General features: G+C 67.0%; 47 protein-coding genes, 2 tRNA genes and 2 pseudogenes (2 of these 51 cut by a window edge). 26 read left to right on the forward strand and 25 right to left on the reverse strand.

What is annotated here, in order from left to right; all coding sequences use genetic code 11:
- Window positions 1-510, forward strand: partial view of an alpha/beta hydrolase gene (locus CSW59_RS16830; protein WP_099445112.1) — the 3' portion only. The gene continues 390 nt to the left of window position 1, outside the view; the window shows 510 of its 900 coding nt (coding positions 391-900); its start codon lies beyond the left edge, outside the window; the stop codon is at window positions 508-510.
- Window positions 511-568: 58 nt separating this feature from the next.
- Here the strand turns inward: CSW59_RS16830 and CSW59_RS16835 are convergent, their stop codons facing one another.
- Window positions 569-1,552, reverse strand: a complete 984-nt coding sequence (locus tag CSW59_RS16835; protein ID WP_099445113.1) for an AraC family transcriptional regulator — start codon at window positions 1,550-1,552, stop codon at window positions 569-571.
- A gap of 136 nt (window positions 1,553-1,688) precedes the next feature.
- Between CSW59_RS16835 and CSW59_RS16840 the strand changes: the two genes are divergently transcribed.
- Window positions 1,689-2,528: a DUF2306 domain-containing protein gene (locus CSW59_RS16840; protein ID WP_099445114.1), complete on the forward strand. Its 840-nt coding sequence runs from the start codon at window positions 1,689-1,691 to the stop codon at window positions 2,526-2,528.
- A 5-nt stretch (window positions 2,529-2,533) separates the two neighbouring features.
- Here the strand turns inward: CSW59_RS16840 and CSW59_RS16845 are convergent, their stop codons facing one another.
- Together CSW59_RS16845 and CSW59_RS16850 are read right to left on the reverse strand one after the other, a co-directional pair.
- The gene (locus tag CSW59_RS16845) at window positions 2,534-2,803 is read right to left on the reverse strand and encodes a GNAT family N-acetyltransferase (protein ID WP_099445115.1); all 270 of its coding nucleotides are present in this window, start codon (window positions 2,801-2,803) and stop codon (window positions 2,534-2,536) included.
- Between the two features lie 145 nt (window positions 2,804-2,948).
- Window positions 2,949-4,136, reverse strand: coding sequence for an acetyl-CoA C-acyltransferase (locus CSW59_RS16850; protein WP_099445116.1), 1,188 nt, complete (start codon window positions 4,134-4,136; stop codon window positions 2,949-2,951).
- A gap of 231 nt (window positions 4,137-4,367) precedes the next feature.
- Between CSW59_RS16850 and CSW59_RS16855 the strand changes: the two genes are divergently transcribed.
- Window positions 4,368-4,868, forward strand: coding sequence for a helix-turn-helix domain-containing protein (locus tag CSW59_RS16855; protein ID WP_099445117.1), 501 nt, complete (start codon window positions 4,368-4,370; stop codon window positions 4,866-4,868).
- Between the two features lie 20 nt (window positions 4,869-4,888).
- On the opposite strand, the gene CSW59_RS16860 is transcribed toward CSW59_RS16855, so the two are convergent.
- Window positions 4,889-7,312: a hypothetical protein gene (locus tag CSW59_RS16860; RefSeq protein WP_099445118.1), complete on the reverse strand. Its 2,424-nt coding sequence runs from the start codon at window positions 7,310-7,312 to the stop codon at window positions 4,889-4,891.
- Window positions 7,313-7,486: 174 nt separating this feature from the next.
- Complete coding sequence (locus CSW59_RS16865) at window positions 7,487-7,996, reverse strand: arsenate reductase ArsC (protein WP_099445119.1); 510 nt, start codon at window positions 7,994-7,996, stop codon at window positions 7,487-7,489.
- Window positions 7,997-8,121: 125 nt separating this feature from the next.
- Here CSW59_RS16865 and arsH point away from each other — a divergent pair, with 125 nt between their 5' ends.
- On the forward strand, window positions 8,122-8,853 hold the full coding sequence (gene arsH, locus CSW59_RS16870) for an arsenical resistance protein ArsH (RefSeq protein ID WP_099445120.1): 732 nt from the start codon (window positions 8,122-8,124) through the stop codon (window positions 8,851-8,853).
- 16 nt (window positions 8,854-8,869) lie between these two features.
- Here arsH and mnmA read toward each other — a convergent pair whose 3' ends face one another.
- From mnmA to flgK, 3 genes are read right to left on the reverse strand one after another with little or no spacing between them, the layout of a single operon-like run.
- Complete coding sequence (gene mnmA, locus CSW59_RS16875) at window positions 8,870-10,090, reverse strand: tRNA 2-thiouridine(34) synthase MnmA (RefSeq protein WP_099445287.1); 1,221 nt, start codon at window positions 10,088-10,090, stop codon at window positions 8,870-8,872.
- Window positions 10,091-10,134: 44 nt separating this feature from the next.
- Window positions 10,135-11,058 (reverse strand): flagellin, encoded by a 924-nt coding sequence (locus CSW59_RS16880; RefSeq protein ID WP_099445121.1) that lies wholly within the window; start codon window positions 11,056-11,058, stop codon window positions 10,135-10,137.
- Between the two features lie 3 nt (window positions 11,059-11,061).
- On the reverse strand, window positions 11,062-13,173 hold the full coding sequence (flgK, locus tag CSW59_RS16885; RefSeq protein ID WP_099445122.1) for a flagellar hook-associated protein FlgK: 2,112 nt from the start codon (window positions 13,171-13,173) through the stop codon (window positions 11,062-11,064).
- Between the two features lie 1,682 nt (window positions 13,174-14,855).
- Here flgK and CSW59_RS21935 point away from each other — a divergent pair.
- The 12 genes and pseudogenes from CSW59_RS21935 to CSW59_RS16950 all read left to right on the forward strand — a co-directional run.
- Window positions 14,856-15,401, forward strand: a pseudogene (locus tag CSW59_RS21935) (flagellar hook-length control protein FliK); the annotation flags it as partial.
- Between the two features lie 9 nt (window positions 15,402-15,410).
- On the forward strand, window positions 15,411-16,124 hold the full coding sequence (locus CSW59_RS16895; protein ID WP_099445123.1) for a flagellar hook assembly protein FlgD: 714 nt from the start codon (window positions 15,411-15,413) through the stop codon (window positions 16,122-16,124).
- 119 nt (window positions 16,125-16,243) lie between these two features.
- Window positions 16,244-17,938: a flagellar hook protein FlgE gene (gene flgE / locus CSW59_RS16900; RefSeq protein ID WP_099445124.1), complete on the forward strand. Its 1,695-nt coding sequence runs from the start codon at window positions 16,244-16,246 to the stop codon at window positions 17,936-17,938.
- A gap of 167 nt (window positions 17,939-18,105) precedes the next feature.
- Window positions 18,106-18,387 carry a DUF1153 domain-containing protein gene (locus CSW59_RS16905; RefSeq protein ID WP_004621438.1) on the forward strand — a complete coding sequence of 94 codons (282 nt, stop codon included), beginning with the start codon at window positions 18,106-18,108 and terminating at the stop codon, window positions 18,385-18,387.
- A 265-nt stretch (window positions 18,388-18,652) separates the two neighbouring features.
- Window positions 18,653-20,302 carry a flagellar basal-body MS-ring/collar protein FliF gene (gene fliF / locus CSW59_RS16915; protein ID WP_099445289.1) on the forward strand — a complete coding sequence of 550 codons (1,650 nt, stop codon included), beginning with the start codon at window positions 18,653-18,655 and terminating at the stop codon, window positions 20,300-20,302.
- Window positions 20,303-20,307: 5 nt separating this feature from the next.
- Window positions 20,308-21,324, forward strand: a complete 1,017-nt coding sequence (fliG, locus tag CSW59_RS16920) for a flagellar motor switch protein FliG (RefSeq protein WP_099445126.1) — start codon at window positions 20,308-20,310, stop codon at window positions 21,322-21,324.
- Between the two features lie 10 nt (window positions 21,325-21,334).
- A complete protein-coding gene (locus CSW59_RS16925; protein WP_099445127.1) occupies window positions 21,335-21,973 on the forward strand; it encodes a flagellar assembly protein FliH in 639 nt (212 codons plus the stop codon).
- Between the two features lie 15 nt (window positions 21,974-21,988).
- Entirely contained in the window at window positions 21,989-22,321 is a 333-nt protein-coding gene (gene fliN / locus CSW59_RS16930; RefSeq protein WP_099445128.1) for a flagellar motor switch protein FliN, read from the forward strand.
- 68 nt (window positions 22,322-22,389) lie between these two features.
- Window positions 22,390-23,757 carry a sigma-54-dependent transcriptional regulator FlbD gene (gene flbD / locus CSW59_RS16935; protein WP_099445129.1) on the forward strand — a complete coding sequence of 456 codons (1,368 nt, stop codon included), beginning with the start codon at window positions 22,390-22,392 and terminating at the stop codon, window positions 23,755-23,757.
- A 249-nt stretch (window positions 23,758-24,006) separates the two neighbouring features.
- Entirely contained in the window at window positions 24,007-26,112 is a 2,106-nt protein-coding gene (flhA, locus tag CSW59_RS16940; RefSeq protein WP_099445130.1) for a flagellar biosynthesis protein FlhA, read from the forward strand.
- A 72-nt stretch (window positions 26,113-26,184) separates the two neighbouring features.
- On the forward strand, window positions 26,185-27,573 hold the full coding sequence (locus CSW59_RS16945) for an OprO/OprP family phosphate-selective porin (RefSeq protein ID WP_099445131.1): 1,389 nt from the start codon (window positions 26,185-26,187) through the stop codon (window positions 27,571-27,573).
- Between the two features lie 159 nt (window positions 27,574-27,732).
- Window positions 27,733-28,776, forward strand: coding sequence for an NAD(P)-dependent alcohol dehydrogenase (locus CSW59_RS16950; protein WP_099445132.1), 1,044 nt, complete (start codon window positions 27,733-27,735; stop codon window positions 28,774-28,776).
- Window positions 28,777-28,837: 61 nt separating this feature from the next.
- Here CSW59_RS16950 and CSW59_RS16955 read toward each other — a convergent pair whose 3' ends face one another.
- Entirely contained in the window at window positions 28,838-30,568 is a 1,731-nt protein-coding gene (locus CSW59_RS16955) for a subtype B tannase (protein ID WP_099445133.1), read from the reverse strand.
- 98 nt (window positions 30,569-30,666) lie between these two features.
- On the reverse strand, window positions 30,667-31,992 hold the full coding sequence (locus CSW59_RS16960; protein ID WP_099445134.1) for an oxygenase MpaB family protein: 1,326 nt from the start codon (window positions 31,990-31,992) through the stop codon (window positions 30,667-30,669).
- 187 nt (window positions 31,993-32,179) lie between these two features.
- Here CSW59_RS16960 and CSW59_RS16965 point away from each other — a divergent pair, with 187 nt between their 5' ends.
- A complete protein-coding gene (locus CSW59_RS16965; protein ID WP_099445135.1) occupies window positions 32,180-32,596 on the forward strand; it encodes a hypothetical protein in 417 nt (138 codons plus the stop codon).
- Window positions 32,597-32,667: 71 nt separating this feature from the next.
- On the forward strand, window positions 32,668-33,099 hold the full coding sequence (locus CSW59_RS16970; protein ID WP_201722830.1) for a DUF4282 domain-containing protein: 432 nt from the start codon (window positions 32,668-32,670) through the stop codon (window positions 33,097-33,099).
- A 95-nt stretch (window positions 33,100-33,194) separates the two neighbouring features.
- On the opposite strand, the gene CSW59_RS16975 is transcribed toward CSW59_RS16970, so the two are convergent.
- The 3 genes from CSW59_RS16975 to CSW59_RS16985 form a co-directional block, all read right to left on the reverse strand.
- Window positions 33,195-33,641: a MarR family winged helix-turn-helix transcriptional regulator gene (locus CSW59_RS16975; protein ID WP_099445137.1), complete on the reverse strand. Its 447-nt coding sequence runs from the start codon at window positions 33,639-33,641 to the stop codon at window positions 33,195-33,197.
- 10 nt (window positions 33,642-33,651) lie between these two features.
- Window positions 33,652-34,068, reverse strand: coding sequence for an organic hydroperoxide resistance protein (locus tag CSW59_RS16980; protein ID WP_099445138.1), 417 nt, complete (start codon window positions 34,066-34,068; stop codon window positions 33,652-33,654).
- Between the two features lie 228 nt (window positions 34,069-34,296).
- Complete coding sequence (locus tag CSW59_RS16985; protein ID WP_099445139.1) at window positions 34,297-34,995, reverse strand: DnaJ domain-containing protein; 699 nt, start codon at window positions 34,993-34,995, stop codon at window positions 34,297-34,299.
- Window positions 34,996-35,101: 106 nt separating this feature from the next.
- On the opposite strand from CSW59_RS16985, the gene pdxH reads away from it, so the two are divergent.
- Window positions 35,102-35,770, forward strand: coding sequence for a pyridoxamine 5'-phosphate oxidase (gene pdxH / locus CSW59_RS16990; protein ID WP_099445290.1), 669 nt, complete (start codon window positions 35,102-35,104; stop codon window positions 35,768-35,770).
- Here the strand turns inward: pdxH and CSW59_RS16995 are convergent.
- On the reverse strand, window positions 35,767-36,654 hold the full coding sequence (locus CSW59_RS16995; RefSeq protein ID WP_099445140.1) for an MBL fold metallo-hydrolase: 888 nt from the start codon (window positions 36,652-36,654) through the stop codon (window positions 35,767-35,769). The two genes, pdxH and CSW59_RS16995, sit on opposite strands and share 4 nt — an antisense overlap.
- A 79-nt stretch (window positions 36,655-36,733) precedes the next feature.
- Here CSW59_RS16995 and CSW59_RS20645 point away from each other — a divergent pair, with 79 nt between their 5' ends.
- Window positions 36,734-36,880 carry a hypothetical protein gene (locus tag CSW59_RS20645; RefSeq protein WP_143755010.1) on the forward strand — a complete coding sequence of 49 codons (147 nt, stop codon included), beginning with the start codon at window positions 36,734-36,736 and terminating at the stop codon, window positions 36,878-36,880.
- Between the two features lie 3 nt (window positions 36,881-36,883).
- Here the strand turns inward: CSW59_RS20645 and CSW59_RS17000 are convergent, their stop codons facing one another.
- The gene (locus CSW59_RS17000) at window positions 36,884-37,291 is read right to left on the reverse strand and encodes a TIGR01244 family sulfur transferase (RefSeq protein WP_099445141.1); all 408 of its coding nucleotides are present in this window, start codon (window positions 37,289-37,291) and stop codon (window positions 36,884-36,886) included.
- 638 nt (window positions 37,292-37,929) lie between these two features.
- On the opposite strand from CSW59_RS17000, the gene CSW59_RS17005 reads away from it, so the two are divergent.
- The gene (locus CSW59_RS17005) at window positions 37,930-40,953 is read left to right on the forward strand and encodes a TonB-dependent receptor (protein ID WP_161495065.1); all 3,024 of its coding nucleotides are present in this window, start codon (window positions 37,930-37,932) and stop codon (window positions 40,951-40,953) included.
- Window positions 40,954-41,335: 382 nt separating this feature from the next.
- Here the strand turns inward: CSW59_RS17005 and sppA are convergent, their stop codons facing one another.
- Complete coding sequence (gene sppA / locus CSW59_RS17010) at window positions 41,336-43,120, reverse strand: signal peptide peptidase SppA (RefSeq protein WP_099445143.1); 1,785 nt, start codon at window positions 43,118-43,120, stop codon at window positions 41,336-41,338.
- A 173-nt stretch (window positions 43,121-43,293) separates the two neighbouring features.
- Window positions 43,294-43,370 (reverse strand) — tRNA-Pro (locus CSW59_RS17015).
- A gap of 165 nt (window positions 43,371-43,535) precedes the next feature.
- Between CSW59_RS17015 and CSW59_RS17020 the strand changes: the two genes are divergently transcribed.
- Window positions 43,536-43,609 (forward strand) — tRNA-Gln (locus CSW59_RS17020).
- Window positions 43,610-44,183: 574 nt separating this feature from the next.
- Window positions 44,184-44,612, forward strand: coding sequence for a MucR family transcriptional regulator (locus tag CSW59_RS17025; RefSeq protein ID WP_099445291.1), 429 nt, complete (start codon window positions 44,184-44,186; stop codon window positions 44,610-44,612).
- Window positions 44,613-44,977: 365 nt separating this feature from the next.
- On the opposite strand, the gene CSW59_RS17030 is transcribed toward CSW59_RS17025, so the two are convergent.
- The 3 genes from CSW59_RS17030 to CSW59_RS17040 form a co-directional block, all read right to left on the reverse strand.
- Entirely contained in the window at window positions 44,978-46,792 is a 1,815-nt protein-coding gene (locus tag CSW59_RS17030) for an ATP-binding protein (protein ID WP_099445144.1), read from the reverse strand.
- Window positions 46,793-46,863: 71 nt separating this feature from the next.
- The gene (locus CSW59_RS17035; RefSeq protein WP_099445145.1) at window positions 46,864-47,412 is read right to left on the reverse strand and encodes a GNAT family N-acetyltransferase; all 549 of its coding nucleotides are present in this window, start codon (window positions 47,410-47,412) and stop codon (window positions 46,864-46,866) included.
- A 145-nt stretch (window positions 47,413-47,557) separates the two neighbouring features.
- Window positions 47,558-49,756, reverse strand: coding sequence for a S9 family peptidase (locus CSW59_RS17040; RefSeq protein ID WP_099445146.1), 2,199 nt, complete (start codon window positions 49,754-49,756; stop codon window positions 47,558-47,560).
- A gap of 133 nt (window positions 49,757-49,889) precedes the next feature.
- Between CSW59_RS17040 and CSW59_RS17045 the strand changes: the two genes are divergently transcribed.
- Together CSW59_RS17045 and CSW59_RS17050 are read left to right on the forward strand one after the other, a co-directional pair.
- A complete protein-coding gene (locus CSW59_RS17045; RefSeq protein WP_099445147.1) occupies window positions 49,890-50,738 on the forward strand; it encodes a serine protease in 849 nt (282 codons plus the stop codon).
- 113 nt (window positions 50,739-50,851) lie between these two features.
- Window positions 50,852-51,048 (forward strand): annotated as a pseudogene (locus CSW59_RS17050) (CsbD family protein).
- Window positions 51,049-51,117: 69 nt separating this feature from the next.
- Here CSW59_RS17050 and CSW59_RS17055 read toward each other — a convergent pair.
- Window positions 51,118-53,211, reverse strand: coding sequence for a TonB-dependent siderophore receptor (locus CSW59_RS17055; protein ID WP_099445149.1), 2,094 nt, complete (start codon window positions 53,209-53,211; stop codon window positions 51,118-51,120).
- Between the two features lie 167 nt (window positions 53,212-53,378).
- On the opposite strand from CSW59_RS17055, the gene CSW59_RS17060 reads away from it, so the two are divergent.
- The gene (locus tag CSW59_RS17060; RefSeq protein WP_099445150.1) at window positions 53,379-54,599 is read left to right on the forward strand and encodes a PepSY domain-containing protein; all 1,221 of its coding nucleotides are present in this window, start codon (window positions 53,379-53,381) and stop codon (window positions 54,597-54,599) included.
- Here CSW59_RS17060 and CSW59_RS17065 read toward each other — a convergent pair.
- The 4 genes from CSW59_RS17065 to CSW59_RS17080 all read right to left on the reverse strand — a co-directional run.
- On the reverse strand, window positions 54,584-55,054 hold the full coding sequence (locus CSW59_RS17065; RefSeq protein WP_099445151.1) for an OsmC family protein: 471 nt from the start codon (window positions 55,052-55,054) through the stop codon (window positions 54,584-54,586). The two genes, CSW59_RS17060 and CSW59_RS17065, sit on opposite strands and share 16 nt — an antisense overlap.
- Before the next feature lie 205 nt (window positions 55,055-55,259).
- The gene (locus CSW59_RS17070) at window positions 55,260-55,706 is read right to left on the reverse strand and encodes a MaoC family dehydratase (RefSeq protein WP_099445152.1); all 447 of its coding nucleotides are present in this window, start codon (window positions 55,704-55,706) and stop codon (window positions 55,260-55,262) included.
- A gap of 72 nt (window positions 55,707-55,778) precedes the next feature.
- Window positions 55,779-56,792, reverse strand: coding sequence for a GSU2403 family nucleotidyltransferase fold protein (locus tag CSW59_RS17075; protein ID WP_099445153.1), 1,014 nt, complete (start codon window positions 56,790-56,792; stop codon window positions 55,779-55,781).
- A 68-nt stretch (window positions 56,793-56,860) separates the two neighbouring features.
- Window positions 56,861-57,280, reverse strand: partial view of an acyl-CoA synthetase gene (locus CSW59_RS17080; RefSeq protein ID WP_099445154.1) — the 3' portion only. It continues 1,119 nt past the right edge of the window; only the last 420 of its 1,539 coding nucleotides appear in the window; the start codon falls outside the window, past its right edge; its stop codon occupies window positions 56,861-56,863.

Genomic DNA, 57,280 nt, shown 5'->3' on the forward strand with positions numbered 1-57,280 from the left:
CCCACCTCCAGCGGCAAGACGGGCTATGGCGGCGGGCCGGCCTATCAGACCTATCTGAAGACCCAGGCGCTGCCGTTCATCGACGCGCGCTTCCGGACCGATCCCAAGCGGCAGGCGATCCTGGGCCATTCCTACGGCGGCCTGCTGGGCGCCCAGATTCTCTTCACCGAGCCTGGCCTGTTCCACACCTACATCCTGGGCAGTCCGTCCTTCTGGTTCGACGATGGACGCATGATGCGGATGGAAGCCGACTACGCGCGCACGCACCGCGACCTGCCGGCCGACGTGTTCATGTATGTCGGCGGCTACGAGACCCCGGGGACCCACCCGCGCAACAATCGGGAAACCGACCTGGTGGGGGATATGCGGGCCATGGAGCGAAACCTTCGGTCGCGGGGGTATCCGGGGCTGCGCGTTCAGTCGATCGCGCTCGAGGACGAGGATCACCTGACCGTCGCCCCCGTGGGCTTCACGCGCGCGCTGCGGGCTGTCCTGCCGGCGAAGCCCTGAGATCGGGCTCTAGCCAATCAGGTCCGGGTCGTTTCGCTTCAGCCAAGCCGCCGCCGGACTAGGCCGTCCGACGATGGCCCTTGCGTAAGGCCTGGGGCGTCATGCCCGTCTGGGCCTTGAAGGCGCGGTTGAACGGGCCGATCGAGCCGAAGCCGCAGTCGTAGGACAGGGTCAGGATCGGCAGGTGGTCGCACGCGGGGTCGCTCAGCCGTCGCTTGGCCTCCTCGATCCGGAAGTAGTTGGTCATCTGGCTGAAGTTGGGAAAGCCCAGCGGTCCGGTCACGCACTGGGTGATCTTGTACTCGGGCTCGCCCAGCCGGCGCGCGAGGTCGGCCACGCGCAGGTTGGGCTGGGCGTAGAGCGCCTCGTCGGCCATCAGTCGCCGGATCGCCTGGGCCAGGTCCTCGGCGTTGGCGGGAAGAGGGGCTTGGCGCGCGGCGCGGGCCGGCTCCAGCGGGTGGCGGCGGCGATAGGCGATGGCCGCGCCCATGCCGACCAGCGCCGCTAGCGCGCAGACCGGCTTTATCGCGGGAGTCCAGGGAGCCGGCGGCGCGCCGTTCGCCCAGAGCACGGCCACGACCAGCAACGCACCGTAGCCTGTGGTGAAGGCGAGGCGAAAACGCCGCTCGGAGCGCGGGGTGCGGGGTGACAGACCCTTCAAGGGCTCCAGAGTGGCCATCACCAGCATGGCCGAACTGATCAGTCCGCCCAGGTTGAGGGCCATCCGCGACAACGGCGTCGCCAGATCGACCGACGCCCTCAGGGCCGCGCCGATCGCAACGAGGGTCAGGACCAGGATCAGCGGCCAAACGGCGCGCTGTGATCGGGGCGGCTGGAACAGTGCGCGGACCAGGAGCCATGACCAGCCGCAGGTGGCGTCACCCGCGATCGCCATGAGGTCGGAGGCGGGACCTAGTCGCTGCCCCAGCAGGCGCGCGAGGCAGAACGCGGTGATCGCCGCCGCGAACAGTCCGCCATAGAGGTAGGTCTCGGGCCAGCGGCGGCCGGGGCGCCCCATCGCTGTCTGGACCTCAACGCGCATACGCGGCTGCTCCTCGGGTGCTGGCCCTGACGCTTCTTGGAACAATCCATAGCCGATTTCCAAATCGGCGAGACCATTTGTCGGATTTCGCTCACGCGCCAAGCCAACGGCAAGTCCGCAGAGGAGCGATGTGCGCATGACGACGATGGATAGTCCAAACCCTGCGACCCCGAGCCGGGTCCCGCCCGGGCTGGCCGCCGACCAGATGCTGCGGCGCGCGGCCAAGGCCTGGTTCTGTGTTGCCGCGATCGGTCAGGCGGCCTTCATCTGGATGATCATCGCCCACTACGGCCGCAAGACCCTGGCCGGCGATCTGGCGGGCTGGAACGACAAGCCGATCATCAAGGGCTATGTCGCGGGCGACGGCCTGGGCAACGCTCTGTTCGCCGTTCACGTCCTGTTGGCGGTCGTTGTGACTCTCGGCGGGCTGATGCAGCTGGTTCCCGCGATCCGAGCCAAGGCGCCGGCGCTGCATCGCTGGACCGGACGGGTGTTTTTTGTCACGGCGTTCGCCATGGCGCTGGGCGGACTTTGGCTGACCTGGGGGCGGCCGACCTATCTGTCTCTAGCCTCGGCGATCCTGGTGTCGCTGAACGGTGTCCTGATCCTGCTGTTCGCCGCCCAGGCCTGGCGAATGGCGGCGGCGCGGCGGCTGGACGCGCACCGGCGCTGGGCGCTGCGGGCCTATCTGGCGGTCAACGGCGTCTGGTTCCTGCGGGTGGCGCTGATGGTCTGGGCGCCGCTGACTCGAGGCTGGGGCATGGACCGCAAACTCTCGGGGCCGGCGGACATCGCGCTGCAGCTCTGCGCCTATGTTTTGCCTCTGGTCGTGCTGGAGGCCTATCTCCGCGCACAAGCCGGGGCGAGCCCGCGCCTGAAGCGCGCCGTCGCCGTCCTGCTGACGGTGTCGACGGTCCTCACGGCGATGGGCGTGGCCGGGGCGGTCGCCTTCTTGTGGGGGCCCTACATGCTGTGACGGCTCTAGCCGATCAGGTCCGGATCGTTCCGTTTCAGCCAAGCCGCCGCGTAGGAGCAGATCGGGGTGATCCGCATGCCATCGGCGCGGGCGACCTCGGCGACCTTTGTCATCAGGCGGCCGGCGGCGCCCTGGCCGCGCAGGGCCGGGTCGGCCTCGACGTGCGGGATCACCAGCCGCTGCCCCGCGCGCTGGTAGTCGGCGAAGGCCACCAGGCCGTCGACTTCCAGCTCGTAGCGGGACAGTTCGGGGTTGTGGCGGAAGGTGTCGGTCATGGGCTTTCCAACGTTTGATCCTCCCCCGCGTTGCGGGGGAGGTGGCCCAGCGGGCCGGAGGGGGCCAGCGCCGCTCATGCAGCATTAGCCCCCTCAGTCGCTCCGCGACAGCTCCCCCGCATCGCGGGGGAGCATCTCGTTTGCCTTAAACCAGCTCCACCGCCATCGCCGTGGCCTCGCCGCCGCCGATGCACAGGCTCGCCAGCCCCTTCTTGCCGCCGCGCGCCTGCAGAGCCGCGATCAGGGTGCAGAGGACGCGCGCGCCCGAGGCGCCGATCGGGTGGCCCAGGGCGCAGGCGCCGCCGTTGACGTTGAGCTTGTCGTCGGGGATGCCCAGCTCCTGCTGGGCGATCATGGCCACGACCGCGAAGGCCTCGTTGACCTCGAACAGGTCGACGTCCTCGATGCTCCAGCCGGCCTTCTTCAGCGCCTTCTTCATGGCCGGGACCGGGGCGGTGGTGAAGAGGCCAGGCTCGTGGGCGTGGGCGGCGTGGGCGGCGACGCGGGCGATGATCGGTAGGCCCAGCGCCTTGGCGACGCTCTGCCGGGTCATGACCAGGGCCGCTGCGCCGTCGCTGATCGAGGAGCTGTTGGCCGCCGTGATCCCGCCGTCGCGGGCGAAGGCCGGCTTGAGGGTCGGGATCTTGGCCGGATCGGCCTTCAGCGGCTGCTCGTCCGTGTCGACCACCTCGGTCCCCTTGCGGGTGACGACGCTGACGGGCGTGATCTCGGCCTTGAAGGCGCCGGTCTGGATGGCTGTCTTGGCCTTGGAGAGGCCCTTGGTCGCGTAGGCGTCCATCGCCTCGCGGGTGAACTGGTACTGGGCGGCGGTCTCCTCGGCGAAGGCGCCCATCAGCTTGCCGGGGGTGTAGGCGTCTTCTAGGCCGTCCAGGTACATGGAGTCCCAGATCTGGTCGTGGCCGATCCGGGCGCCGGCGCGATGCTTGGCCATCAGGTAGGGCGCGCCCGTCATGCTCTCCATGCCGCCGGCCACCACCAGGTCGACCGAGCCAGCGGCCAGGGCGTCGTGGGCCATGATCGCCGCCTGCATGCCGCTGCCGCACATCTTGTTGACCGTGGTCGCCTCGACCGAAAGGGGAAGCCCCGCGCCCAGCGCCGCCTGGCGGGCCGGCGCCTGGCCAAGCCCGGCCGGCAGCACGCAGCCCATGATGATCTGCTCGACCTTGTCGCCAGAGACGCCTGCGCGTTCGATCGCGGCCTTCACAGCGGTCGCGCCCAACTCGGTCGCCTTCACCCCGCCCAGCGCGCCCTGGAAGCCGCCCATCGGCGTGCGGGCGTATGAGACGATGACGACGGGATCGGCGGCGGACATGAATTTCTCCCTACAAGGCTTTTGAGGCGAGATAGGTCCTCATCGCCGTATCTCGCGCAAGGGGTTTGCGAGATCGTGATGGGAAAGGGGCGAGCGGCGGTGGTGGACGCCAAGGCCGCTCGCCAGTCAGCAAATGAACCGAGAGAGTCAATTGCGAATAAAAACCTATGACAGTTCATCTTCAAACGCAACGCTCTTGCTTTCCCTCGCGGAACGCCGCACCCTCGCGTCATGGGCCGTACCGCTGACTACACCAACGAGCGCTGCTCGGTCGCCGCCACCCTCGAGGTCGTGGGCGATCCATGGACCTTGCTGATCCTGCGCGACGCCTTCGCGGGGGTGAAGCGCTTCGAGCAGTGGCAGGAGCGGCTGGGCGTCGCCCGCAACGTTCTGGCCGCGCGGCTCAAAAGCCTGGTCGGTCACGGCGTCATGGAGACCCGCCGCTATTCCGAACGCCCGCCGCGCCACGAATACTGGCTGACCGAGAAGGGCCTGGCCCTGTCGCCCGTTCTGCTGACCATGGCCGAGTGGGGCGACCGCCACGTCTATGGCCGCGATAACTCGCCGGTGCTATTCCGCCACAAGACCTGCGGCTGCGCCTTCCACCCCGTGCTGGCCTGCGAGGCCTGCGGCGAGGTCGTCGACCGCCGCGACCTGGAGCGCGCGCCCCGCCAGGCCCAGAGCCTGACCGTCGGCGAGGCGCTGGAAGCGGCGAACATGGCGGCGGAGTAGGGCTCCGAGAGGCTCCGCGCCTAGAACGCCTTGCGCAGGCCCAGCCGCAGCGCTCGGCCGCCGCCCTTCATAAGGTCCGCCTGATAGGCCTCGGGCGTGCGGCCCTGGCTGTCGCGAACCTTCATGCCCGTGTCGAAGAGGTTCTCAAGGTTCATCGTCAGCCTGGTTCCCTTCAGCCAGGGACGTTCCTTGGCCAGGCGCTTGTTGGCGCCCAGGTCGACGACGCCGAACAGGTTCACGGACGGCGGGCTCGAGAACCTCAGGTCCTGGCCGGTCGCCCCGCCATCCACCCGCGACGGCGAGCGCCAGAAGGCGCCCAAGCCCACGCTGTAGCCTGGTACGTTCAGATTGGCCGAGGCGTTGATCTCGTGGCGGGGCGAGCCGCTGAACTGCCCCAGGGCCGCGCCGCTCAGCTTGTCCAGCGCCGCCATGCCGGGCCGGATGGTCACCTCGTCGCGCAGCCGCCAGCGATCGGTCAACGTCAGGAACACCAGGTTCGGCCCGCTGCCGCGCTTGGGCCCGCCCCAGCTGCGGCGATAGGTGATTTTCGTGCGCAGGTCGGCGGTGTCGGCGTGGTCGAAATTGATCGGCCGCGTGTCGATCGCCGTCAGCCGACCCTGGGCGTCGCGCGTGTAGCGGCTAGGAAACGCTGCCTCCAGTTCGGGCGAAGCGGCGGGGAAGTTGGCGATCGGATCGTCGATGCGCGTGACCGTGTAGTTGGTCTGCAGCCGCAGCTCGTGGGTCTCGAAGGGCTTGTAGTTCACGCTCAGCTTCAGCAGGCGCCGGCTGTCGGGCCGCAGGTTCGGATTGCCGCCCGAGGTCAGGGTGACGAATGTCGTCTGGCCCGTGGCGTAGTCATAGGCCAGGGTGTTCGGCGTTACCTGGGTGGGATCGTTGACCTGCTGCAGGGTCGGCTCGCCTTCCTCCCAGCTGTAGTCGGCCGAGAGGTTCAGGCCCTTGACCGGCGTCCAGTTCAGACCGCCGCCCAGCATGCCCAGGCCGCCGATATCCGAGAAGTCCTCGTACTGGCCGTTCAGGTTCAGCGACGCCTTGCCCAGAAAGCTCAGCGGGCCGTCCTTGTCGATCAGCGGCGCGTCCAGGCTGGTTCGGACGGTGGCGCGGTCGCGGACCAGGGTCCGCTCCAGGCTGACGCCGGACCGGACGCTTTCGGCCTCGAACCGCCGATGATCTGCGCCGGCCCGCACCGTCAGCCGCAGCGGCCCGGCGGGCAGACGACCGATCGCCCCGCTGGCGGTCAGGTTCAGCTTGGCGCTGGTCGTCACGGAGTCGGCGGTGTCGCGCGGCGCATAGCGGATCAGGTCCGCCGGGATTAGTCCGGTCGGATCGACCTGGCCGGCCGCGACCGCGGCGCGTAGCGCCGAGGTGTCGAGGCCCCGGCCGGTGCGGGACTGGGTTTCGCTGCGATCGGCGTCGCCGTCCAACGTCCAGGTCCAACCCTGCTTGCGCGCGGTCACGCCGGCGACGGCCCCGATCCTGCGGGTGTCGTTGAGGGCGCGAAAGGCGCCTGGCGTGTCGACATAGCGATAGACGTCCAGGCCGTCGGGACCCGACAGCGCGACGCCCGGCAGGCCTCGGTAGCTGACCGTGCTGTTGATCTGCAGGTCGCCGCCCACGGTCGCCGAGACGCCCTCGCGCAGGGGGCGATTGTGCGCGACCTCGATCTTGGCCTGTTCGCCGCGCGGCATGATGGTGCGAGACGCGGTCAGGTCCCCGCCGATCACCGTGTCGGCCACAGCCTCGGGGCCGCCGGCCTGCGGCGTGCGAACCACGTCGCGCTCGTCCTCGAACAGCGGCGAGTCGCGATGATAGCGGGCGCTGGCCAGGGTGAAGCCTTCGCCCTGCACGTGGAACAGGCTCGCCAACTGGTCGGTCGAGGCGCGCCCGCCCTCGGTCAGCCAGCGCCCCTCGTTGGTCAGGGCGATGGACTGGAAGCGCTTCTTGAGGATCACATTGATGACCAGCTGGTCGGGGCGTTCGCCGTGGCGCAGGGCCTCCTCCTCGCGCAGGGGCGCGAACCGCTGGATCGCCTCGGTCGGCATCTCGGCGATATTGGCCTTGGTCCGCATGCCGTTGACCAGGAATATCGGTGGGCCGTCGGTTCGCGCCCGGGCGGCGTTCAGAAGCGGGGCCATCTTCGTCATCAGCTCGCCCAGGGTGCTGACGCCCAGGGCGCTGATGTCGGCCTCGTTCAGCTCCAGCTCGGGCTCGATCGGGCCGTCGGTGTCGCCGCGCCGGGCGCCCTCGACGAGCAGGCTGTCGACCGTGTTGGGATCGCGGACGCAGTTGCGCTTACCGCGCTCGTCCTTGGACCGGCTGGCCTCTTCGCAAGCAGCGGGATCATCCGGCGACGGATCAGCATCGGGCGTGCTCTGCAGCGCCATGACAGCCGCCAGGCCGCCCAGAATCGTCAGGCCCCAATCCATCTGAAGTCCCCCCGCGCCTAAAAGGCGCCACAACCCAAGGGGGCGATCTCAACTTGACATTGATTGGACTGAATAGTGACGCTTTCGCGTCGAGACTGACAAAGCTTGGCCATAAACCGAAAGAGGAGCGGATCCTCAGCGCGCCGTCAGGTCCGGTTCGGTGAGTGACAGACCCTAGGCCTTGCCGATCTCGTCCAGTCGGCGCTGGAGCGACAGTCGGTCCAGCGCGTTCATCGGCAGCGCGCAGAAGAGCGTGATCCGGTTGTTCAGTTGCCGATAGGCGTCGGCGAAGGCCAGGGCGATCTCGGCCTCGGACCCTGCGGCCTCGCCGGGATTGGGCACGCCCCAGTGCGCGGTCATCGGCTGGCCCGGCCAGATCGGGCAGACCTCGCCGGCGGCGTTGTCACAGACGGTGAAGACGAAATCGAGCTTGGGCGCATCGGGATTGTCCCGCGCCGAGAATTCGTCCCAGGTCTTCGAGCGCAGGTCGTCGGTCTTGTAGTTCAAATGCTTGAGCAGGTTGATGGCGTGCGGGTTGACCTGGCCGCTGGCCATGGAGCCGGCGGAATAGGCCTTGAAGCGGCCGGCTCCCACCCGGTTCATGATGCATTCGGCCATGATCGAGCGCACGGAGTTGTGCGTGCAGAGGAAGAGGACGTTCATGGGGTTGCTGTCGGCGGCCATGCGGTTTCCCTTTCGGTCTGGCCATTGCGGCCAGCGGCGGGCGTGTCTTGACAATCGCCCTCTATTCCATATTTCCACAATAATCGAAATATTAGACAGTTCGATGACGTAGTTTGGAGACGTGCGTGACCGAGTTCCCCGCCCTGGACCCGAAGTTCCTGGCCTCGATCGACCCCGAGCGGCTCCAGCCATCGGCGCCCGCGACCCATCCGCCGCGCATTTTGCTGCTCTATGGATCGCTGCGGGAGCGCTCGTTCAGCCGGCTCTTGGTCGAGGAGGCCGCGCGCATCCTTCAGGCGCTGGGGTGCGAGACCCGGGTCTTCGATCCGCGAGACCTGCCGCTGCCCGACGCCACGGGGCCGGATCACCCCAAGGTCCAGGAGCTTCGGGCGTTGTCTCAGTGGTCCGAGGGGCAGGTCTGGTGCAGCCCTGAGCGCCACGGCGCGATCACCGGGGTCATGAAGGCGCAGATCGACTGGATCCCGCTGGAGATCGGCAGCATCCGTCCCACCCAGGGCAAGACCCTGGCGGTCATGCAGGTCAGCGGCGGCTCGCAGTCGTTCAACGCCGTCAACACCTTGCGTCTTCTGGGCCGGTGGATGCGGATGATCACCATCCCCAACCAGTCGTCCGTGGCGATGGCCTTCAAGGAGTTTGACGAGAACGACCGCATGAAGCCCTCCGGCTACTACGACCGGGTGGTCGATGTGATGGAGGAGCTTGTGAAGTTCACCCTGCTGACCCGCGACCGGGCCGACTATCTGGTCGACCGCTACAGCGAACGGAAAGCCGAGGGGCGAATTCCCGAACACATGGCGCTGGCCGCGCGGGCCATGGACCACGAAACGGCGCTATAGCGCGTCTGCGCGCCGCTCAACCCGCCGTCAGGTCCATCGCCCGCACCGCGCGGGCGATGAAGCCGCCGCCCAGGACGCGTTCGGGATCGGCGGGGTCGTAGAGCACGCAGGCTTGGCCGGGGGCGACGCCTTCCTCGGACCCGTCGAAGGCCACCGCCACCTCGCCGTCCAGCAGCGTCAGGCGGCCAGCGACCGGCTCGCGGGTCGAGCGGACGCGGGCCAGGACCGGTTGGCCCTGGTCGGCGGCGGCCGCCAGATCGTCCTGGCCGCCCAGCCAATTGGTTTCCTTGAGAGTCAGGGCGGCGGTCAGCAGGGCCTCGCGCGGGCCGACGATCACCTGGCGCTTGTCGGCGTCGATGCGGACCACGAACAGCGGATCGCCGACGGCGACATTGAGGCCCCGGCGCTGACCGATCGTATAGCGGGTCACGCCCTCGTGGCGGCCCAGCACCCGGCCGTCCAGGTGGACGATGTCGCCGGCTTCCGCGCCTTGCGGGCGGATGCGGTCGATCACCGTCGTGTACTTGCCCTCGGGCACGAAGCAGATGTCCTGGCTGTCTGGCTTGTCGGCGATCGAGAGCCCCAGGCCCGCCGCGACGGCGCGCACCGTCGGCTTGTCCATGCCGCCCAGCGGGAAGCGTAGGAAGTCCAGCTGCTCGCGCGTGGTGGCGAACAGGAAATAGCTCTGGTCCTTGGCCGGGTCGGCGGCGCGGCGCAGCTGCGGGCGGTTCGTTCCCGCCGGCATGCCGCGCTGGACATAGTGGCCGGTGGCCATGGCCTCCGCGCCCAGGTCGCGGGCCACGTCCAGGAGGTCGCGGAACTTGACCGTCTGATTGCAGCGCACGCACGGGATCGGCGTCTCGCCGCGCAGATAGGCGTCGGCGAAGTCTTCGATGACTTGCTCGCGGAAGCGGCTTTCGTAGTCGAGCACATAGTGCGGGATGCCGATGCGCTCGGCGGCCATGCGGGCGTCCAGGATGTCCTGGCCGGCGCAGCAGGCGCCCTTGCGCGAGATCGCCGCGCCGTGGTCGTAGAGCTGCAGGGTGACGCCCACGACGTCATAGCCGGCGCGAGCGAGCAGGGCGGCGGTGACGGTGGAGTCCACACCGCCGGACATGGCCGCGACGATCCGGGTTCCCTCCGGCAGGCCGACGGCGGCGCGCGCCTGTTCGACGGCGCGCGCGATCAGGCTGTCGGCGTCGGCGGTGTCGGTCTTGGTCAGCGCATCGGCGGTCATGGCCGCCATATAGCGGCGAACGGCCCGTTTTGCGAGGTTTCGACCTATTTCAGGATGTTCAGTAGCGACGACTGCTGCAGGCTGCTGAACACCTGGGCCGAGGCCTGGACCGCCAGCTTGGCCGATTCCAAGCGGGTCACGGCGTCGGCCATGTCGACGTCGACGATCTCGCCGACCATGCTGGTCAGCAGGTCGGCCTGGTTCTGAAGGTCGGTCTGCGCGCCCTCGAAGCGCTTCTGGGTCACGCCGTTCTTGCCCTGGATGTCGATGACACCCTTGTAGGCCTTGTCGAAGTCGCCCATCGCGTCATTCAGGAAGATCACCTGGGCGTCGGTCAACTTGCCGGTGAACGGCCCGTTGGCGTCGACATAGGCCTGGATCTTCTTGAAGGCTTCGAACACCTGCACGCCCACGGCGTCGCCCAGCACGCCGGTCTTGGCGCTGGTCTGCTCGTCGACCCGGTTGGTGGCGATGTACTGGTCGTTGTGGAACAGCGAGGCGGTGGTCGGCGCCAGGGTCAGGTCGCTCATGCCGGTCGCGCTGGTCGTGGCGGTATCCGTCTTCGCGCCCGAGAACACATAGAGTCCGTTGGACTTGGTGTTCAGGCCCTGGACGACGTCCCCGAAATTGGCCTCGAGCTGCTGCATCAAGGTCGTCGCGCTGCCGGAGGCCAGGGCGTTGGCGACGGCCTGCCGCGCCGACTGGGTGGAGTCGGCGACCTGGCCAAGGCCGGTGTTCTGCATCTCCAGCCGATTGTTGATCAGCTTGGACTGCTCGATCAGGCCTTCGAGCCGCGTCTGGGTGCTGCGCATGGCTGTCAGCACCTCGGCGTTCCTCGAATAGCCCTTCAGGTCGGTGGCGATCTTCTGGCTCGAGACCTGATTGCCAACCTCGCTCTGGCGGATCTGGGCCCGCATCAGGTTGGACGTCATGACATTGTAGTTCTGGACGGTGGAGACCCGGGTCATGGCTTACCTCACAAGTCCGGTGAGCACGTCGTACATGTCCCTGGCCGCCTGGATCAGGCGGGCCGAGGCGTTGTACGCCTGCTGGTAGGTGGTCAGGTTGATCAGTTCTTCGTCGAGGTTCACGCCCTCTTCGGACTGGCGCTGGCTGTCGACCTCTTCGGCGACGGCTTCGGCGGAGTCCTTGCGGCTCTCGGCCGTGGCGGCCTTGCGGGCGATGGCGCCGCTGAAGTCCGCCGCGTAGCGCGAGACGCTCATGGTCACGGCCGAGCCGTCGCCCGCCGCCGAGAAGCCCGTGGTGGTGTCGCCGGACTTCGCCAGGGCCAGGGCCCCCCGACCATCGCCGATCGCCAGGGCGGGTTGGCCGCCGACGGTCTGGGTCAGGTCCAGCTTGGCGAAGGGGACCAGCGACGGGTTCTGGTCCATCGCCGTGTCGACGAAGAACTTCTCGCCGCGGGTGCTCCGCTCGGCCGGACCGACGCCGAACAGCTGGCTGATCGACGGCCCGCCGGCGCCCCGTTCGGTGGTGTCGGCGACCACCGACATCGTCACCGGGTTGGTGGTGTTTGACGAGAAGGACATCTGGCCCTTGGCGTTCAACGAGAACGTACCGTAGAGCCCGACGCCCGAGCCGCGCGAGTTCAGCTCGTCGATCAGGTTCTGCATGGTGCCGCCCACTGGCGGGGTGATCACCACGTCCCGGATCCGGCCGCCTTCGACGTCGGTCAGGCGGATGGTCATGGTCCCCGTGCCAAAGCCATGCGGCGAGGTCGCCGTCAGGCCGGTCTCGTAGGGCGAGTAGCCCGTGCTGCGGACGATGTCGTTGAGACCGAAATAGTGGCTGAAGCCCTGGCCGATCTTGCTGGACGGGGTCGTGGCGTCGTCAGCGACCGCGACGCCCAGGCCGCTGAAGCCCGATAGCGACAGGGCGCCGTTCGAGAACCCGGCCGTGCCCATGCCGCCCATGGCCGTGTTCAGCTGGGTCATGAAGTTGGCCGAGGTGAAGGCCGGGCCGGCCGCGCCGTTGACGGTCATGGTCCCGGCGTCGAAGTCGATGTCGATCCGACGCTGGATCACGCCCGATGCGTCGGTCAGGGCGACCGTCGTCTTCCCAGTGAAGCCGGTGATTGCCGCCTGGGCGTCCAGGCCCGTGTTCCGGCCCGTCAGGCTGGTGGGGGCCGGCACGGACGAGGAGGCGTTGGAAGCGCGGTTGATCTCTTCGGCCGCGCGGGTTGTGAACTCGCCCAGCTGGTCGGACATGCCGATCAGTTGGGTGTTGCGCATCTCCAGCAGGCCCTTGATCTCGCCGCTGGAGATATTGAGAGGAATCGGCACGGGAGAGCCGTTGGCCAACTGCACCGTCAGATATCCAGTGGCCGTGGGCGAGGTCTGATAGGTGACCTTCGCCGCGCCGTCGCCGGCCAAGGGCAGGCCCTCTGTCGAGCGAACCACGACGCCGCCCATGCCGCGCGGCGTGACCTGGATGTTCATCAGCTGGGACAGCTCGTCGACCAGGCCGCTCTGCACGTTCTCCGCGCCCGTGGCGTCCGCTCCGCCGATCTTGGCGCGGGTGATGTCGGTGTTGAGGCTGTCGATCTGGCTCAGCAGATCGTTCACGCGGTCGACATCGCCCGAGATCCGGCCGTCGGCGTCCTTGCCCAGCTTCGAGATCTCGGCCGTGATGCGGGCGGACTCGCTGAAGAACTGATCCACGCGCGTGAGGGCCTGGCTGCGCAGCAGCGTGGAGGTGGGGTCGTCCTGCGCCGCCGAGAAGGCGGTGAAGATGTCGTCGAGGCGCGAGAAGAAGCTCGACGAGGTGGTCGGGTCGCCGAACAGCTGCTGCACGTTGTTCAGGGACTCGGCGATCGCCGTCGCGCGGCCGCTGTCCGCTGCGGCGTTCAGGCTGGCGGTCTGCAAGAAGCGGTCGCTCGCGCGCTTGATGGCGTCGATGCTGACGCCCACGCCCATGCCGTTGGACAGCAGGTTCGACTGCGAGACGGTCTTGCGGACATAGCCCTTGGTGTTGACATTGGCGATGTTGTCCGAGGTGACGCGCAGGCCCGTCTGGGCCGCCATCATGCCGGACGTCGCCGTGCCCATGATCGAGTTCAGGGACATGAGGGCGATCCTTTCAGCTCGGCAAACCGCGCAACGCACGACGCGTCCTTGCCCGGCGAAACTTGCCGGGGCGGGGTGGGGATCACGATCCCGATATATGCCAAGCCATTGAATTTCATGGCGAATGGTTCCGTTGGTCGGATGTTCGACGAGATGTCATGCGCAAGTAGGGCGCCAACTGGCCCCGCGACCCGCCGACGCGGCAAGTCCCGTCCTCGCCCGGCCTCCTGACTGGGCAAAAAGCGCCGCTTCAAGCCGGTCCAGAGATCGTAAACGGTCCATTAATCTGAAATAAAAACAACGACTTGGTGGTGTTCTGGCGAGTTGGCCCGACCGTTGCTTGGGGAAGGCGGCAAAGGCGCGTTCGTCATGGACCGCCGCCAACCGAGCTTCGACTGCGAATGACCGCGATCGCCGCATCCACCGCCGCTCTTCCCGCCGCGCCGACCCCGGCCGTCGGCGCGAAGTCGGCCAATGACGGGTTCGACGCCCTGATGGCCATCGCTGGCCGCAAGGACGACACGCCCGCGCCCCGCGCCTCGGCGCGCGCCGAGTCCAAGAGCGACTCCCGCGACGACGACACGCGGCCTTCCAAACTCGCCGACAAGCCCGCCAGGGCCGAGGCCCGGGCCGGCTCCGGCGCGGCTGATCGGGCCGACGCGGCTCAGGACGCCCGTGCCGACCGTGCTGACCGGGCCGAAGACGGCGCCAACAAGGATCAGGTCGCCGATACGGCCGCCGACAAGCTGGACGCAGCCGCCGACCAGGCCGAGCCCAAGACCGAGCAGGTCGCCGACGCCGTCGTCGGCCAGGACGCCGTCCAGACCGACGCCGCGGCCCAGGCCGCCGCCGCCGCCGCCCTGATCGCGGCGATGGCCGCGCCCCTGCAAGCGCCGGTCCAGGCCCAGGGGGAAGAGGCCGTTGTCGAGACGGCCGTCGAGACGTCCGCCGTCGCGACCAGCGCCGCGCCCGCTCTTGCCACCTTGATCCCAGCCGTCGCCGAGACGTCCACGATCGCCAAGGCCGCCGATCTGGCCGCGCCGACGCCCGCCCCGGTCGCGCCGCCCGCGCCCCTGGCCGGTCAGGATGCTGTCGCGATGGCCGCCGCCGCTGCAGCGCCCGCAGACGGCGCCGCCATCGACGCCGCTGCGCTTGAGGCGCTGTCCAAGCTGACGGCCGAAGAGGGCGCGCCGACGCTCGTCGATGACCAGACGGTCGCCCAGGGTTCGTCCCCGGCCTTGGCCCAGCCCAAGGCGGCCGAGGCGCCCAAGTCGCCGGTCGAGACGCCGAAGGTCGTCGCCAGCCAGATCGCCGCGCCGTCGGCCGCTCCGGTCGCCGCTCAGCTCGCGGTCGCCGCCGAGGACGCCGCCGTCCCGGTCGCGGCGGAAGTCGCCGCCGCCGAGGTCACGGCGGACGTCGCCGAAACGCCCGAAACGCTCGAGGCCGCGCCGACCGCCGCCAAGCCAGTCGAAACCACCAAGGCCCCCGCGCCGCATCTGATCCAGGCCAAGGCTGCGGACGCGGTTCCGACCGAAACCGCCCAAGCCGTGACCGCCGTGGAGGGCGCGGAAGCCTCCGCCAATCTCGCCGCCAATCCCAACGAGGTCGCTGGCGAGGCCAAGAGCGCGAATGCGGCCAATGTGGCCGTGGCCGAGGCGCCGGTCCAAGCCAGCGCCCCGGCTCCGACCGCCCCGCCGCCGCCCGTAGCCCCGGCCCTCGGCGCCAATGCTTCGGCTCCCGCCGCGACGGCGGCGCCGGTGCGCGGTTCGCCGGAGACCGTCGCGGCCCTGTCGGCCGAGATCGCCAAGAAGGCCGACGGCAAGACCACCCGCTTCGACGTCGCCCTAACGCCGGACGGCTTGGGCAAGGTCGACGTGCGTATCGAGATCGCGCGTGACGGCGCCCTGACCGCCTCCATGCGGTTCGACACCGTTCACGCGGCGCAGGAGCTGCGCAGCAAGGCCGGCGAGCTTCGTCAGGCGCTTGCCGACGCCGGTTTCAACGTCGCCGACAACGCCCTGTCCTTCGACGTCTCCAGCCAGAACAACGGCCAGAACCCCAACGCCTTCTTCGCCTTCGAGGGCTGGGGCGACCAGGGCCAGCGCGCCTTCTCGGGCCGCGCGTTCCAGGCCGCCATGACCGCTGAAGAAGAGATCGTCGTCACCCCCTCCGACCTGCTGCCCGGCCTGAAGACGGCCGCCGACAGCGGCCTGGACATCCGGATCTAGGAAACGCCCATGGCCACCGCCGTCTCTTCACAGAACACCACCTCCGTCCTTGACCGGATCAACAACGGCAAGAACTCGGTGGCGACTAACACCGAGACCTTCCTGAAGCTGCTGACGACGCAGCTGAAGAACCAGGACCCGCTGTCGCCGACCGACACGACCCAGATGACGCAACAGATCACTCAGATGACTGGCGTCGAGCAGCAGCTGGTCACCAATGACCTGTTGGCGGCGCTGGTCGGGATGAACACCGGCACGGGCCTGTCCGAAGGCGTCTCGATGATCGGCAAGCAGGTCACCGCGCTCACCGACAGCTCGACCCTGAAGGACGGCAAGGCGACCTTCTCCTGGACCCAGGCCAGCGCCTCGATCTCTCTGGAGGTCGAGATCAAGAACGCCGCCGGCAAGGTGGTCCGCACGTTGAAGCCCGACGATCAGAAGAGCGGCGCCCACACCCTCACCTGGGACGGCAAGGACGACGCGGGGGCCAAGCTGGCCGACGGCGGCGTCTACTCGATCAACGTTAAGGCCGCCGGCGGCGACGGCAAGGAGATCAAGGTCTCCAACATCAAGGGCCGCACCGAGGGCGTCGTCACCGCCGTCGACAGCTCGACCGGCCAGACCAATGTCATCATCGACGGCAAGACCATCGCCATCGACAACGTCATCGGCATCACCGCCGCCGCAGCCACCACCACAACACCGACCACCACTACCGCTTAATCACCCCATCGACCGGGCGTCAGAACGACGCCGACGCGATCCCCGGAAGACGGTCTTCCCCCGGATCCAAACGCAAACCGCGCTGAACCCTCGAACCCCTTCAACGCAGGATTACCGTTATGAGCATCAACAGCGCCATGCTCGCCGGCGTCTCCGGTCTGGTCGCCAACTCGTCCGCCCTGGCGGCGATCTCGGACAATATCGCCAACGTCAACACGGTCGGGTTCAAGCGCTCCAGCTCGAACTTCTCGACCCTGGTCACCTCGGGCGGCAAGAACCAGACCTACAGCGCCGGCGGCGTGAAGGCCCAGACCCACCAGTTCATCAGCCAGCAAGGCCTGACCCAGTCGACGACCTCGAACCTGGACCTGTCGATCTCGGGCTCGGGCTTCTTCGTCGCGACCGAGAAGCCGGAAAACGTCACGGCCGCCGACACTCGGTCGTTCACCCGCGCCGGTTCGTTCCAGCTGGACAGCCTGGGCTATCTGCGCAACGACGCGGGCCTCTACCTGCAAGGCTGGCTGGCCGATCCGGTCACGGGCGCGATCACGCCCGATCCGTCCGACCTGATGCAGCTGCACTCGATCAATGTCGGCACCGTCGGCGGCACGGCCGAGAAGACCACCCGCGTCGGCGTCAACGCCAACCTGCGCTCCGAGCAGCCGGTCTCCTCGTCGCTGAGCGTCACCAAGACCGACGTGGCCGACAATGCCGCGCCTACCCCGGGTTTGCACAACTTCACGGTCAACTACACCCCGACAGGCACGAACTATGAGTACGATGCCGAGGTCTATGAAAACGGCGTTCTGGTCGGCAGCGGCACAGTGACCTATGCGTCGACCGCGCCCTACGCCATCACCGCCAGCACCCTGCCGGGCGCGAACACCACGACCATGACGCTAGGCGCGACTACGGTCGACCTCGCCGATCTGGGTCTGGACAGTGCGGCCGGCTTCTACGACCCGGCCACCAACTCGATGGCCGACTACGCGCTGGACCAGTTGAAGACCACGCCGGCCAATGTCGGCGTCAAGCCGGACTTCGAGATCCAGATTCCGCTGTCGGACTCCAAGGGCGGTCAGCGCACCGTCACCCTGTCGATGCTTAAGGCCCCCGGTCCGAACCAGTGGTACGCCGAACTGCGCGCCAAGCCCGGCGACCTGCAGTTCCAGTCCAACGGCCTGATCAGCAGCGGCATCATCGAGTTCACCACCGACGGCAAGCTGAAGGACACTGGCAACCTGTTCGGCACGACCAACCCGACCTCGATCACGATCGGCGCGTCGGGCACCACGCCGACCACCCCAGCGCCGTCTCCCGCCCCGGTTGAATGGGCCGCAAGTCTCGGCATCGACACCCAGGCCGTCCAGATCGACCTGGCCAGCGCCGCCGGCGGCCTGACCCAGTACAACAGCCAGTCGGTCGTTCAGTCGGTGAACACCAACGGCACGGCGTTCGGTAACCTGACCAGCATCGAGGTCGATGACGACGGCTATGTCTCGGCCATCTTCGACAACGGCGTCACCCGCCGGATCGCCCAGGTCGCGGTCGCCACCTTCTCGAACCCGAATGGTCTAAAGGGCGTTAACGGAAACGCCTATCGCGTCACCAACGAAAGCGGCACTTACAGCCTTAAGACGCCGGGGCAGGGCGGGGCCGGTTCGCTGGCGCCTTCTACTTTGGAAGCGTCGACCGTGGACCTTTCGACCGAGTTTACCGGCCTGATCACCACGCAACGTGCTTATTCCGCCTCGTCGAAAATCATCACGACAGCGGATCAGATGCTTGAGGAGCTGCTGAATATTAAACGCTAATTGGCGGATTTAACCTTCTTTAATACTCGTGTCTCACCTTGAGACACGAGGGAGTGCTGAGAGCCGTCTTGTTTAGGCCTTTCTTTACTATTGGAATTAAGCCGCTGTTATTGGGCGGCGCCTATAGTGGCCTCCAACAGTGATGGTTGTGGGAAAGGCGTAAAGCCATGTTGCAGCAGCAGCGCACGAACAGCCGGGGTGAGAAGTATGTGATCGGGCCCACCGGCGCGCCGCTCACCCTGTCCGATTTGCCGCCGCCGGAGACCCAGCGTTGGGTCATCCGTCGCAAGGCCGAGGTCGTGGCCGCCGTTCGCGGTGGCCTGCTCTCGTTGGACGAGGCTTGTGACCGCTACAAGCTGACCAACGAGGAGTTCCTCGCTTGGCAGCAGTCGATTGAACGCCACGGAATGGCGGGCCTGCGGACCACTCGGATCCAGCAGTATCGTTAATCTGGAGCTGGGGGTGCGTCGCCTTGACCGTCCCGGCTTACATCGAAAGCCCCGAAGGCCTTGCGCTAAAAGGGTTTGACGACGTTCAGCGGCCGCGCCCCCTGGGGCGCGGCCGCGACGTTTTGGCGCCCCAAGGCGTCGCTTCCTCCGCCAAATATAAACGCCTCGTTTACCTTGTACTGGGTAAATCCTGCCTACCGACGCGCGCTTCGTTCGCGTTCGCCGGGCGTCCCCGCTGGGGTCGATGATCAGGGGATGGGGCTTCGTGGAAAGCTTTCTGGGTTCGATTCAGAGGTTCGGTGTCGGTCGGTTGGCCGCGATGCTGGGCGTCGGTGCGGGCGTTGTGGCCGTGCTGGTGGCCCTCATCATGTTCATGGGTAAGGAGCCCAATGAGCTGCTCTATTCGAACCTCGACCTGAAAGAGGCCTCCGAGGTTACCCAGGCTCTGAGCCAGGCCGGCATCAAGTTCGAGGCCAAGGGCGATGGCTCGACCATCCTGGTGCCGCGCGACAAGGTCGCCAGCGCCCGTCTGATGGTCGCCGGCAAGGGGCTCGTGAGCTCCGGCTCGATCGGCTACGAGATTTTTGATGGCGGCAACGCCCTGGGGCAGACCGACTTCGTCCAGCAGCTGAACCGTCAGCGCGCCCTGCAGGGCGAGCTGGAGCGCACGATCAAGGCCATGCAGGGCGTCAATAGCGTCCGCGTCCACCTGGTTCTGCCCAAGCGCCAGCTGTTTGAGGAAGACGCCGAGCAGCCTTCGGCCGCCGTCACCATCGGCGTGGGCTCGCGCGAGCCGTCGTCCGACATGGTCCACGCCATCCAGAACCTGGTCTCGTCCTCGGTTCCGAACATGAAGGCCGAGAAGGTCGCGGTCATCGACCAGCACGGCAAGACCCTGTCGGCCCCCAGCGACGAGAGCCTGGCCGGCAAGGAAGCTCAGGACCGCAAGACCGAGGCCGAGGCCCGCATCGCCAAGACCGTCAAGGACATGATCGACGGCGTGCTGGGTCCGGGCAAGGCGCGGGTCAACGTCACCGCCGAGCTGGACCTGAACCGCGTCACGACCCAGGAAGAGCGCTTCGATCCGGATGGTCAGGTTATCCGCTCGGAAAGCACCAACGAGTCGAACAGCGAAGAGAACAAGAACGAGGACAATGCCGGCGCCACTGCGGCCGCTAATGTTCCGGGCCAGGGCGCCAACGGCTTCCAGCAGCTGGGGTCGCGCGCCGGCGCCAACGAAAGCGTCACCAACTACGAGATCTCCAAGTCGGTGAAGACCACCGTCCAGGAGCCGGGCGCCCTCACCAAGGTCGCCGTGGCCGTGGCCATCGACGGCGTCACCGCCCCGATGGGCCAGGACGGCAAGCCCGGCGCCTACACCCCGCGCACCCAGCAGGAGATCCAGCAGATCGAAGAGCTGGTGAAGACCGCCATCGGCTTCGACGCCGAGCGGGGCGACCAGGTCAGGGTCACCAACATCAAGTTCCCGCAGCCCGAGGACCAGGGTCTGGAGAAGCAGGGTCTGCTGGCCGGCTTCGACAAGAACGACATCATGCGCTTCGCCGAGCTGGGCGTGCTGGGCATCGTGGCGATCCTGATCCTGCTGTTCGCGGTCCGTCCGTTCATCAAGAACCTGTCGGAGCCGAACGTCGTGGCCGCCCTGCCCAGCTCCGGCGCGCCGGTGACCCGCATGATCACCCTGTCGGACGGCACCCAGCAGCAGGTCGTGGTCGACGAGGACGGCGAGCCTCTGGCCATCGCCGGCCCCGTCAGCGACATCGACTCGCGGATCGACATCGCCAAGATCGAAGGCCAGGTGAAGGCTTCGTCCATCAAGCGCGTGTCGGAGTTCGTCGAAAAGCACCCCGAAGAGTCGGTCGCGATCCTGCGCAACTGGCTGCATGAGTCGAGCTGACGGCCATGAAAGTCGCAGTCAACGACGTCAAGAAGCTTTCGGGGCCTGAAAAGGCGGCCATCGTGCTGCTGGCTCTGGGCGAAGAGCACACCCGCATCTGGGAAGCGCTCGACGACGAGGAAATCAAGGAAGTCTCCCAGGCCATGGCGGGCCTGGGCACCGTCTCGGCCTCGGTCGTGGAAGACCTGCTGGTCGAGTTCGTGTCGGGCATGAGCTCGACCGGCGCGATCATGGGCTCGTATGAGCAGACCCAGCGCCTGCTGGCGTCGTTCATGCCGGCCGACAAGGTCGACCAGCTGATGGAAGAGATCCGCGGTCCGGCGGGTCGAACCATGTGGGACAAGCTCGGCAACGTGAACGAGGCCGTGCTCGCCAACTATCTGAAGAACGAGTACCCCCAGACCGTCGCCGTGGTGCTCTCGAAGGTGAAGAGCGACCACGCCGCCCGCGTGCTGGCCTGCCTGCCCGAAGACTTCGCCCTGGAATGCGTGACGCGGATGCTGCGCATGGAGCCGGTGCAGCGCGAAATCCTCGACAAGATCGAGATGACGCTGCGCACCGAGTTCATGTCGAACCTGGCGCGCACCTCCAAGCGCGACAGCCACGAGATGATGGCCGAGATCTTCAACAACTTCGACCGCCAGACCGAGGCCCGCTTCATCGCCGCCCTGGAAGAGCGCAACCGCGAGGCCGCCGAGCGCATCCGGGCCCTGATGTTCGTGTTCGAGGACCTGTCGAAGCTGGATCCCGGCGGCATCCAGACCCTGCTGCGCTCCACGCCGAAGGAGCAACTGGCCCTGGCCCTGAAGGGCGCCTCGGACAAGCTGCGGGACATGTTCTTCTCGAACATGTCCGAGCGCGCCGCCAAGATCATGCGCGAGGACATGGACAGCATGGGCCCCGTGCGCCTGAAGGACGTCGACGCCGCCCAGGTGGGCATGGTCCAGGTCGCCAAGGACCTGGCCGCCAAGGGCGAGATCATGCTGGCCGGTTCGGGCAGCGAAGACGAGCTGATCTACTGAGGCGGATGGCATGATCGACACTCCCCCTCGCAAATTCGCCTTCGACACGGTCTTCGACGATCGTGGCGGCGTCGCCTACGAGGCGCCGAAGGTGAAGAAGAACTTCACCCTCGAAGAGGTCGAGGCCGCCAAGGCCCAGGCCTATGCCGAGGGCGAACGCTCGGCCGTGGCGCGCGCCGAGCAGGAGGCCGCCCATGCTCTGGGCGACATCGCCGGCGCGGTGCGCCAAGCGTTCGGCGCCCTGGCCCATGTCGCCCACGAGCACCGCGAGGGCGCGGCCATGCTGGCCTTGGCCTGCGGGCGCAAGATCGCCGACGCGGCCCTCGCCCGGTTCCCTGAGGCGCCGGTGACGGCCGCCCTGGAGGCCCTGGCCCGCGAAGTCGAGGCCCAGCCCCGCATCTTTGTCCGGGTCTCGCCCGAGATGGAGGAGCGCACCCAGCAGGCGCTGGAAAACGTCGCGGCGCAGATCGGCTACCAGGGCCAGATCGTCGCGCGCGCCGACGGCGCCATGCCGCCGGCCGCCTTTACCTTCGACTGGGGCGAGGGCCGCGCGGCCTTCGATCCAGACGGCGCCGCCCAGCGCGTCGCCGAAGCGCTTGAGGCGGCCATCGCCGCCGAAGGCCTCCACGCCGAACCCATGTTCTCATAAGCAAGGCTGAACCCGATGGCCGAAGACAACCTCACCCTCGACGAATTCGGCGGCCAGATGCTGGCCTCCGAAATGCCGGTCGAGATCGCCGACAAGACCGCCTCCGACCTGGCGCCGGTCTTCGATGTGCCGGTCAACATCTCCGCCGTGCTGGGGCGGGCCAACATGTCGGTCGCCCAGCTGCTGCAGCTGGGCCAGGGCTCGATCCTGGAGCTGGACCGCAAGGTCGGCGAGGCGATCGACATCTACGTCAACAACCGCCTGGTCGCCCGGGGCGAGGTCGTCGTCGTCGACGAGCGCCTGGGCGTGACCATGACGGAAATCATCAAGGACGGCGACCAGAACTAAGGTTCCGGATCGTCAAGGACTTCAAGGATTTGGGTTCTTCCCTCGGAAGGGCTTCGGGAGAGTAAGAGATGCGGCTTCTGGTCGTCGGAAAACTGAACGGGCAGCTCTCGGTCGCCGTGAAGATGGCGATGAACGCGGGGGCCAAGGTCTCGCACGTCGAAACGACGGAGCAGGCGACGAACGCGCTGCGGGCGGGGCAGGGCGCCGACCTTCTGATGGTCGACTACGCCCTCGACATCGCCGGCCTGATCACGGCCAACGAGGCCGAGCGGATCCGGGTGCCGGTGGTGGCCTGCGGCGTCGACGCCGATCCGATGCGCGCCGCCGCCGCCATCAAGGCCGGCGCCAAGGAGTTCATCCCGCTGCCGCCGGACGCCGAGCTGATCGCCGCCGTCCTGGCCGCCGTCACCGACGACGAGCGCCCGATGATCGTCCGCGATCCGGCCATGGAGCAGGTCATCAAGCTGGCCGACCAGGTCGCCCCCTCCGACGCCTCGATCCTGATCACCGGGGAGAGCGGCTCGGGTAAGGAGGTCATGGCCCGCTACGTCCACGGCAAGTCCCGCCGGGCCAAGGCGCCGTTCATCAGCGTCAACTGCGCGGCCATCCCGGAAAACCTGCTGGAAAGCGAGCTGTTCGGCCACGAGAAGGGCGCCTTCACCGGCGCCATGGCCCGCCGCGTCGGCAAGTTCGAGGAAGCCAACGGCGGCACCCTGCTGCTGGACGAAATCAGCGAGATGGACGCCCGCCTGCAGGCCAAGCTGCTGCGCGCCATCCAGGAGCGCGAGATCGACCGCGTCGGCGGCGCCAAGCCGGTCAAGGTCGACATCCGCATCCTGGCCACCTCGAACCGCGACCTGGCCCAGGCCGTCAAGGACGGCACGTTCCGCGAAGACCTGCTCTATCGCCTGAACGTCGTAAACCTGCGCCTGCCGCCGCTGCGCGAGCGTCCGGGCGACGTGATGAGCCTGTGCGAGTTCTTCGTGAAGAAGTACTCGGCCGCCAACGGCATCCAGGAGAAGCCGATCTCGGCCGAGGCCAAGCGCCGCCTGATCGCCCACCGCTGGCCGGGCAACGTCCGCGAGCTGGAAAACGCCATGCACCGCGCGGTGCTGCTGTCCACCGGTCCGGAGATCGAGGAGTTCGCCATCCGTCTGCCCGACGGCCAGCCGATGGCGCCGGCGCCGGACGTGGCGGTGGCGCGCGGGGCCCAGATGGCCGCCGACGCCGTCTCGCGCGCCTTCGTCGGCTCGACGGTGGCCGAGGTCGAGCAGAAGCTGATCATCGACACCCTGGAGCACTGCCTGGGCAACCGCACCCACGCGGCCAACATCCTGGGCATCTCGATCCGCACCCTGCGCAACAAGCTGAAGGAATATTCCGACGCCGGCGTGCCTGTGCCGCCGCCGCAGGGCGGGATTGGCGCGGCGGCCTGATGATCTCCGCTGTCATCCCGGCGAAAGCCGGGACCGCTACAGGCCCGGTGCTTGCCGTGGTCCCGGATCGGCCTTCGGCCGTCCGGGATGACAGGAAAATGTGCGTTCCGGTCCTTGGGCCAAGATGTCGCGGCGCCGCGACCATCGGTCCGGCGCCGAACATGGCTAATTTTCATTAAGGATATGGCGGCGGACCGCAAATCGCTTCAATCGCTGGTCCGCTAGACCTTCACCTTAACAAGGTTCCGAATGGCCGACGCCGCCGCCCCGACAGCCGCTCGATCCGTTCCCAGCGCCAAGTCGCTGGTCGACGGCCTGCTGCGCGGCGAGATGGGCCTGGCGCTGGGCGTCGTCGGCATCATCGTTCTGCTGATCCTGCCAGTTCCGGCCTTCCTGCTGGACATTCTGCTGGCCATTTCGCTGACGGGATCGGTGCTGATCCTGATGACGGCGATCCTGATCAAGCGGCCGCTGGAGTTCACCTCGTTCCCGACCGTCCTGCTGGTCGCCACGCTGTTCAGGCTGGGCCTGAACATCGCCTCGACCCGCCTGATCCTGGCCCACGGCCAGGAGGGCACCGGCGGGGCCGGCGCGGTCATCGAGGCGTTCGGCCACCTGATGATGCAGGGCAACTTCGTCATCGGGGTGATCGTCTTCATCATCCTGATCGTCGTGAACTTCATGGTCGTGACCAAGGGGTCGGGCCGGATCGCCGAAGTGGCGGCCCGCTTCACCCTGGACGCCATGCCCGGCAAGCAGATGGCCATCGACGCCGACCTGTCGACGGGCCTGATCGACCAGGACCAGGCCAAGCTCCGCCGCAAAGAGCTGGAGCAGGAAAGCACGTTCTTCGGGGCCATGGACGGCGCCAGCAAGTTCGTGAAGGGCGACGCGATCGCCGGCCTGATCATCACGGCGATCAACGTCATCGGCGGCATCATCATCGGCGTAGTGCAGCACAAGCTGCCCTTCGGCGAGGCGGCCTCGACCTACACCATCATGACCATCGGCGACGGCCTGGTCAGTCAGATCCCGGCCCTGATCATCTCGATCGCCGCCGGTATGGTCGTCTCCAAGGCTGGCGTCGAAGGCTCGGCCGACAAGGCCCTGACCACCCAGCTGGCCATGAACCCGGTCGGCCTGGGTATGGTCTCGGCCTCGTCAGGCGTCATGGCCCTGATCCCCGGCATGCCGATCCTGCCGTTCGCCGCCGTGGCGCTCGGTTCGGGCCTGCTGGCCTATAAGCGCATCCAGGACGCCAAGGCGCCCGCCGCCCTAGACCCCTCCGCGCTTGAGGCGGCCGCGCCCGCCGAGGCCGAGGAAGAGCCGATCAGCGCCTCCCTGGCCATCGACGACGTCAAGATCGAGCTGGGCTACGGCCTGCTGACCCTGATCAACGACCTGGACGGGCGCAAGCTGACCGACCAGATCCGCGCCCTGCGTAAGACCCTGGCCAGCGAGTACGGCTTCGTCATGCCGCCGGTCCGCATCCTGGACAACATGCGCCTGGCCAACCAGGGCTACGCCATCCGCATCAAGGAGATGGAGGCCGGCGCCGGCGAGGTGCGGCTGGGCATGCTGATGTGCATGGACCCGCGCGGCGGTCAGGTCGAGCTGCCGGGCGAGCACGTGCGCGAGCCGGCCTTCGGCCTGCCGGCCACCTGGATCGCCGACGACCTGCGCGAGGAGGCCACCTTCCGCGGCTACACGGTCGTCGATCCGGCCACGGTGCTGACCACGCACCTGACCGAGATCCTCAAGGAGAACATGGCCGACCTGCTGTCCTATGCCGAGGTCCAGAAGCTGCTGAAGGAGCTGCCCGAGGCGCAGAAGAAGCTGGTCGACGACCTGATCCCCGGCACGGCCACCGCCGCCACCGTCCAGCGCGTGCTGCAGTCGCTGTTGCGCGAGCGGGTCTCGATCCGCGACCTGCCGCAGATCCTGGAAGGTGTCGGCGAGGCCGCGCCGCATACGGCCTCGGTCACCCTGCTGGTCGAGCAGGTGCGCGCGCGCCTGGCCCGCCAGCTGTGCTGGGCCAACCGTGGCGACGACGGCGCCTTGCCGATCATCACCCTGTCGGCCGACTGGGAGCAGGCCTTCGCCGAAAGCCTGATCGGTCCCGGCGACGACAAGCAGCTGGCCTTGCCGCCCTCGCGCCTGCAGGACTTCATCCGGGGCGTCCGCGACGCTTTCGAACGCGCGGCCCTGGCCGGTGAAGCGCCGGTTCTGCTGACCAGCCCCGGCGTTCGTCCTTACGTCCGCTCGATCATCGAACGCTTCCGCGGCCAAACCGTCGTGATGAGCCAGAACGAGATCCACCCCCGCGCGCGGTTGCGAACGGTCGGTATGGTCTAGCTAGGGTTTTGCAAAACCGTCATGGAAGTGTGACAGTCGGCCCAGGCCAGGGCTCATTTCCAAGGTGGTGTTTTGCATCCCGTCCGCACGTCTCTTGTCGCGCTGGGCGCGACGGGCGCCCTTCTGGCGCCCACGTCCGTTCTTGCCCAGGATCAACTGAGTCCCGACGACGTGGCGGCGCTGCGGAGCGAGATCGCCACGCTGCGCGCCCAGCTCCAGAAGATGGAGCAGCGGCTCGATGCGGCGACCAGCGCCCCGCCAGCGCCCGCTGTCGCCAAGGCGGCGCCCCCGGCGTCAAAGCCCGCGTCGGCGCCGACCGAGATCACCTGGCGGGGCTCTCCGCAGTTTTCCAGCGCTGGCCGCACGTTCAAGGCCAAGGGCCGCATCCAGATCGACGTTGGCCAGATCGACGCGCCCGGCGGGCTGGTTGATCGGGGCCTGGGCTATGGCGCCGAGATGCGCCGCATCCGGCTGGGCGGCGAGGGCAGCCTGGGGGCGGGGGTCGGCTACAAGCTGGAGCTCGAGCTTTCGGACAACAACCTGGATCTGGTCGACACCTTCGTGACCTACAAGGCCGGGTCTTGGCTCCTGGCGGCGGGTAACCAGAACCAGTTTCAGTCGCTGGACGAGGTGACCGGCGACACCGTGGGCTCTTTCATGGAGCGCGCGGCCTTCACCGACGCCTTCAATTTCGAACGCCGCCTGGGCGTCTCGGCCCAGTACGAGAAGGGCCCATGGGTGCTGCAGGGCGGCCTGTTCTCCGACGACATCACCGCGCTCTCCAACAGCAGCGACGGTCCCGCCGGCGGCGACGAGAACAACAGCTACGGCCTGGACGGGCGAGCCGTCTATGCACCCAAGCTGGGCAAGACCCAGCTGCATCTGGGCGGTTCGGCCCACTGGCGGACCCTGAAACGCGTCACGGACGCCGGAACCCGCTACCGCCAGCGGCCATATCTCCACACCAGCAACAGCCGGTTGATTGGAACAGCCTCGCTGCCGGTCAGCGAGGAGGTGCACTATGGCCTGGAGGGCGCTTTCGTCAGCGGCCGCTGGCACGGCGCGGCCGAGACCCACTGGCAGGAGGCCGAGCTGACGACCGGGATGCGCCCGACCTTCTTCGGGGGCTATGCCGAGCTTGGCTATTTCCTGACTAAAGATACGCGCGGCTACAAGGGCGGCCAGTTCGACCGCACCAAGCCGTCCAAGCCTCTGGGCGCTGGCGGTCTGGGCGCGCTGCAGCTCAATGTCCGGTACGACTACCTCGACATGAACGATCGCGGCGTGGTCGGCGGCCAGCAGGACGCCTGGCTGGCGGCGCTGGTCTGGCAGCCGCTGGAGTACCTGCGCTTCAACGTCAATTACGGCTTGCTGATCTATCAGGACGCCACGCCGCTGCGAAACGGCGACCGCGACTACAAGGTCAATGTCGCCGGAGCGCGGATGGAGTTGGACTTCTAGCCTGGCGCCGGCCTCGGGGGCGTCTGCGCCCCCACGCATTTCGTAGGATCGTGCAAGGCCGTCCGCAGGATTGGTCTACCGCCGTCGCGGCCCCATATGGCAAGTCTCCCCGCACGCGATCCTCCCCCGATCGCGATCTCCAAATCCAAGGACTATCCAATGGCCACCGCTAAAGGCTACGCGGCGCCCGCCGCCGGCGCGCCCCTGGCGCCGTTCACGTTCGAGCGCCGCGATCCCAATCCCGACGACGTCGTCATCTCGATCAAGTACTGCGGGGTCTGCCACTCCGACATCCACATGGTCGACAACGGCTGGGGCCAGAGCGTCTATCCGATCGTGCCGGGCCATGAGATCGCGGGCGTGGTCACCGCCGTCGGCGCCAATGTCACCAAGTTCAAGGAAGGCGATCCCGTCGGCGTTGGCTGCTTCGTCGACAGCTGCGTCACTTGCAAGGCCGCCCGGGACCTGGATCGCGAGCAGTACCAGCCGGGCCTCGTCTTGACCTACAGCGCCTTCGAGCCGGGCTCGGACACCCCGACCTATGGCGGCTATTCCGACCACATCGTGGTCAAGGAAGACTACGTTCTGTCGATCCCGGAGAACCTGCCGCTGGACGCCGCCGCGCCGCTGCTGTGCGCAGGCATCACGCTGTACTCGCCGCTGCGCCACTGGAACGCCGGTCCCGGCAAGAAGGTCGCGATCCTGGGCATGGGGGGCCTTGGCCACATGGGCGTCAAGCTGGCCCACGCCATGGGGGCCGAGGTCACGGTGCTGAGCCAGACCCTGTCCAAGCAGGCCGACGGCCTGCGCCTGGGCGCGGACCACTACTACGCAACCAATGACCCCAAGACCTTCGAGACCCTGGCCGACACGTTCGACCTGATCATCTGCACGGTCTCGGCCGGCATCGACTGGGGCGCGTATCTGGCCCTGCTGAAGGTCGACGGGACCATGGTCATCGTCGGCGCGCCCGAAGAGCCTGTGCAATTGCACGCCTTCGCCCTGATCCCTGGCCGCCGCACCCTGGCTGGCTCGATGATCGGCTCGATCAAGGAAACCCAGGAGATGCTCGACTTCTGCGGCGAGAACAACATCGTCGCCGAGATCGAGACCATCTCGATCGACCAGATCAACGAGGCCTACAAGCGCATGCACAAGAGCGACGTGCGCTACCGCTTCGTGATCGACATGGCGACGCTGTAGGCGGCTCGCCCGATCATGAGGGCCGGAGGCGCGTGCTTCCGGCCCTTGAACCCTTGTCGTCTCAGGTGGCGGGTTTCGGATCGCCCGCCTGGCGCAGCACGCTCGCCAGCCAGCCATAGGCTTCCTGGACGTCGTAGTCGCCGGCGTGACCGCGCATCCAGGCCAGCTTGACGTTGGCCTGCTTGACCTTCGGGTTGTTGTTGATCGCGGCGGCCAGCGTAGCCTGTACGGCGAACGCCGTGTCGCGGTCGATCGTGCCGTGGCGCACGTACCAGTAGGGCGCCACCGTCGTCGTCCGCGACGTCAGATAGGGGATGGGGCTGACCAGCTTGATCTGGCGGGCCAGGGCCGCGCCCTCGCCGGCGGTATAGGCCGCCCAGTCCTTGCCCGTATCGTCACGGCCCGAGCCGTCGCCGGCGGTGTCGTTGTGGTCCCAGCCATAGGCTGAGAAGTTGGCGTACTGGACCTTGGCCGAGCCGAACAGGCTGTTCTCGCCGGTGACGCCCTTATTCCCCGTGTTGCCGCTGGAGTCGAAGGCCGGCACGCCCTTCAGGGTCTGGTTGGCGGCGACGAAGGCCAGGTACTGGCCGTAGTCGATGGCCGTGACCTTGCCGTTCTCGATCGTCAGCCAGTCGTTCTTCAGCTTGGTGACCCCGGTCGAGGCCGCGCCCGGCGGGCCGCGCCGGGCAATCTCGAAGTCCTCGCCCAGCGCTGGGATCTTGGTCCCGCGCGCCAGGGCGTCCTCGGCGCTGGCCTTGACCATAGCGACGATGGCGGCGGGCAGGGTCGCGACGGTCAGCGGCGCGCCGCTCGCGTCCTTCAGGCCCAGGCTTTCCAGATAGGCCGGATAGGCCTCCGCCAGGGTCTTGGAGCCGGCTTGGTGGGCTGCGTCGACGGCGCTGGCTGGGCTGTTCGACGCCGTGCGCAAGCCACCGTACTGCCACTCATAGGCGGCGTCTGCGTGGCCCAGGTCGTTGATCGGGCAGTAGGCGATAGTGGCGAAGACGTCGTCGCGGACCGTGCTGCGGCCAGCTGCGTCGATCCCCGCCGCGCCGATGGCGGCCAGTTCGGGCAGGTAGTCTGGACTGTTCCCGCTGGCCGACACGGCCGCCGAAAGCCCGCCGCCGCCGCTGGTGCCGGTGATCACGATGCGCTCGGCCGAGCCCGGCATCACCGCGTCGTTCTTGCGCAGGTAGCGGATGGCGGCCTTGGCGTCGACGACGACGGCCGGCGCCTTGCCCGCCCAGTCACCCTTGGTGTCGACAATGCCTCGGCTGCGGGTCCCGGCGCTGACGACGACATAGCCGGCCTTCAGCGCCGCGCCGGTGTTGTCAGTGTCGCTGGTGCTGGAGAGCGCCGCGCCCTCGCGCACGATGTCGCGGGCCGGGCTGGCCATCCAGCCGCCGTTGTTCACTTGCAGGATGATCGCGGTCTTGGCGTCGGCCGTGCTGGTCGCCGGGACGTAGACGTACATCGACTGCCAGGCGAGCGGGTCGGTGGAGCTGGCCATCGGGCCCTGGCCGTTCGGCGGCGCGGTTCCGTTCGCGGTGGGCGCGGGGCCGCCGGCGGGCGCTCCGCCCAGGCTCGCGCGCTTGGTGACGTCGATCTCGACCGGCTTGGCGACATAGACCATTTGGTAGCGGCGCACCTCCATCGGCTGTCCGTCCAGCGTGATATGGACCGTGGTGAAGCTGTTGGGGTCGAAGGTCAGGGTGTCAGCGCCGGCCGCCTTGGCCGCCAAGGGAGTCAGGCCCGCCAGACAGGTGAAGGCCAGAAGACCGACAAGCCGCATGCGTGCGCTTCGTTGTTCTTGTATCATCCGCCAAGCCTAGCGCCGCTTTCTGGCGAGCGCATGTCCGATCGTTTGCAGCCGCGTTGCACGGCCCGCGATCACACCGCCGCCGGCTTGGCCCCGGCGGCCGGTCGGTAGGTCTCGGCGTCCGAGGTGAACTCGGCGTGGCCGTAGCGTTTGAGCTGCCGCTTCAGCCGGCCCACCAGCCGCGCATCGGCCAGGTCCGAGAGCCCCGGGACCCGCCGGGCCAGGCGGTAGGCGGTTAGCTGGCTGGTCACCAGCAGGGCCACCAGGCCAAACAGCATAAAGTCGCGGGGCCCAATCTCGACCCCCATCCGCTTGGCGGCCGCCACGTCGCCGTTCATGAAGTTGCGCAGGAAGAACACCTTGGAGAAGCCGCGCTCGACCCGGTCGAACAGGCGGTTCTCGGGGCGCTCGTCGGGCAGCAGATAGGCGTTCAGCGTGGCGCGGACCAGCTCGCCGCAGGTCGCGTCGTCGAAGCCGGCGCGCAGGGTGGCGCTACGGGCGTTCATGGTGTCGACCACCCCTTGCGGCGTGTCGGCCAGCAGGTCCTCGGGCAGGCCCAAGAGGAAGCAGCGATAGCGGGCCAGCTCGACCCGGGCGCGTTCCTCGGCCGTGAAGGTCTGGCGACCCTCGCCGACGATCTTGTAGCTCATCAGGAAGATCGGGATCAGCCCGGCCGGCATCTGATCGACCTGCGGGATCGGGATTCCATAGACCCCGACGTCCCAGAGGTTGGAGCGCTTGAGGGCGTTGAACCGCACCATCGAATGCATCAGCCGCACCATGGCCGCCGCGCGGAACCCGGCGCCATGCCGCTCAAGTGAGCCAGGCAGCAGGGTGGCGGTGAAGAAGGTCGCCGTCTCGTTGACCCGCCGGGCGGCCGTGTCATTCGACAGGGTCCCGGTCAGGGCCATCGGCAGGGCGGCGTACTTGTTCATGAAGGTGGCGATGAACGCGCCCCGGATCGCGAAGGGCCCGAGGTTGGCCGCGGCGTTGCGGTCCAGGCGCTGGCCTTCGCGGACCAGGTCCATGTCGAGCCACGCGGGGACACGCTCCATGTCGGCGATGAAGGCGACGAGCTCCGGCGGGGCGTCGGGCACGGCCGCGATCCCCTCGTCGCAGGCCTTGGTCAGCATCTCGACCAGCGGCCGAAAGCCGTAGCGCGGCATCAGGGCGGCGTAGGCGTCGGCCACGATGTCGCCCAGCATGGTGTAGGCCTTGATCAGGGCGATCTTGTCGGGATCGAGCTTGGCCCGCGCCAGCCTGGGCGCGACGCTCTGCCTCGGGTCGGTCGTGAACCGCTCGGGCGTGAGGTCGAAGTCGATATCGCCATAGAGCGCGGGCAGGGCGGTCTTCTGCGAGGCGACCTTGGCCAGGACCTGGTCCAGCGGCGTGTTCATCGGATCCTCGTGACGTCGCGGACCTTCGCTGGTCCGGCTATCGCGCATGTAAGGTACGCCAATCTGGAGGCGAGGCTACTCGCCACGGCCTTGATACGGAAAAGCGGTGCGACGCGGATGGTTCGACGGAACCGGTTTGGCGAGGTCACGTTTTTTCCGCCGGGTGGGGCCTCGACGGAGAGTTTAGATGACCAACAAGCTGACCTTGCTCGTTGCCGCCGCGTCCCTGACGTTCGCCGGCGCCGCCTACGCCCAGAGCACGACCACGACTGCGCCGGGCCAGACCACCTCGCCCGGCCAGACCATGGCCAGCCCGGACGCGTCCTCGGCCAACCCAGCCGACAGCGCCGCCACCTCCAGCTCGGCTAATGTCGCCAGCTTCAAGGTCGGTATGGCCGTGAAGGACGCCCAGGGCGTTCCGGTCGGCCAGATCACGGGGACCAGCACCGGCGCCGACGGCTCGACCAACGTAATCGTCACCAACGGCGGCGTGACGTTCGCCCTGCCGGGCAACAGCCTGAGCACCGGCGCGGACGGCAGCGTCTCGACCACGGCCACCAAGGCCCAGATCGACGCGACCGTCGCCGCCGCCAAGCCGCAGTAGGCCATCGTTTCCCACGACGATGACAAGGGAAGCCCGCACGGCATTGCCGAGCGGGCTTCTCGCTGCTAGCGATGGCCCTGCAAAGGGGCGGTTTTCCGCCGACTTGGGGTTCCCGTATGCCTCCGGCCAATAAGACCAAGCGTGGGTCCAACTCGCTGCTTTGGGATCTTCTGACGTTCGACCGCCTGGTCACCGGGCCGGTGATCCACTTTATCTATTGGGCGGGCCTGGGCGTCGTGGCCCTGTTTGGTTTCTCGGTCGTCGGCGCGGCCGTGGGTCTGGCGCTGAAGGAGCCCGGCGTCGGCTCGCTGCTGTTGGCCTTCCCCGTGCTGGTCGCCGGCCTGCTGGTCGCCGGCGCGCTGGTGCTGCTGTGGCGGGCGTTCTGTGAGTTCTACGTCGCCATCTTCCGCATCAGCGAAGACCTGCGCGCCCTGCGCCAGACCAGCGACGCCGACCACGCCACCTTCATGGCGCGCCGCCAGGCCCAGCCGGTTGAGGAGTAGGGGCGGGACGTCAATTCAGAGCCCCATTCCGTGTGTTATCCCGGCTCTCCGCTTCGCTACGGCCGGCATGACACGGGAAGAGGAGGCGAAGCCTCCTACCGCGCCAGCGTCTTCAGCCGTTCGCGCAAGGTCGTGACGGCCTCCAGCGGCAGGTCCAGCGCGCAGAGCAGCTTTTCCGGAACGCTCACCGCCTGCTCCCGCAGCGCTAAACCCTTGTCGGTCAGGGCCACGATCACCCGTCGCTCGTCGTCCGGATCGCGGCGGCGCGCGATCAGGCCGCCCGCCTCCAGCCGCTTGAGCAGCGGGGTCAGGGTGCTGGAATCAAGATCCAGCGCGTCGCCCAGGGCGCCGACCGTGCGCGGGCTCTGCTCCCACAGCACCAGCATGGCCAGATACTGCGGATAGGTCAGGCCCAAAGCGTCCAGGATCGGCCGATAGAGCCGCGTCATCCGGTTGGCCGCGCCGTAGAGGGCGAAGCACAGCTGGTTGTCGAGGCGCAGGACCTCGACAGGGCGCTCGGATGACGCGGGTTTCTCTGTCATGTCGACTGGCTTACGCCGCCTTGACGCTGATGGCCACGTCGACATTGCCGCGCGTGGCGTTGGAATAGGGGCAGACCTGGTGGGCGGTGGCGACCAGGGCCTCGGCGTCGGCCTGGCTGAGACCTTGGGTCTCGACCTCCAGCGCGACTTCCAGCGCAAAGCCCGCGCCGGCGCTGGCGAGGCCCACCTGACCCGTGACGGTCGAGCCGGTCAGGGCGATCTTTTGGGTGCGGGCGACATGCGCCATCGCGCTCTGGAAACAGGCGGCGTAGCCGGCGGCGAACAGCTGCTCGGGATTGGTGCCGGTCTCCTTGCCGCCCAGCGACTTGGGCATCGACAGTTGCACGTCCAGCAGGCCGTCCTCGCTGCGGGCATGGCCTTCGCGGCCGCCGATGACGGTGGCGCGGGTGGTGTACAGGGTGGTCATGGCGAAACTCCTCGCTCTCGAATGATGTGAACGATTTAATCGTGCACGATATAACTTCAAGGGCGAAGGCGTGAAAAAGATCGCGCGCGATGGAATTAAATCCTCCCCCCAGCGGGGGAGGTGGTGCGAAGCGCCGGAGGGGGAAGTCCCACTGACCTTGCCTCTTCCCCCTCCGTCGTCTCTTCGAGCCGACACCTCCCCCGCTAGGGGGAGGATTTCAGGCGTTTTCTAAGCCGCCCAGGCGGCTGCGAAGCGGCGCAGCAGCGAGCGGGCCAGGCTGTCCTTCTCGCCTTCGCTGGCTTCGAGGCGCAGGAAAAGATCGCCGGCGCGGTGGTGGGCGCGGGCGGGCAGGCCCTGGCCGGCCAGGCGGACCAGGCCCCGGTCGGCGGCCTTGGTCGAGATCCAGGCCTGGCGCGGGCCCAGTGGCGTGTCGGCCTCGACCCGGCCGCCCTCGGCCAGGACGCGGGGGGCGACCTTGCCGGTCAGCCACAGGTCGTCGCCGCGCACCAGGGCGCCGTCCAGCGGCCGGTGGCGGACCTCGAACAGCACGTCCATCAGCCGCACCTTGTCGCCGGCGCGCAGGCCGGCCGGCAGCTTCAGGCGCAGGCGGCGACCGTCGATCGACAGCTCCTCCGCCCCACCGGAAACGGCGGTGGCGATGTCGATATCCAGAAAGACGCGGTCGACGATCGGCGGTGCGGCCACGGCGGGCGCGAAGGTCGTGGGTTGCGCCAAGGCGTCCTGCAGCAGGCGGTAGGCGGCCTGGACCTCGCGGAATAGCGCCGCGTCGCCGGTCGGACGGTCCGGGTGGGCTCGCTTGGCGGCTTCGCGATAGGCCTTGCGCAGCGCGCGATCGTCCGCATCCGGCCCAACGCCGAGCAGGGCGCGGGCCGCGAAAAGCGTCAGGACGGGGCCCTTGGCGGTCATGGCGGCGACCCTGCCGCCCGGATGGTCAACGGGGGGTTAAGTTAAGACTTTCGCTTACGGGGTCGGGGCTGTGGCCCCTCGCCACGGGCGGGCCTATATGAAGGCCATGAGCGCCGACCAGACCCTGATCCCTGCCTCGCCCAGCGAGGACGACTATGTCCGCCAGGTCACCGAGGCCACGCCGCCGCCGCTGCTGTCGGAGGAGGACCCCTTGGCCCTGTTCGCCGAGTGGCTGGAGGACGCGGGCAAGAAGGAGCTCAACGACCCCAACGCCATGACCGTTTCGACGGTCGACGCCGACGGCATGCCCGACTCGCGCATGGTGCTGCTGAAGGACTTCGATAGCCGGGGCTTCGTCTTCTACACCAACACCCACAGCGCCAAGGGGCGGGAGCTGGCGGCCAACCCCAAGGCCGCGATCCTGTTCCACTGGAAGTCGCTGCGCCGCCAGGTGCGGATCCGGGGTCTGGTCGAGGCGGTGACCGAGGCCGAGGCCGACGCCTATTTCGCCAGCCGCGCGCGCCACAGCCAGATCGGCGCCTGGGCCAGCGACCAGTCCCAGCCGCTGCCCGAGCGCCACGCGCTGGAAAAGCGGGTGGCCGAGATGGGCCTGAAGTTTGGCCTGGGCAAGGTGCCGCGCCCGCCGCACTGGTCGGGTTATCGCATCGTCCCCGTCACCCTTGAGTTCTGGCGCGACCGCCCGTTCCGCCTGCACGAGCGGCTGGTCTTCGAGCGCGTGGCCGACGGCTGGACGACCAAGCGGTTGTTCCCCTAGGCGAGGTGGTAGTGGCCGTTTAGTCCCTCACCCTCGGCGACCACGCGGCCTTCCTTCACCAGCTGGTTCATATGGGCCAGGACCGACAGGGCCGCAGCCGGGTGCAGGCGTGGATCGACGGCGGCGTAAAGGCTGGGCACCATGGCCGGGATCGACGTAAAGCCCGCCCCCAGCGCCTCCAGGATCTGGGCCTCGCGGGCCCGGCGATGGGCGATATAGGCGTCGATGAAGGGGCCGACCTCGCGCACCGGCGCGCCGTGGGTCGGCCACAGGGTGTCGAAGTTTCGCGCCCGCACCTTGGCCAGGCTTGCGAAATAGTCGCCCATGTCGCCGTCCGGCGGCGTGATCACCGTGGTCGACCAGCCCATGATGTGGTCGCCGGAGAACAGGGCGTTCTCCTCCTTCAGCGTAAAGCAGACGTGGTTGGAGGTGTGGCCCGGCGTCGTCACAGCCTGCAGCGTCCAGCCGGAGCCGTTGATTACATCGCCGTCGGCGAGTTCGACGTCGGGGCGAAAGCCGTCGTCGGCGCCTTCCTCCAGGCCCGGCGCGGCTTCGCCATGGCTTCTCGGCGCGGGCCGGCCAAGGACCTTGGCCCCGAACAGCGCGGCCAGCGGGTGGGCGAGGGGGCTGTGGTCCAGGTGATGGTGGGTGACCAGCACGTGGGTCACACGCTCGCCGGCCAGGGCCGCCTGCAAGGCCTCGAAGTGCTCGGGCAGGTCGGGGCCGGGGTCGATTACCGCCACCTCGCCCCGGCCCACGATATAGACGCCGGTGCCGGTATAGGTGAACGGGCCCGGGTTGCGGGCGATCACCCGGCGGATCAGTGGCGAGACCTGATCGCAGCGCCCGTACTCGAAGGACAGCTCGCGGACGAAGGGGATCATGCGGTCGCTCCGGTTCGGTCCTGCATCGCGGCGCCGGTCTTGCGCTGGAGACCCCCAAGTATCCTCGGGGGCTCGGATCATGGCGGCGGACGCGGCGATTTTTGTATCAAAACGACTTCAACGCGCGACCATCGCCGTCCTGTGTATCATGCTGGCGCAGTTCGTCCTGGCCAGCTGCGAGGCCGAACCGACGCCGATGGCCGCGCGAGAGGCCGCCGCCTTCTAGGGCTTAGGCCGGCAGGACGCCGGAAAGATCATAGCCAGCGCCCACGCCCTGCTCGACCAGCGTCTGGCGGTCCGCGCCAGCCAGGGCCTGGCCGATCGACCAGGTGACGATCGAGCGCGTGCCCGAGCGGCAGAAGGCCAGAACTGGCCCGCCGGCCGCCTCGACAGCCTCGCGCACTGTCTCGACCTGATCGGGCGTCGGCCCGCCGCGCACGGGCACATAGAGGTAGTCCAGCCCCGCCGCCCGCGCGGCTGCCTCGATCGCCGCGCCGGGCGGCTGGCTGGGGTCTTCGCCGTCGGGGCGATTGTTGATCACCAGGACGAATCCCTGCGCCGCGGCGCGGGCCATGTCGGCCTCCGAGACCTGGGGACTGACCGAAAGAGAGTCGTTGACGCGTCGAAAATCGCTCATGGCTCCGCCGAACTGACTGGCTGCGACGTATCTGTCGCGACGACATTGTCGCGACCTCACAGCGCCTAGGCAATGGTCACAGTGGCGCGCTGGCGCCTCAGAAAGCGGCGCCTCATCGCGGGGAAGTTTGTCGAAGAAATGGACGATTGTTAGAGGAAATTCACTGCAACGCGGTCTTCATGGGGGCGACTTGGTGAAAGTCAACGCCACGGAGGAATTCCTTGACCATTTTTGCACAGCTTCGCGCAATTGAAGATCGGCGTTACTGGAATTCGAAATAGCTGAGACTAATCAATAAAGTGGATTGTCGTGTCGTTGCGGTCAAGCTTCTGGCGGACCCCGCAAGAGCGGCAGTGTATCGAAAAGTGTCGCTGCTGTGGCGATTTTGCGACAGCTCTGAGCGATGTGGATTGCAGATTTGTAATCCCAATTGACCCTGGGTTGGACCGGCCCCTAACGTCTCCTTAACCGGGGAAATAGTTCCCGGGACACGAGAGATCTGGTGGCGCAGTTCGGCGGTTTTCCGCTCCAGGCTGGACAAAGTTTCTAGAGAGTTTGTCCCGCTTGCCGCCCGCGCCGCTTTCAGAGGGGTAAAGAACAAAATGAACTCCATTAAGGGTAGCGCCCGCGCGCGCCTCATGACGACGTCGTTGTTGGCGGGGCTTGCCGCAGTGGCCGCGCCGATGGCGGTCGTGGCCGTGGCGACGGCCGTTCCGACGATGGCCAGCGCCCAAGACTTCACCAACGGCACGCTGGCCGGTTCTGTTGTCGACACGACCGGCAAGCCCGTCGTTGGCGCGACGATCTCCATTCAGGACACCGCTCGTGGCATCAAGCTGGCGGCCAAGAGCGGCAGCTCCGGTGATTTCCGCGTGTCGCAGATTCCGATCGGCACCTATTCGGTGAGCATCGCGGCGTCTGGTTTCGACACCTATACCGATAACACCGTGGCCGTGCGCCTGGGGTCGGTTTCGGGCTACACCTTCACGATCAATCCTGCGGGCTCGGTTTCGGAAGTCGTGATCACCGGCACGCGCGCTCGCGGCGTGGACTTCGATCGCACCACCACCGGCCTGTCCATCGACGTGGCCGAGACCATTGAGCGGATTCCGACGGCCCGCACGCTCACGGCTCTGACGCTGCTCGCCCCGCAAGCCGTCGGCGGCGACACCGCCTTCGCGAACGGCAACGGCGAAGCGCTGGCGTCGATCGGCGGCTCGTCCGTCGCCGAGAACGTCTACTATATCAACGGCATGAACATCACGGACTTCCGCAACTTCCTGGGCGGAAGCAACGTGCCGTTCGACTTCTACCGTCAGGTTGACGTGAAGACCGGCGGCTTCTCGTCCGAGTATGGCCGCTCGACCGGCGGCGCGATCATCGCGGTCACGAAGTCGGGTTCGAATGAGTGGCATGGCGGCGCCAACCTCTACTGGCAGCCCACCGACCTCTACAGCAAGGCGCCGAACACCCTCCTGGCGCTGGAAGCGGACGACCTGTCCAACCCAAACATCAACCTGAACAAGCGCGACCGTAACAAGAACATCGAAGGCAACATCTGGGCCTCCGGCGCGATCATCGAAGATCGCCTGTTCTTCTATGCGTTCTACAATCCGCGCAATATCAAGAGCACGTCTTACACCTCGGGCACCAACGGCTCAGCCACTTCGGAGGCGACGTCGGCCACGTACTCCACGACGACGCGCAACGATCCGTTCTATGGCGGCAAGATTGACTTCAATCTGACCGACAAGCAGCGCTTCGAATTCACGATGTTCCACGATGGTCAGTCGTCGGTGGAAACCCAAGGCGTGGAAGACATCACGACGCGCACGTCGACCACCGCTGGGTCGGGCAAGTACAACACCAGCAACACCAACACCCTGTCTGGCGGCGACGTTAAGATCCTGCGCTATACGGGTAACTTCACCGACTGGTTCTCGCTGTCGGCCCTGTGGGGCAAGAGCGACTACAAGCAAACCGTCGCCGGCGATCTCGATGGCGAGGCTTCGGTCTTTGAGAATGGCTCGGTCGTTCGCGGCAACCCGAACCTGACCATCTCGCAGGGCGCGGACTCGCGCGAGAATATCCGCGTCGATGGCGATGTGTACTTCAGCCTGCTGGGCCGTCACCACATCAAGGTGGGCGTGGACCAGGAGAAGATGGACTCCTCGTCGGTCGAAAGCTATTCGGGCGGCATCTACTATCGTTACTACGCCGGTACGGTGACCTGCGGCGTCGGCACGACGACCAACTGTGTTCGCGTTCGCGTTCTGACCCGCGGCGGCGCCTATTCGACCAAGGCCACGGCCTGGTACGTTCAGGATGCTTGGGACCTGACCGATCGCCTGTCGGCTCAGCTGGGCGTCCGCGCCGAAACGTTCCAGAACAAGAACGCCGAAGGCGAGATCTTCGTCGAGGCTAAGAACCAGATCGCGCCGCGCATCGGCCTGACCTATGACGTTCTGGGCGACCGCTCGACCAAGGTGTCGGCCTTCTTCGGCCGCTACTATCTGCCGATCGCCGCCAACACCAACATCCGCATGGCGGGCAACGAGCTCTTCACGCAGGATTGGTACACCTACAGCAGCCGCAACGCGACGACGCTCGTGCCGGTCCTGTCGGGTTCGTCGCGATTGAGCGAGACCCTGTCGGACGGTATCGTGCCGGCCTCGACCTCGCTGGTTTCGCAGAACCTGGATCCTCAGTATCAGGACGAGTACATCCTGGGCTTCCAGCACACGTTCAAGAACGACATCAAGGTCGGCGTGAACCTGGTCTATCGTGACCTGAAGAACGTCCTTGAAGACTTCGATACGGGGTACATATTCGCCAACTACTGCAAGTACGCCAATATTGCTGCAGTCAACTGTAACCCAAATACCATGGGCATTAATGGCAGCGGTTATGTGCTGCTGAATCCGGGCAAGGACCTGATTGTTACGCCGGATCCGCGCACCTGGCCGTTTATGGCCGGCAAAACCATAACTATTCCGGCCAGCGTTCTTGATATCCCGAAAGCCAAGCGTGAATACACCGCGCTTGAGTTCACCTTCGATCGCCCGTGGGACGGCAAGTGGGCCCTGGCTGGTTCGTACGTCTGGTCGGAATCGAAGGGTAACTACGAAGGCGGCGTGAAGTCCGACAACGGTCAGGTCGACCCTGGCCTGACCCAAGACTTCGACGAGCCCGGCTGGACCGACAACGCCTACGGCTATCTGCCCAACCACCGCGCGCACGTCATCAAGGCCTACGGCAGCTACCAGCTGACCGACCGGATTCTTTTGGGCGCCAACGGCACGATCACCTCGCCGCGCAAGTACGGTTGTCTCGGCGTGTATCCGTACGGTGACGGCCGTGCTTCTAGCACGACCGTGAGCCCGTTCTACTGCGGTGGCAAGCCGACCCCGCGTGGTTCGCAGTTCCAGGGTGAGTGGATCTATCGCTTCGACATGTCGGCGAGCTACGACGTTCCGATCTCGGATACGTTCGGCAAGCTGCAAGTTCGCGCGGACGTCTTCAACGTGTTCAACTTTAAGCACGCTCAAGACTTCAACGAAGCGGGCGAAGTGGCGCTCAACTCGCCGAGTCTGCTGTATCGCCTGCCGAGCAGCTATCAGACCCCGCGCTACGTGCGCATCGGCGTCTCGTATAGCTTCTAAGCAGACGCTAGCTGTAAACGTTAAGCGGGCCACGAAAGTGGCCCGCTTTTCTTTTGCGCGGTGGGGCGCGTCGCGCCCCTGGTCGCCGCCGGGCGATACCGAAGCCCATCCGGCTCATAAGGCCCGGGGGCAGGTCCTCTGTGATTTCCGATCGCCTCGGGCCAAGAAGGGCCGGCCCGGAGCGGGCGAGGCGCGGGGACGGACCTGGCTCAGGCGCGGTTCTGGCCCGATCCGCGTCCGACTAGAGTTTCAAACGTCTAGCGCCGACCGAGCGACGGCGTCTTGGCCGCTCGGCGGAGCGCCACGACAAGGGCGTCGTGTCAAAAGTGCTCCCCAGCCGACATGACCATGGAAGGGGCGGCTGGGGCGGCGCTGTCGCCCCCTACCGCACCGGCGTATCGGCCAGGACCGACGCGCCGCCGGGGGCTGCGCGCAGGCGGGCGTGGGCCATTTCGTCCATGATGGCTTGCGAGCGCGGGTCGCCCAGCACCCAGGCGGCGGCCGCCAGGGTGCGGATCGAGGTCTCGCTGACGCCCAGCAGCTTCTCCAGCGCCTCGAAGGGCGAGGGGGCGCCGTCCATGCGCTTGAGGCGCACGTCGCCGCTCAGCTTGGCCAGGGCCTTGGCCTTGTCGATCGCCTGGTAGAAGCCGCCCAGCTCGTCGACCAGGCCCAGCTGCTTGGCCTGCTCGCCGGTCCAGACGCGGCCCTTGGCGATCTCGCGCACGCGGGCGGGCGGCAGGTTGCGGCCCTCGGCCACGCGGGTGATGAAGCCGGCGTAGATGCGGTCCATCCAGCCGGCGAACTTGGCGCGCTGCTCGGGCGTGAAGCCGTCGCCCGAACCGAAGGCCTGGGCGTAGTCGCCGCCGACGTGCAGCTGCTTGGTGTCGACGCCAAAGCGCGCCAGGGCGTCGCCGATCGCGAACTTGCCGCCATAGACGCCGATCGAGCCGGTCAGGGTCGAGGGCTGGGCGACGATGGCGTCAGCATGGCTGGAGATCCAGTAGCCGCCCGAGGCTGCATAGGTCCCCATGCTGACCACCACGGGCTTGCCCGCCGCCTGGGCCGCCTTCACGGCCGCCAGGATCTGCTCCGAGGCCGTGTCCGACCCGCCGGGGGAGGAGACGCGGAAGACGATCGCCTTGACGTCCTTGTCCTCGGTCGCGTCGTGGAAGGCCTTGGCCACGTCGTCGGAATAGACGTTGCTCTCGCCGCCGAAGGGCGAGCCCGAGCCGCTTGTCCCCGTGACGATGGCGCCCTCGGCGCCGATCACGGCGATGGCCGGCCCGGTCTTGGCGACGGTCGGCTTGGTGCGCGAGGCGTAGTCGTCAAACGTGATCAGCTTGGCGCCCTTGCCGGCCTTGTCGAGGGCGAAGGCCTCAATGTCACTGACCTGGCCGACCTTGTCGATCAGGCCCTTGGTCAGCGCCTCCTGGGCGCTGTAGGGGCCGTCCTCGAGCGTGCGGGTCAGCCGCGCCGCGTCCTGCTTGCGATCAACGGCGGCGCTGACCAGGGCCGTGCGATAGACCGAGCCCATCCACGACAGCGTCGATTCCCGGTGGGCCGGCGTGTAGTCGCTATAGAGATAGGGATTGACCGCGTTCTTGTACTCATAGCGCTGCTCGTAGTCGGCCTTGACGCCGTACTTGTCGAAGAAGCGCCGGAAGAACATCGACTCGCTGGACAGACCGACCGCCTGGAAGCTGCTGTCGGGCTGCATCCAGAACTCGCTGGCCGATGCGCCCAGCATATAGGTCGAGGTTACCATGCCCGACGGATAGAGGCCCTGGCTGTGGGCGTAGATCGGCTTGCCGCCCACTTCGCGGAAGTGCTTGAAAGCCAGGCGCAGCTCGTCGGCCGCTGCGGGCGCGACGCCGCCCTCGGGCAGACGGACCAGGATCGCCCGGACCTTGTCGTCCTTTTCGGCGCGGCGCAGCGTGTCGATGATCGACATCACCGAGCCGCCGCCGCCGCCCAGCGAGGCGAAGGGGTTCTTGGAGTCCTGGTCGCTCAGGCTCTGGCGCAGGTCCAGCTGCAGGACAGCGTGAGGCGGCGTGGGGGCGGGGCGGGCGGCCCCGGCGGCCATCACGATAAGCAGGAATGGAACTCCGACCACGAACAACAGAAGGCCGACAAAGACGCCAGCGACGGTCAGGAAGAACTGCTTCATCGGAAGTCCCGTTGGAGATTTGATCTCCAAGCTACCCGGTGTCGCGAAGGGTTCCAAATGAAGAGCGCGCAACGCCGCGCCACATCGCGCGACTTAAAGGACGACGCCTTGGCGTCGATCCCTAAGGTTCTGTTTTTGAGCAGATTTCCCGCCTCTGGTTGGCGGGGAGGAAATGGTCGGAGTGGCAGGATTTGAACCTGCGACCCCTGCGTCCCGAACGCAGTGCTCTACCAGACTGAGCCACACTCCGACTTGGAGGCCGGCCTTATAGGAGGGTGCTTCGGGGGGCGCAAGCGCCTTTTTCGACGTTCGCGCGGCGGCCCGAAAAAACTTCGAAAATGGCCTGTTGCATCCATCCGAGTCGTGAGCTATCTCCACCGCCTCGCCGGGCCCTGACGGGTCTCGCCGTTCCTGCTGGGGAATGGTGTAATGGTAACACTGCGGTTTTTGGTACCGTCATTCTAGGTTCGAGTCCTAGTTCCCCAGCCACATCTTCTCTTTGACGCTCCACGAACAAGATAGCGCTCCGCATCGCGGAGGCTTTTCTTGCGGAGTCGGTAGATCGCCTTGGCGCGATGTCCGCCAGATCCGACTTGAGCGGAGGTTTGTGCTTGGGCATAGCGTCGCCGCTTCAGGCCTGAAGCCAGCGACGAATCGCCTTCTGACCTCTTTAAAGGCGGTTGGCTGTTTCGCCGCTAAATCCAGATGCGCAAAATCTCAATCGACGATCGCGCGAGTGCGGAGCGGGTCTTTCAACGCTCACGTGTTGACCCGCCTTTTCGGGGCTGGACCTCGATATTCGCGACTTTCGCGGCAATGACATAGATCGAGGCTGTTTCGCGGTTGCGAGATAGACCGGATAAGCCTTGTTTTCGCTATGTGGGCCTCGCTTAAAGCGAGGAGGTCAGCCTTATAGTTGACGGCGATCTTTCTCGTTGAACGTGCTCATTGACAATCGATTGCTAAGCTTTGACACGAATCGCTCAGATTTCTTACGTTCAACTACTTGTTTTTCTCTAGCGAAGGTGTAATTGCGGTCGAATAGGGGAATGGAGTTGTGATCGTGGAAGACAAAGCGACCCTGATCGAGCTTACGGCGGAAATCGTCGCCAATTATGTGGCCAATAATTCTACGCCGGTTTCGGAGCTTCCAGCTTTGATCCGCGCCACGCACGACGCGCTGGCTGGAATTGGCGCGCCGCCCGCGCCAACGGTGGAGGCGGTGACCAAGGCCACGCCGGCTCAAATCCGTAAGAGCATTACGCCTGAAGCCCTCATCAGCTTCGAGGACGGCAAGCCCTACAAGACGCTGAAGCGCCACCTCACGACCCACGGCATGACCGTGGCTGAGTATAAGGCCAAGTGGGGGCTGCCGAACGACTACCCGACGACCGCTCCCGCCTACAGCGAGGCGCGTTCGAAGATGGCCAAGGCCCTGGGGCTTGGACAGGGTGGCCGCAAGGGCAAGGCGCCGCGTTCGCGCAAGGCCTGAGACCATCGCGACGGCGCCTTGGCGTCGTCATGATTTCCCGGGGGGAGGAAAAAGGGGGTGCTCCGGCGCCCCCTTTTTTCATGGCTCTAATTCAAAATCTTAGAGCATTTTTCGATCCGATAGCCGTTTCACACCTATCGGAAAGGGCTCTAGAGCATTTCACGACCTGACTGCGTCAGGCCGTGAGCTCTAATCTCTTGTTTTGACGCATTTTTCTTCACGCGAACCGGATCCACTTCGCTCGAAAAATGCTCTAGAGCGTGACGCCGAAAGTGGGAACCGGTTTCGGCGCGAGTCACGCTCTAAGTCTTTGATTTAGAGCCTCGTTATCGTGTCAAAACGATTCCGTTTTGACACGCGAGGCTCTAGGCGACGCCGCGGGTGTCGGCGTGGTCGACTATGGGGTCGATCGACAGGGCCTTGCCCAGGGCCTCGACCAGGCGCGGGATTTCGACGGGCTTGGCGACGATCCCGTCCATGCCCGCTTCGGCGTACAGGGTCCGTTCGTGGGTCAGGACGCTGGCGGTGACGGCGATGATCGGGGTGCGGGCGCGGCCGGTGGCCACTTCGCGCGCGCGGATCGTCTGGCTGGCCTGGACGCCGTCCATGATCGGCATGTGGATGTCCATCAAGATCGCGTCCCAGCGCGCGCGCTCCCACATCGCCAAGGCGTCGCGGCCGTCCACGGCAAATTGCGCGGCGACGCCAAGATGGCCCAGCAGGGTCAAGAGCACCGCCCGGTTGGTCTGGTTGTCGTCGACGACCAGAATCTTGGGCGCGTCGGCCCGAGCCCCGTCCGATCCGGTGATGCCGGCGTGCGGGTCCTGGTCGCCGGCCGGCGTCACGCGCGGCATGGGCAGGGTGACCGTGAAGCAGGCGCCGCCAGCCTCGGCGGTCGAATAGACGATCGAGCCGCCCATCAGCTCGCTCAGGGTCTTGCAGATCGCCAGGCCCAGACCTGAACCGCCCGCGCGGCGGGTGCTGGAGCTGTCGAGCTGGACGAACTTGGCGAACAGGAGATCGCGCTGGCTTTCGGGGATGCCGGCGCCGCTGTCGACCACCCGGGCCACGATCGTCTCGTCGTCCCCGTCGACCGACACGCGCACGGCGCCGACGTCGGTGAACTTGATCGCGTTCGAGATCAGGTTCGACATCACCTGCCGCAGGCGGTCGGGATCGCCCATGCGCCATCCGTGCGCGTCGGCGGTGACCTCCAGGCTGAAGTCGAGATCCTTGTCGCGCGCCAGGCCGCTATAGAGCTGGCGCAGGGCGTCCAGATGGGCCGACAGGTCGAACGGGGCCGGATGGATTTCCATCTTGCCCGCCTCGATCTTCGAGATGTCGAGGATGGCGTTGATCACGCTGAGCAGCGACTGGCCCGAGGCGGTGATGGTGTCCAGGCGCCGGCGTTGGTCGGCGCTGAGCTCGCCCGCCGCCATGATCTGGGCCATGCCCAGCACGCCGTTCAGCGGCGTGCGGATCTCGTGGCTCATGGTGGCGAGGAATTCGGTCTTGGCGCGGTTGGCGGTCTCGGCCGTGAGGGCCAGGGCCTGGGCCTCGGTCTTCAGACGGCGGTTCTCGGTCAGCTCGCGCTGCAGGTCTTCGTTGAGCGCCTCGCTGGCCAGCCGCGCCCGCACCTCGCGCCGGACAACGCCGCGCATCAGGGTGGACATGCCCAGGGCGGCGAAGGCGCCGGCCAGGCCGATGAAGCTGTGGTGTTCGATCGTTTCGCCCGGCGCGTGGCGGACCATCCAGACCAGCCCGATAAACGACGCGCCGACACTGACCAGCGCCACGCGGCGCGATGGGGCGGACGTGGCGAAGACCAGGCCCATCAGCACGAAGTAGACGAGCTTCATCGGCTCGAAATGCAGGATCTGATAGGCCAGCACGTTGGACAGGAACAGGGCGTTCATGCCCAGGGCCACGGCCTCGAGGCGAAGGCCGACGATCCGACCGCCCCTCAGCGCGAACCCGGCGCCGGCGCCATACAAGCAGGCGACGGTCGACAGTCCCAGGAGGATCACCAGGTCGAGGCCCTTCTCGAAGAAGGGATGCGAAAAACTGATCAGCGCATAGTAAATGGAGCTGGCGATCAGGTAGCCGCGGACGATCGGAACATAGGCGCGCGTGAGCGCGACGTCCGCCTTCTGATCCGAGCCCTTATCCCTGACTTGCAATCCCAGCCCTCGCGGTCGCCAAAGAGCGACGATATACGAGTGGTAGGTTAAGCTTTACTTGGAAAAGCGGGCTAGACTCCGCTGAGAGACATTCCCGGCGCGTCGGGCGGGGTCGCGCCGCCGCCATTCAGCGGCCTCTGCATCCAGACCAGATCCAGCCAGCGGCCGAACTTGTGGCCCATATCCGGGAAAACGCCTTTCTTTTCAAAGCCGAGCGCGGCGTGCAGGGCGATCGAGGCCTGGTTGCCGCTATCGCCGATGACTGCGCACATTTGTCGCAGGCCCAAGGCTTCGCATTCGGTGATCAGGGCGCTCAGCAACGTCCGTCCGACGCCGTTCCCGACCGCTTCCGGCGAGACATAGATGCTGTCCTCGACCGTGTAGCGATAGGCCGCGCGCAGCCGGAACGGGCCGGCATAGGCGTAGCCCACGACCTTTCCGTCCAGTTCGGCGACCAGATAGGGCAGGCCGCGACCCAGGAACCCCTCGCGCCGTCGCGTCATCTCGGCCTCGTCGGGCGGAACCTCTTCGAAGGTCCCGAACCCGTTCAGCACGTTCCAGCCGTAGATGGCGGTGATGGCGGGGATGTCGGCGTCGGCGGAGGGGCGGATCTGCAGCATTGAATTCTCGAAAACTGAAACCCCTCCCCCTTGCGGGGAGGGGCAGGGGTGGGGGTGTCAGCGCCGAGATTCGAAGCGCCGAGCCGGCGCCCCCATCCCCAACCCCTTCCCCGCCCCCTCTTTCACGAAATGGGGGGAAGGGGCTCTAAGCCCAGCCCTTCTCCACCGCCCAGACGGCGAAGGCGTAGTCCAGGGCGATCTCCTTGAGGAAATCAAAGCGCCCGGAGGCCCCGCCGTGGCCGGCGTCCATGTTGATCTTCAAGAGGACGGGATTGCCACTGGTGGTGTGCTCGCGCAGTTTCGCCGTCCACTTCTCCGGCTCCCAGTAGGTGACCCGGGGATCGGAGAGGCCGCCCGTCGCCAGCACCGCCGGATAGGGCTTGGTCGTGACATTGTCGTAGGGGCTGTAGCTGGCGATGTAGTCGTAAGCTTCCTTGTCTTCCAGCGGATTGCCCCATTCGGGCCATTCCGGCGGGGTCAACGGCAGGGTGGTGTCGCTCATCGTGTTCAGCACGTCGACGAACGGGACGGCCGCGATGATCCCGGCGAACAGGTCCGGGCGCATATTGCTGATCGCGCCCATCAGCATGCCGCCGGCCGAGCCGCCATAGGCCACCGTCTTCTCCGGCTTGCCGTAGCCGGCCGCGTGCAGATGCTCGGCGCAGGCGATGAAGTCGGTGAAGGTGTTCTTCTTCTTGAACTTCTTGCCGTCCAGGAACCAGCCCCAGCCCTTCTCCGAGCCGCCACGCGGACAGGCGGTGGCCCAGATCCAGCCTCGGTCGACCAGGCTGAAGTTGCGGATCGAGAAGCTGGGCTCCATGGCCATGCCGTAGCTGCCATAGCCGTACAGCAGCAGCGGCGCCGAGCCGTCCAGCTTGGTCCCCTTCTTCATCAGCACGAAGATCGGCACCTCGGCGCCGTCGGGCGCCTTGGCGTTGAGGCGGCGGGTCTCGTACTGCGACGGATCGTGGCCGGACGGGATTTCCTGCGTCTTGCGCAGGGTCCGTTGGCGGCTCTTCATGTCGTAGTCGAACCACTGCCGGGGCGTGGTCATCGAGTTGTAGACGAAGCGGACCGTGTCGGTGTCGTACTCGTAGCCGCCCTCGAGCGACAGGGCGTAGGCGGCCTCGTCGAAGCCGATGACATGTTCGGCCCCGCCATTTTCACCTTGGGGCGCCGCCGTCACGGTGACGCGGTTGAGGGCGTCGACCTTCTCCAGGCGCACGAACCAGCGCTTGAAGGCCATGGTCCCCGAGATCAGACGGCCCGGCTGGTGCGGGATCCAGTCCTTCCAGTTCGCCTTGCCGGTCGCGGCTTCTGGCGCCGTGACCAGCTTCCAGTCGACCGCGCCGTCGGCGTTGGTGCGGATCACCCAGTGGTCGTTCCAGTGCTCGACCTCGTAGCGGACGCCGACTTCGCGCGGATGGAAGATGACCGGCTTGGCGGTGGGATCGGCGGCCGGGATGATCAGCGCCTCGCTGGTCTCCTGGTTGCCGCACGAGATGACGATGTACTTGTCCGAGCTGGTCGCGCCGACGCCGATGAAAAAGCCCTCGTCGGGCTCGTCATAGATCAGCACGTCGTCCTTGGCCGTCCCACGCGCGGGGCGGCGATAGATCTTGGCCGGGCGGCCGTTGTCGTCCCGGAAGGTCCAGAACAGCCACTGGCTGTCAGGCGAAAAGCAGAAGTCGCCCGTGGTGCTCTCGACCGGACTCTCCAGAACCTTGCCGGTGGCCAGGTCCTTCACCAGGATGCGGTAGACCTCCGAGCCCTGCTCATCGACGGCGAAGGCGTAGAGCTTATGGTCGGGTGAGTGGGTGGCCGCGCCGACCTGGTAGAAGGCCTTGCCCTTCGACTCCGTCTCCTCGTCCAGCAGGACTTGCTCGGCGCCGCCCGCAACCGACTTGCGAGCGTGGATCGGGTGCTGGGCCCCCTTGTCGTAGCGGGTGTAGTACTCGAAGGGACCATCCTTGGCGGGGACGCTGGCGTCGTCCTCCTTGATGCGGCCCTTCATCTCCTCGAACATTTTTTGTTGCAGCGCCTCGGTCGAGGCCAGCATGGCCTTGGTGTAGGCGTTCTCGGCCGTCAGGTGTTCCTTGACGTCGGCCTTGATCAGGCTGGGGTCGCGCAGGACCTTCTGCCAGTTGTCGTCCTTCATCCAGGCATAGTCGTCGGTCCGCTTGCGACCCAGCTGCTCGATCGTCTTGGGAATCTTCTTGGCGACCGGCGGGACAGGGCGAGCGGGCGATGAGGGCATGGGAGATCCGAAAGCGATTTCAGGAAGGAGAGCGGACGACGAGGTAAGCGCCGCAGCGGCGCTCGTCATCAGTTGGCGACGATTCATCGGAAAAAAATCCCGTAGCCTTAAACGACGCGCGACTGCGTCAGAACGACAACTTGCGGCGCGGAAAACCTGTGGTCAAACTCGATGCGCGGTCGGGCGCATGAGTTTTCTGTAAACTTGGCAAGGGGGCGATATGGCTTTGGACCTGTCCGTCGACCTGATCAAGGCGACGGTGCAACTGGAACAGCCCCTGGGCGACGGGTCTCGCACGGTGGGCACCGGCTTCCTGGTGTCGGCCCCGACGCCGGAGGGCAAGCCGCGCACGATCCTGGTCACCGCCGCTCACGTGCTGGAGAGAATGCCGTCGATGTCGGCGCGCATCGGCTATCGCATCCAGGGCTCGGAGGGCGTCTGGCGCTATGATCCCGAAGCGCTGAAAATCCGCGATGGCGACCATCCGCTGTGGACCAAGCACCCGACCCGCGACGTGGCGGCCATGGTCGTCGAGGCGCCGCCCGAGTTCGCCAAGGCGGCGATCCCACTGAACTATCTGGCGCAGGACGACACCTTCAACCGGTACAATCTGGGACCGGGCGACGAGATGATGGCGCTGGGCTTCCCGCGCGGACTTTCCGCCAACACGGCGGGCTTTCCGATCTTGCGCTCGGGCCGCGTGGCCTCCTATCCCCTGGCTCCGGCGAGCAACTTCCCGACCTTCCTGATGGATTTTTCGGTCTTCCCCGGCAATTCGGGCGGGCCGGTGTTCATGGCCGAGGGCGCGCGCCGCCGGCCGGGCGCCAGCGAAAGCCAGGAGGTCCAGTTCGTGGCCGGCCTCTTGACCCAGCAGGTCGAGCTGTCGGGCGAGCGGCTTGAGATCGGCATCGTCACCCACGCCAAGTTCATCCGTGAGACGCTGGCCCTGCTGGATCAGCTTCCGGGCTCGGGGGTGACCCGGGCGCGGGCCGGCAAGTCCGAGCCGGCCATACCGGGCGCCACCCCCGCTGCAGCGGTTTCCGCGATGTCGATGGGCGCGTCGCGCTAGAGCATTTTCCGATAAGCTTGAAACGGTTATCGGATCTAAAGGGCTCTAGCTCGGAACAGACCCGCGCTCAGGCCGTTTCTTCTGCGACCACAACAACATCGCAGGAGAGAGTCATGAGCACCAATCGTGTCGAAGGCGCCATGGACAAGGCCGCTGGCTCGGTGAAGCAAGCGGTCGGCAAGATGACCGACAACGAACGTCTCGAAGCCGAAGGCGCCGCCCAGAAGGCCAAGGGCGACATCCAGAACAAGGTCGGCAAGGCCCAGGACAAGATCGGCGACGCGATCAAGCGCTGAACACCGTCCCGTAACTGACAAGACGGCCGCCGGATTGCTCCGGCGGCCGTTTTGCGTTCGGATCCCGAAAAGGCTCCAGCGGCTTAGAGGTCCATGGACAGCGAGACCTTCACCGTGCGCGGCGCGCCGGCGTAGAGCGTCGAGCTGGTCGCCCAGTAGCGCTTGTCGGTCACGTTGTCGGCGTTGATGCGCAGCGTCAGGTCGCGGTGGTCGGCGGTGGTCCAGCGATAGCCCGCGCCCAGGCTGTAGGTCACATAGCCCGGCAGCGACGCCAGGTTCAGGGCGTCGGCATAGCGCTGGCCGGTGTAGTAGGCGCCGCCGTTGATCGAGAGGCCGCGAAGGCGCGCGGGGCTGTACTGGGCGAAGATCGAGCCCGACCATTGCGGTGCGTTGACGACGTCCTTGCCCACCTGCGCCGCCACCGAGGTCTTGCGTTGCGCGGCGTCCAGATACTGGCCGCTGAGGGCGATATCTATCTCGCGCGTCAGGCGGCCCGCCAGAGAGGCCTCCACGCCCTTGTGGCGCGCGCGGCCATCCAGCACGTAGGTGTTGGCGGCGTTGGTGTAGGCCAGGCCACGGTCGATCTGGAACAGCGAGACCGAGGCCAAGGCGCCCAGGATTTCGGCGCGGGCGCCAAGCTCCATCTGCCGGCTGCGAGCCGGGTCCATCGTCTCGCCCGCGTTGGTGACGCCGTCCGGGGCCAGGCCGGCGGTTTCCAGGCCCTCGATGTAGGAGGCGTAGACGCTGGTGTGGCGGGTGGGGGTGTAGATCGCCGCCAGCGAAGGCGTGACGGTGGTGACGTCGTAGTCTTCCCCCGACTCCTTGGAGCGATAGTTCACGTAGCGCGCGCCGCCCAGAACCTGCCAGTGCTTGCCCAGCCGCACGGAGTCGACGGCGTAGACGCCCGTGTCGATGAAGGTGTCGCCTTGATTGACCGCGCGGCTCGACACCACCAGGTCGCTCATGGTCAGAGAGACGGGATTGTAGAGGTTCTGATTGGCGGCGACGTAGCGGATCTGCGTCTGGTCGCGGCGATACTGACTGGTGCGCGCGACGCCCAGAAGGAGGTCGTGATCCAGGGGGCCGGTCTCAAGCTTGCCGGCGATCTCGGCGCGGACATAGCGGTTGGCCCAGTACTGGTCCGGCGTCGCCGTCACGGCCAGCCTGCCCGCGCCCGTGGTCAGGTTGACGCTTCCCAGGGTGGCGATCATGCGGTCGCGGTGCGCCTCGGCGCGGCCGCCCTCGACACGAACCGACCAGGCGTCGCTCAGGCGATAGTCGACGCGGGCGACGGCGTTCAGGCCCCAGGTGGTGAAGGGCGCGCCCTCGGGCGAGAACCGCGTCTCGGCGGTCGGGATGGCGGGAAGGGTGATCTTGCCGTTCACGGCCGTCGGTAGGGTGATCCCGCCCTGCTCCTCGCCCGTGCGGTTGTAGTATTCCAGATCGGTTCGGACGCTGAGGCGATCGCTGGGCGTCCAGTCGAACGCGCCGGTCAGCATTTCGCGGTGTCCGCTGACGTCGCGGGCGGCCGCCTCGGTATGGGCGGCGTAGCCGTTGACCCGCGCCCCGAACGTGTCGTTCGCATAGCTGCGGCCGATGTCGAAGCCGCCGCCGTAGCCGCCTTCGGAATCGGCGTTGGCGTAGACCTGGGTCACGGCCTCGGCGCCGGCCCGCTTGGTCACCAGGTTCAGGACGCCCGACGGCGTGGCGAAGCCGTAATAGATCGCCGAGACGCCTTTCAGCAGCTCGACGCGTTGCTTGTTCTCCACCGGCATGGGCGCGTAGTTGATGATCGGCAGGCCGCCGTTCAGCCGATAGTTGGCCGAGGCCGACACCGACAGGCCCCGGGCCACGAAGGTGTTGGTGTTGAAGGGGCTGGTCGTCTGCTGGGTGATCCCCGGGGTGTTGCGCAGCGCGCCTTCCAGCCCTTGCACGCCCTGGGCGTCCATCAGGGCGCGGGTGACGACATTGACCGTGGCCGGCGTGTCCAGCACCGAGCGGTTCCGGAACATGCCCACCTGCACGACGTCGGCCTTGAAACCCTGCCGGCGCCAGGTGACGATCACCTCCTCGTCCAGGCGTTGCTCAGCTTCGCGACGCGCGTGAGCCGCCGGCGGGTGCGCCGGCTCCAGAGCGGCGGGAGACAACGAGACGGCGGCGGCGGCAAGCAGGAGCACGGGCGGATTTCCAACAGGGGCGATCGAAGGGCGCGATCCGTAGGGTTGTTGAGAATGAATTGCAATAACGCAGGGCGAGAGTGGCGCGCTTTCTGCGACTGAAATTCAGTAGCGCGCCCTGTCAGGTGGTGTAGGAGCAGCCAACCGCGCGTGAACGAGGCCTTCGAATGTCATCCCCCAACGGATCGAGTGCAGGCCTAAGGATTGATCCGATCCTACTGAAGGCCAGGCTGCGAGGCGGGCTGTTCTGGCTGCATTCCTGGCTTGGCCTGACCGTCGGTTTCGTCCTGGCGCTGATCGGCCTGTCGGGTGCGCTGATGGCGTTCGAGGACCCGATCATGGAGGCGCTGAGCCCCGGGGTGGCTCGCGTGGCGCCCAGTCCCAGGCCCGTTCTGACGCCGGACGCTCTGCTGGCGCGGTTCGTCGCCCAGAACCCGGACGCGCGTCCGACCACGCTGACGCTTCGATCCCAGCCTGGCGCCAGCCCCCAGGTCACCTTCGCCAGCCTCGCCGAGCCCAAGGCCAAGGCGCGCAAGCTCTATCTGGACCCCTATGAAGGCCGCGTTCTCGGACCGGCCACCGGCGAGACGTTCTTCGCGACCGTGCGCCAGTTCCACCGCTATCTGCTGCTGCCCGGAGACGGCGAGGGCTGGGGGCGGCGGATCACCGGCGTGACGGCTATCTGCCTGGTGTTCTTCGTGCTGACAGGGCTTTACCTGCGCTGGCCGCGCCGGGTTCTGGACTGGAAGGTCTGGCTGAAGCCCAATCTGAAGCTGAAAAAGCGCGGCCTTTACTGGTCGCTGCATTCGGTCGTCGGCACCTGGGTGCTGCCTGTTTATCTCGTGATCGCCCTAACCGGCCTGACCTGGTCCTACGATGGCTATCGGGCTGTCTTCCAGCGGGTGCTGACCGGTTCGGCGCCGGAAGCCGAGCCCGCGGCCGCCAAGACCGAAAAGCCCGCCAAGGCGACCGCCTCGCCCAAGGCCGCGCCGCCCTCGCTCGACAAGGTCTTCGCCGCCGTCAGCCAGGGCGGTCCCCGCGAGGTGATCCTGACGATCCCGAAGACCGCCAAGGCTCCGGTGCGCGTTCGCACCCTGGCCCAGGCCGCGCCGCATGAGCGGGCCTTCGACGAGTGGCGCGTTGACGCCCGCTCGGGCCAGGTCGTGGAGCGCCAGGCCTATGCCGAGCGCAGCTTGGGCGAGAAGATCGTCTATGCGCGTCTGGCCGTGCACCGAGGCGCTTTCTTTGGTCCCGTGGGGGCGACCCTCTTCATGCTGGCGGCGGCGGCGATGGCGCTGTTTCCGATCACCGGCCTTCTGCTGCGCTTGGGGCGAACCCAGGCCGCGCGGCGCAAGAGGGCCTCGGTCTCGCCTCAGACCTCCTCGTAGGTCGCCGCGTAGTCGACCGGGAAGTTCACCGAACGGGCGATGAAGCAGACCTTGTGGATCTCGTGATGGATGGCGTCGGCCTTGGCCAGATCGGCGCCATGCTCGACGACGATGTGGGGCCGCAGGGTCGCGCGCAGGAAGCGGCCGGCGCCGTCCGGCGTGCTCTCCCCGACGCCCAGCGGCTGGTCGCGATAGCCGCGCACCACGATCCCGGCGCGGGACGCCAGATGCAGGTACCACAGCATGTGGCAGGCGCTCAGCGAGGACAGCAGCAGGTCCTCGGGATTGTGCAGGGTGGGATCGCCGCCCAGCAGCGGATCGTTGGAGCAGGCGATCGGCGGCTTGCCAGGCGTGCGCACCTCCCAGGTGCGGTCATAGCCGCGATAGTTCCGCGTGCCCTGGCCCCGGTCTCCGGTCCATTCGATCAGGCTGGTGTAGTCGTGCTGCTTGGCCATGGCTCGGAACTCCTTGGGGGCAGCTTGAACCAAACCTAGCCGCCTCCCTAGGCCTTGTGCCTAGGGCCCATCGTTCCGCTGTTCAACCCGGACGGTGGCGCACCCCCAAAAAGCCTTGGGGCGCCCTAGGGCAAGCCCGAACCTGGCTGATCCATGGGTCCTCGCCACAAGGGCGAGGAAGGCTGGTTTGGAGGGCGTGAAATGATCAGCCGTAGATGACCGAGATGGTTTCGGCGACGCAGGCGGGACGCTCCTCGCCCTCGATCTCGATTGTGCACTCGTTCTTCATCTGCAACCCGCCGGCCTTGGGCTCGACGCTGACCAGCTTCTGGCGCATGCGCACGCGCTTGCCGACCCGGACCATGCCGGTGAAGCGGACCTTGTCGCAGCCGTAGTTGATGCCGCGCGTCACGCCCGTGACGCGCAGAATGCCCGCGCCCAGCATCGGGATCAGCGACAGGGTCAGAAAGCCGTGGGCGATCGGGCCGCCGATCTCCTTGGTCGCGCGTTCGACGTCGACGTGAATCCACTGGTGGTCGCCGGTGGCCTCAGCGAACTGATTGACGCGCGCCTGGGTGATCTCGACCCAGTCGGACACCCCAAGCTCCTGGCCCACCAGGCCGGCGAGGTCGGCGTAGGCGACTTCCTTCATGGCGTTCTCTCTCCCAAACATTTGTTTGGATTGGTGGCATGTGGCGGCGCCGAGGGCAAGCGTTCCCGGCGGTCAACCCTCCAGCGCCGCGCGGGTGTCGGCCGGCAGCAGGGTGACCGCCTGGTCGAGCAGCTTGCGCCAGACCTCGCCGCGATCGCGCGCCTCGGCATAGGCCTCACGCAGGGCGAAGGGGTCGTCGAGGGAGAGGGCCTCGATCAGGGCCTGGGCTTGTTCCACGTCCTTGCGACGCTTGGGGTTGGCTTGGCCGCGCTTGCGCGAGACGATCAGCTTGTGGACGGCGTAGCGCGCCGGGGCGGGCACTCGTACGAGGACGCCGTCGCCATGCAGCACGGCCGCCTCGACCGTGTCGCGCAACAGGAAGTCCATGAAACGCAGCGGGGTGGCGTCGGTCTTGAGCGCCTCCAGCCGCGAAGTCTCCTCGTCGCCCGCGTTTCGGCTGGTCGTCAGGACATCAACCGCATAGCCGTCCGGCGTTCGATAGGCCGCGCTCTTGCCGGGGTCGAGCTTGGGGACCGGCGTGAAGGCGGGATCGGCCGCGCGCAGGACATCGAGGAACGACCGGTCCAGCCCGTCGTCGATCGCGACCGAGACGCCATAGTCCTGGGCGATGTCCAGGTCGCCGGTCCGCACCGCCTGCGACGGCAGGACAAACCCCAGCGCCGCCCCGTAGGTCTGGAAGGCGACCGTACCGACGACGGCGGCGCGCAGCCGGAAGGCGCCGGCCTGCGCCAAGGCGCTCAAAATCCGGCCTGTGCGATCGTCGGGTGCGTGTAGGCCCGCCGCGCGGAGGGCTCGGACCAGCATCCGGCGTCCATCGGCGGCGCCCTTCGCCGACTGGGCCTGCTGGATCGTCTCCAGCAACTCCTGCGTCTCGGGGCCAAGATAGCGCTCGGGGCGCTGACCTTCGACCTGCCTTGTCCGGACGTACCAGTAGAAGCGGCCCTTGCGCTCGCGACGCAGGAAGCTGGCGCCGCCTCCGAACTCGGCGACGCCCGCCGCCCGGAGCTGATCCAGCAGTTCGGCGACATTCGTATGGATCGCCAGAGGAAGGCGTTGCAGGGCCACGAGATCACCTTTGCCACCACTTGGATAAAGTGGTGGCAATTGGCTTTTAAATCAACAGAAAGGTGGCGCTAGACGATCCGGCTCTCGCCCTTGCCCCAGTACGCGTCGCGGATCAGGCGCTTGTAGAGCTTGCCGGTCGGATGCCGGGGCAGTTCGGCCATGAAGTCGATGCGGCGCGGGGATTTCACGTGGCTGAGGTTGGCGCGGGCGAAGGTCATCAGCTCCTCGGCGAGAGCCACCTGGTCGTCGCCGAGGTCCAGGGGCTGGATGACCGCCACGACCTTCTCGCCCATCTCCTCGCAGGGGGCGCCGACGACGGCGGCGTCGGCGACCTTGGGGTGGGTGATCAGCAGGTTCTCGATTTCCTGCGGATAGATGTTCACCCCGCCCGAGATGATCATGAAGCTCTTGCGGTCGGTCAGGTACAGATAGCCCTCCTCGTCGACCCAGCCCACGTCGCCCAGCGTCGTCCAGCCGTGCTTGTTGTA

Source organism: Caulobacter sp. BP25 (genome assembly GCF_002737755.1).
Lineage (GTDB): Bacteria > Pseudomonadota > Alphaproteobacteria > Caulobacterales > Caulobacteraceae > Caulobacter.

Bases quoted from the DNA above. Each gene is read 5' to 3' on its own strand.
- fliN (WP_099445128.1), top strand. From the start codon at position 21,989: ATGGCCGAAGACAACCTCACCCTCGACGAATTCGGCGGCCAGATGCTG.
- CSW59_RS16840 (WP_099445114.1), top strand. From the start codon at position 1,689: ATGACGACGATGGATAGTCCAAACCCTGCGACCCCGAGCCGGGTCCCG.
- CSW59_RS16865 (WP_099445119.1), bottom strand. From the start codon at position 7,996: ATGGCCGCCGACAGCAACCCCATGAACGTCCTCTTCCTCTGCACGCAC.
- CSW59_RS16905 (WP_004621438.1), top strand. From the start codon at position 18,106: ATGTTGCAGCAGCAGCGCACGAACAGCCGGGGTGAGAAGTATGTGATC.
- CSW59_RS16860 (WP_099445118.1), bottom strand. From the start codon at position 7,312: ATGGATTGGGGCCTGACGATTCTGGGCGGCCTGGCGGCTGTCATGGCG.
- CSW59_RS17035 (WP_099445145.1), bottom strand. From the start codon at position 47,412: ATGCTGCAGATCCGCCCCTCCGCCGACGCCGACATCCCCGCCATCACC.
- CSW59_RS17070 (WP_099445152.1), bottom strand. From the start codon at position 55,706: ATGAAGGAAGTCGCCTACGCCGACCTCGCCGGCCTGGTGGGCCAGGAG.
- flhA (WP_099445130.1), top strand. From the start codon at position 24,007: ATGGCCGACGCCGCCGCCCCGACAGCCGCTCGATCCGTTCCCAGCGCC.
- flgK (WP_099445122.1), bottom strand. From the start codon at position 13,173: ATGTCCCTGAACTCGATCATGGGCACGGCGACGTCCGGCATGATGGCG.
- CSW59_RS20645 (WP_143755010.1), top strand. From the start codon at position 36,734: ATGGCGGCGGACGCGGCGATTTTTGTATCAAAACGACTTCAACGCGCG.
- CSW59_RS16985 (WP_099445139.1), bottom strand. From the start codon at position 34,995: ATGACCGCCAAGGGCCCCGTCCTGACGCTTTTCGCGGCCCGCGCCCTG.
- fliG (WP_099445126.1), top strand. From the start codon at position 20,308: ATGAAAGTCGCAGTCAACGACGTCAAGAAGCTTTCGGGGCCTGAAAAG.
- flbD (WP_099445129.1), top strand. From the start codon at position 22,390: ATGCGGCTTCTGGTCGTCGGAAAACTGAACGGGCAGCTCTCGGTCGCC.
- CSW59_RS17040 (WP_099445146.1), bottom strand. From the start codon at position 49,756: ATGAATCGTCGCCAACTGATGACGAGCGCCGCTGCGGCGCTTACCTCG.
- CSW59_RS16835 (WP_099445113.1), bottom strand. From the start codon at position 1,552: ATGCGCGTTGAGGTCCAGACAGCGATGGGGCGCCCCGGCCGCCGCTGG.
- CSW59_RS16975 (WP_099445137.1), bottom strand. From the start codon at position 33,641: ATGACAGAGAAACCCGCGTCATCCGAGCGCCCTGTCGAGGTCCTGCGC.
- CSW59_RS16850 (WP_099445116.1), bottom strand. From the start codon at position 4,136: ATGTCCGCCGCCGATCCCGTCGTCATCGTCTCATACGCCCGCACGCCG.
- sppA (WP_099445143.1), bottom strand. From the start codon at position 43,120: ATGAAGCAGTTCTTCCTGACCGTCGCTGGCGTCTTTGTCGGCCTTCTG.
- mnmA (WP_099445287.1), bottom strand. From the start codon at position 10,090: ATGACCGCCGATGCGCTGACCAAGACCGACACCGCCGACGCCGACAGC.
- CSW59_RS16855 (WP_099445117.1), top strand. From the start codon at position 4,368: ATGGGCCGTACCGCTGACTACACCAACGAGCGCTGCTCGGTCGCCGCC.
- CSW59_RS16995 (WP_099445140.1), bottom strand. From the start codon at position 36,654: ATGATCCCCTTCGTCCGCGAGCTGTCCTTCGAGTACGGGCGCTGCGAT.
- CSW59_RS16925 (WP_099445127.1), top strand. From the start codon at position 21,335: ATGATCGACACTCCCCCTCGCAAATTCGCCTTCGACACGGTCTTCGAC.
- CSW59_RS17000 (WP_099445141.1), bottom strand. From the start codon at position 37,291: ATGAGCGATTTTCGACGCGTCAACGACTCTCTTTCGGTCAGTCCCCAG.
- CSW59_RS16965 (WP_099445135.1), top strand. From the start codon at position 32,180: ATGACCAACAAGCTGACCTTGCTCGTTGCCGCCGCGTCCCTGACGTTC.
- CSW59_RS17045 (WP_099445147.1), top strand. From the start codon at position 49,890: ATGGCTTTGGACCTGTCCGTCGACCTGATCAAGGCGACGGTGCAACTG.
- pdxH (WP_099445290.1), top strand. From the start codon at position 35,102: ATGAGCGCCGACCAGACCCTGATCCCTGCCTCGCCCAGCGAGGACGAC.
- CSW59_RS16955 (WP_099445133.1), bottom strand. From the start codon at position 30,568: ATGCGGCTTGTCGGTCTTCTGGCCTTCACCTGTCTGGCGGGCCTGACT.
- CSW59_RS16980 (WP_099445138.1), bottom strand. From the start codon at position 34,068: ATGACCACCCTGTACACCACCCGCGCCACCGTCATCGGCGGCCGCGAA.
- CSW59_RS16880 (WP_099445121.1), bottom strand. From the start codon at position 11,058: ATGACCCGGGTCTCCACCGTCCAGAACTACAATGTCATGACGTCCAAC.
- CSW59_RS16960 (WP_099445134.1), bottom strand. From the start codon at position 31,992: ATGAACACGCCGCTGGACCAGGTCCTGGCCAAGGTCGCCTCGCAGAAG.
- CSW59_RS16970 (WP_201722830.1), top strand. From the start codon at position 32,668: ATGGCCCTGCAAAGGGGCGGTTTTCCGCCGACTTGGGGTTCCCGTATG.
- CSW59_RS16895 (WP_099445123.1), top strand. From the start codon at position 15,411: ATGGCCACCGCCGTCTCTTCACAGAACACCACCTCCGTCCTTGACCGG.
- CSW59_RS16950 (WP_099445132.1), top strand. From the start codon at position 27,733: ATGGCCACCGCTAAAGGCTACGCGGCGCCCGCCGCCGGCGCGCCCCTG.
- flgE (WP_099445124.1), top strand. From the start codon at position 16,244: ATGAGCATCAACAGCGCCATGCTCGCCGGCGTCTCCGGTCTGGTCGCC.
- CSW59_RS17060 (WP_099445150.1), top strand. From the start codon at position 53,379: ATGTCATCCCCCAACGGATCGAGTGCAGGCCTAAGGATTGATCCGATC.
- CSW59_RS17065 (WP_099445151.1), bottom strand. From the start codon at position 55,054: ATGGCCAAGCAGCACGACTACACCAGCCTGATCGAATGGACCGGAGAC.
- CSW59_RS17005 (WP_161495065.1), top strand. From the start codon at position 37,930: ATGACGACGTCGTTGTTGGCGGGGCTTGCCGCAGTGGCCGCGCCGATG.
- CSW59_RS16845 (WP_099445115.1), bottom strand. From the start codon at position 2,803: ATGACCGACACCTTCCGCCACAACCCCGAACTGTCCCGCTACGAGCTG.